Raw genomic sequence first — 54,214 nt, forward strand, 5'->3', positions numbered from 1 at the left:
TTCCGCTGGGTCGAGCGTGTTCAGGGCAGGGAAGTAGAGGGACTTCAGGGCATCCGGTGTTGGGTTGGGCATGGTGGCGAGCTCCGTTCGGTGAGGTAACGGAGTGATTGAAAGCGCATTGGTAAGATTGCGCACCTGTCAGATCTGACAGGTAAGGACTGAAATCCGACGTGTGGTAGGTGTTTGCACAGGGATCGTTCATTGAACGAACCGGATTTCTGAAGATAAAAAAAGCTCTGCATCTTTCGATACAGAGCTTTTCAAGGGATCAGACAAAGCGCTCTTCGTTTGCGTTCACCTCGGTAGATCCACCGCGGCTTTACTTCTGCGCAACATCCGCCGGCGCTGCGTCGGGTTTCTTCGGCTTCATCAAACTGAAATCGATCAACGCGCGCTGTTGAGTCTGGTACGGGTCGCCGATCAGCAGTGGGCGCGCCTTGAAGCTGTCGCTGACCAGGCTCTTGCTGTGGTCGAGTTCATCGAAACTCAAACCGGCCAGGTCGGCCCAGGTGTGGATCAGATGCGAGCTGCTGTAGGGGCGATCGAGGTCGCCGGCGAAGTTCCACTCGTGGTTGGCCTTCCACTTCGGTGACGCCCAGGCCATGAACGGGATGGTGTACATCGGCGCGGTCGGTTTGTTTTCGTTGCGCCCCAGAGTCTTGTGGCCCACCGAGTCGAACACGTCTTCACCGTGGTCCGAGAGGTACAGCAGGAAGCCGTTCGGATCGGTCTTGGCGTAATCCTTGATCAGGCTCGACACCACGAAGTCGTTGTACAGCACGGCATTGTCGTAGCTGTTGTAGGTCGGGACCTGGTCGTCACGCACGCCGGCTGGCACGCCGGTGCGGTCCTGGAACTTGTCGAACGTCGGCGGGTAGCGGTACTGATAGCTCATGTGCGTGCCGAGCAAATGCACAACGATCAGCTTGCGCGGTGCCGCGTCTGCCAGGGCCTTGTTGAACGGCTCGATCACATCGCCATCGTATTGCGCGGCGTTCTGGTTACGGTTGTTGTTGAGGTACACCTGCTCGTCGGCCTGTTCGGAGAACGTGGTGAGCATGGTGTTGCGCTTGGTCATGGTCTGCTGGTTGGTGATCCAGAAGGTCTTGTAGCCAGCCTGTTTCATCATGCTGACCAGCGACGGTGTCGACAGGTACAGGTCTGGATGCTCTTCGTCAGCGAAGGTCAGCACTTGCTGCAACGCCTCGATGGTGTACGGGCGCGGGGTGACGACGTTGTCGAAGACCGCGAGTTGATCCTTGAGCTTGTCCAGTTCCGGCGTGGTGTTGCGCTGATAGCCGTAAAGACTCATGCGCTGACGGTTGGTCGACTCGCCGATGACCAGCACCAGGGTCTTCGGCTGATCGGCCGAGGCGTCCTTGAGGTTTTTCAGCGGCGGGATCTTGCTCACGTTGTGCAGCATGCCCTGCATATCGGCGAGGGTATCCAGATAACGGTGATAGGCCACGGCCATCTGCCATGGCACGGCCGGCTCGATACGGGTTTCGAACTTCTCGAAGCCTTGGGCGAAAGTACCCATGCGCAGGGTCTGTTTGACCAGCGGATAACCGACCACCGCGATGACGATCGCCGTAGCCGCGACCAGCGCACGACCACGGGGCATGTACACCGGGCGCAGGCGAGTCCACAGGAAATAAGCGAACGCGGTATGCGCGAGGAACGCCGGCACCATCCACCAGGCAAAGTACTGGGTCATGTACTCGCCGGCTTCGGAAACGTTCGACTCGAACATGATGAAGATGACGCTCTGCGAAAACTCCTGCTGATAGATGAAGAAATAGCCGAGACTGGCCATCGAGCAGGCCCACAGCACTACGCCGATCACGGCAGCGAGCAGTTTGGTGCGTTTGGGGAAGAGCAACATCGGCGCCAGCCACAGCGCGCTCATGAAGAACGCCTGACGGAATCCGCTGAAGCCGGAGGTGCCGGTCAGCTGAATCAGCAGTTGGGTGATGCCCGAGAAGTACCAGAAGAATACAAACAGCCAGATAAAACCGGCCCAATCGAAACCTGTCGCAGTCGTTTTGCTGCGTTTGAACAATGCCATTCGGCGCTCCAGCTCACTCGTTACAACCACCGCCGGAACATCCATGAAGCCGACGAACGAAGGCCGTACACACAGGTACGGCCAGAATGGGGCGGAGTATTACGAAGGGAATGTGAAAAGTTTGTGAGTTGCCGCTAGATCTGAAGAGACGCGAGCAGCGGTGCAGCATGTCGGGAACAGCGGCTGCCGTTCCCGAAACAGGGGGGATCAGGCGTGCGGGTGACGCTGAACGACCGGCAAAGGTTGCGGCTGCACACCTTGGGTCAATAGGCGCAGCTGCGCCAGCTCCTGCTTCAACTGGTCGCGTTCGTCTTTCAACTGGCGCAATTCATCGCGACGGATTGTCACGTACAGGGTTTGTGGCGGCATTGCTGTGTGTACTGTGCCCATTGCTCACCTCGCAAATGGCGTGCATCAACTGTAGGTCGTCCCCGCTTTGGGTACTGACTTACTATCGGCGCCGATTTTGATTTCTTTTGCCTGTGAATGGAACTTTTTTATTTTTCATGGTCGGTGTGTCTTCGGCAGGATTCGGGGCGTTATCAGTCTGGATCGGGCACAATGCCCGGAAACTTCATCGCAACGCTCTGGACTAACCTCCATCAGTCGCGTTGGGCTATAACCAATGACACACATTTATTTGTAGTAAGGAGCATCAGCACATGCAACTCGGGATTATTGGACTGGGCCGCATGGGCGGCAATATTGCGCGACGTCTGATGCTCAACGGGCACACCACCGTTGTTTACGACCGCAATACCGCTTTCATCGAGAACCTGGTCGCCGAGGGCTCCACCGGCGTCGCCGACTTGCCGGCACTGGTTGCCGGCCTGACCAAACCGCGTGCGGTCTGGGTCATGCTGCCGGCCGGCGCACCCACTGAAGACACCATCAACACCCTGAGCACGCTGCTCGAAGCCGGCGATACCATCATCGACGGCGGCAACACCAACTATAAGGATGACATTCGCCGGGCCAGGACTCTGGCCGAGAAGGGCCTGCACTACATCGACGTCGGCACCTCCGGCGGCGTCTGGGGCCTGGAGCGCGGCTATTGCATGATGATCGGCGGTGATGCTGAAACCGTGCAGCGCCTCGACCCGCTGTTCGCCGCTCTGGCACCAGGCATGGGCGACATCCCGCGCACCAAGGATCGCAAGTCCGATGACCACCGTGCCGAACATGGCTACATCCACGCCGGTCCAGCCGGTGCCGGGCACTTCGTGAAGATGATTCACAACGGTATCGAGTACGGCATGATGGCCGCGTTCGCCGAGGGTTTCGACATCCTCAAGACCAAGTCCAGCGAGCGTCTGCCGGAAGATCAGCGTTTCGACCTGAACGTGGCAGACATCGCTGAAGTGTGGCGCCGTGGCAGCGTGGTGTCCTCGTGGTTGCTCGACCTTACCGCTGATGCGCTGGCCAGCGATCCGAAGCTCGACGGTTTCTCCGGCTCCGTTGCCGACAGCGGCGAAGGGCAATGGACCATCGAAGCGGCCATGGAACAAGCGGTGCCGGTACCGGTGCTGTCGAACTCGCTGTTCTCGCGCTACCGTTCGCGCGGTCAGGGCACCTTTGGCGACAAGATTCTTTCGGCCCAGCGCTTCGGCTTCGGCGGCCACGTGGAGACACCGAAGAAATGACCCATACGATCCGCAGAAAATCCAAGGCAGAACCCGCACCACCGACCACGCTGTTTTTGTTCGGTGCCCACGGCGACCTGGTCAAGCGCTTGCTGATGCCGGCGCTGTACAACCTCAGTCGCGACGGTTTGCTTGACGACAATCTGCGGATCGTCGGCGTTGACCACAACGCCATTACCGATGAAGCCTTCGCGCAAAAGCTCGAAGACTTCATCCGCACCGAAGTGGCGGCGAAGGTCGGCAAGGGCGATCAGATGCTTGATCCGGCTTTGTGGGCCAAGCTCGCCAAAGGTATCAGCTACGTCCAGGGCGATTTCCTGGACGACAGCACTTATTCTGCGCTGGCGGCGAAAATCGCCGACAGCGGCACCGGCAATGCGGTGTTCTACCTGGCCACCGCGCCGCGTTTCTTCAGTGAAGTGGTGCGCCGACTGGGCAGCGCCGGTTTGCTTGAAGAAACCCCCGAAGCGTTCAGAAGGGTGGTGATCGAGAAGCCGTTCGGCTCCGATCTGCAAACCGCCGAAGCGTTGAACGCCTGCTTGCTCAAGGTGATGTCCGAGAAACAGATCTATCGGATCGACCATTACCTGGGCAAGGAAACCGTGCAGAACATTCTGGTCAGCCGGTTCTCCAACAGCCTGTTCGAAGCCTTCTGGAACAATCACTACATCGACCATGTGCAGATCACCGCCGCCGAAACCGTCGGCGTCGAAACCCGTGGCAGTTTTTACGAACACACCGGCGCACTGCGCGACATGGTGCCCAATCACCTGTTCCAGTTGCTCGCCATGGTGGCGATGGAACCGCCAGCCGCGTTCGGCGCCGATGCGGTGCGCGGCGAGAAGGCCAAGGTTGTTGGTGCGATTCGTCCGTGGACCACCGAGGAGGCGCGGGCCAACTCGGTGCGTGGCCAGTACAGCGCCGGTCAAGTCGATGGCAAGCCGCTGAACGGTTATCGCCAGGAGCCCAACGTTTCGCCGGACAGCAGCACCGAAACCTACGTCGCGCTGAAGGTGATGATCGATAACTGGCGCTGGGTCGGCGTGCCGTTCTACCTGCGCACCGGCAAGCGCATGAGCGTGCGCGACACCGAGATCGTCATCTGTTTCAAACCAGCGCCGTACGCGCAATTCCGTGACACCGAAGTCGACGAGTTGCAGCCGACTTATCTGCGTATCCAGATCCAGCCCAACGAAGGCATGTGGTTCGACCTGTTGGCCAAACGGCCGGGGCCGGCGTTGAACATGGCCAATATCGAACTGGGTTTTGCCTACAAGGATTTTTTCGAGATGCAGCCGTCGACCGGTTACGAGACCCTGATCTACGACTGCCTGACCGGCGACCAGACGTTGTTCCAGCGCGCCGACAATATCGAGAACGGCTGGCGCGCGGTGCAGCCGTTCCTCGACGCCTGGCAGCAGGATGCCACTGTGCAGACCTATGCCGCCGGAGAAGACGGCCCGCAAGCTGCCGAAGATCTACTGACTCGCGATGGTCGCGTCTGGCATGGCCTCGGATGAGTGACTTGCCGCAACAACCTATCCGTTTTCTGCTCAGTGACATGGACGGCACGCTGTTGCTGCCCGATCACAGCCTGAGCCAGCGCACCATTGAAGCCGTGCGTTCGCTGCGTGAGGCCGGCGTGTTGTTCAGCCTCGCCACGGGCCGACCACCCAAAGCCATGCTGCAGCAGATCGAAGCCTTGGGCGTCGATCTGCCAACCGCAGCGTTCAATGGCGGCACCATCGTCAATCCGGATGGCAGCCTGCTGGTGGCGCATTACTTGCCGGCCACCACCGCGCTGATTGCGCTGGCAACGTTCGCCGACCAGCCGGATGTGGAAATCTGGGTGTTCAGCGGCGGCGATTGGCTGCTCAAGGATCCGCACGGGCCGATGGTGCCGCGCGAACAGCATGGCCTCGGTTATCCGCCGGTGGTGGTCGAGAGTTTCGAGCCGTACCTTGAGCGCATCGACAAGATCGTCGCGACCAGCAACAACACTGAGCTGTTGATCGAGCTGGAGGCGCAACTGCTGCAGAAGGTCAACGGCATGGCGCAAGTCTCACGCTCGCAACCGGTGTATCTGGACGTCACGGCGCTGGAGGCCAACAAAGGCACCGCACTGGCGACCCTGGCCGAGCATCTCGGGATTGCGCTGGAGCAGACAGCGGCCATCGGCGATGGCGGCAACGACCCGGCGATGTTCCATTGCGCCGGCCTGTCGATTGCCATGGGGCAGGCGGAGGAGGCGGTGAAGCGTCAGGCCAACGTAGTCACCGCGCCGAACACCGAAGACGGCGCGGCGCAAGCGATCGAGAAGTACATCCTCCCTCACTGATTCAGCGCAAATCTTGTAGGAGCTGCCGCAGGCTGCGATCTTTTGACCTTGATTGATAAAAACAGGATCAAAAGATCGCAGCCTCGTTTCACTCGACAGCTCCTACATGGACCGGGGCGGTTTGATCAGAGCCAGTAGCTCACGGCATACCAGCCCAGCAAACCCATCACAAAGGTGTACGGCAACGCCATCCACACCATCCGCCCATACGACAAACGCACCAGCGGTGCAATCGCCGAGGTCAGCAGGAACAGGAACGCGGCCTGGCCATTCGGCGTCGCCACGCTTGGCAGGTTGGTGCCGGTGTTGATCGCGATGGCCAGCGTCTCGAAATGCTCACGGCTCATGTGCCCGGCGAGGAACGCCTGTTTCACTTCGGTGATGTAGATCGTCGCCACAAACACGTTGTCACTGATCGCCGACAACACGCCGTTGGCAATAAACAGCATGCCCGGTTGTTGCTCGACCGGCAGGGCCAGTACCCACTCGATCAACGGCGCGAACAGCTGTTGATCGTGAATCACCGCGACCACCGCAAAAAACACCACCAGCAACGCCGTGAACGGCATGGCGTCCTTGAATGCGCTGCCCAGACGATGCTCGTCGGTGATGCCGGTAAATGCGGTGATCAACACAATCACCATCAAGCCGATCAAACCGACTTCAGCGATATGAAAGGCCAGGCAGCCGATCAGGATCAGTGCCGCCGCGCCTTGCACCAGCAGGGCTGCGCGTTGGCGCGCCGTGCGCTCGGCGTTGTCTTCGGCGGCGTAGTTGGCCAGCACGGCGCGAACATTGTCCGGCAGCAGCGTGCCATAGCCGAACCAGCGCAGCTTCTCCAGCAACACGCAGGTGATCAGACCCGCTGCCAGCACCGGCAGCGACACCGGGGCGACTTTCTGGAAGAACTCGCCGAAGTGCCAGCCCATTTCGTGGCCGATCAACAGGTTCTGCGGTTCGCCCACCAATGTGCAGACACCGCCCAACGCCGTACCGACTGCGCCGTGCATCAGCAAGCTGCGCAAGAACGCACGGAATTGTTCCAGGTCGTCGTGATGCAGTTTCGGCAGGTTCCGGTCGTCAGCAAACTCGCTGTCCTGGCGCGGATCGTTGCCCGACGCGACGCGGTGATAAACGGAATAGAAACCGACCGCCGCACTGATGATCACAGCGGTCACCGTCAGCGCATCGAGAAACGCCGACAGGAACGCCGACAGAAAGCAAAACATCAAGGCCAGTACCGCTTTTGAACGCACGCCCAACAGCAGGCGCGAGAACAGAAACAGCAACAGATCCTTCATGAAGTAGATACCGGCCACCATGAACATCAGCAGCAGGATCACCGGGAAGTTGTGCACCAGTTCATCGTAAAGCGCCTGCGGGGTGGTCATCTTCAGCAACAGCGCTTCGATCAGCAACAAACCGCCGGGCATCAGCGGATAGCACTTGAGCGCCATCGCCAGGGTGAAGATGAATTCGATCACCAGCAACCAGCCGGCCGCAACCGGCCCGACGCTGAACAGCACGACGGCATTGAGGATGAGGAAACCGACGATGGTCGCCTTGTACCAGCGTGGCGAGTGCCCGAGAAAATTTTGCGCGAACGCCTGGGCCATTGAACCGGACATCGGCTGCTCCTTGTCTTTAGAAGCGCGCAAGTTGCCGGATGTGGCGGGCAAGTTCAAGGTGTTACTGGATTTAACCAAGGTCTTTTTTGAAAACCGGGCGTGCGCTTTGACGCTGGAACGACAAAGGCCCACCGGGTCATGACTCGGTGGGCCTTTTGTCTGCAGGAGGGAAGTGTTTATCGCAATTTCGACGAAACCACTCTGATTGCCCAAGGCGTCGAGATTCGAGCCAGATCAGATCTCAGCCTGAAGGTGTGAACGTGGTCTTCTTCCAGGTCCTTGATCGTTGCAAAGTAGACACCCTGGTCATTTGCAGCGAAGGGCACCAGGTCACGTTCATAGTCGACAATCCAGCCTGTTTCCCTTGGGTTTGCTGTGCCAACCAACGTCACCGATGTATCGGTCGTGGTTTTTTGATTGCCGATCAATTGAAAGCTTTCATTGCCCAGGACGAACTGAATACTGATCGGTGCAGGCTGCTTTACCAGGACCCGCCATGGCGATGATTGCTGCCCGTTTGTCTCGCGGGCAATGAAGTTTTGAGTACCTGTCTCAAGGCCTTTGACGTTGGCGCTCCAATTTCCGTTGGAGTCAACATTCAGGAGTTTTACCACCGTACCGTTATTCATCAGTTCCACGACCTTGTCAGGTGTACCTGTGCCGGTAAAGTTCAGTTCGTCATGGAATGTGAATTCACCGTTTTTGATGACTAATCCATCAGGACCGGTGACCCAGGTGATCGATACCGTTTCGCTTACATTCACATCGACAGTCCATGTCGGGGACTCTTGGTTATCGGTGGTTTTCACATGGTAGACGTGACGCCCCCGTTTCTGATCAAGGAGGAGTGCACTGAAATGACCCTCAACGTCAACATTGACGGGAGGGTACGCCGGAGCACCGTTGTCCCATATTTCCGCCTGCTGATTCGGAGAGGCCGAACCGACGAAAGAAAGATGACCGTTTGTGGCAGTACCGCCATCTTGAACAGGGTTGCCGTCACCATCGGTGACTGACAGGATCTTGGGAGCAATGGATTCGGCACTGCCTTGCAAAAGACCTACCGACGTAAAATGAGGTGACAGTTTCACTTGATCGTTCATATAAAAATTCCTTTTTCGCGACGGGCGTGCAGCGGTTCTGCACGCGCTGCAATCTGATGCGCGATCAAGGGTGCCGTCTACTGTCAGAAATTACAGGTTGGACGGTATTTGCGACGAACGGTAAATACTGACGGCCTACTGATTGAGATACCGCGCGACCATGGCCCGATAGTTGCCATCCAGTGAATAACCACCGACAAGGATGGCGTTGTCCGGTTGCACGGCCAGCGAGTTGGCCGTGTCCAGGCTGCGTCCCAGGCGCGTGCGCAACCAGCCTTTGCCATCGCCGAAGCTGTGATCCAGGCCGCCGTCACTGAGGTAGCGGGCAACAATAAAGTCCGCTTCGAATCCGCCAATGGTTGCACCGACCGCGATGATGCGGCCATCCGCCATGGGTTGAGCAGCGCTCCATTGGCAGCCGCTGGGGCCGATCTCCAGCAGTTGTGGCTGGCCGCCATGGTTGTGCAGGTTCGGTCGACCATTGGTGTGCAGGCAGTACGCCATGCAACGGATCGGGTCGCGACTGCTGCCGAAACAATGCAGTGCCTCCGTCGATTCAAGGACCTGACTGACCTGAGCGCTTTGCCCGTGCGCCTTGAACGCCATGAAGCCGTCCACGGCAAAACGCTCGTCGAGGCAGCCGTTGGGCAGATAGCGCGCCAGCAAACCCTCCTGCGGAAAGTCGATGGAGCCGGCCACCACAATTCGCCCATCCTTTTGCAACAGCAGGCTGCTGAGCCAAGTGTTGAGCAGCAAGTGGCGAATCATCACGAAGCCGCGGCCGTTGAACGTCTCATCGAGGCTGCCGTCGGGTTTGAGGCGAATCAGCATGCCGGCATGGTCGGCGAGTTCGAAGTGATGATTGGCGATCAACAGAATGTGCCCGTCGTCCTGCACGACGAAGTCGCAGGCTTCGGCACCGGGTACGCCCGGAGGTAGCCAGGCATCCCGGCTGCCCATGGACAAGTCACCGGGCAGGCGCACTACCTGGCGACCGTTGTCACCGAAAGCCAAATCCGGCTTGCCCTGTGCGTCGAACATGGCCAGAGCCGGCAAGGTGCGATGAGCGTTTTCATAATGCAGCCCGGCGAGCAGGATGCGCCCGTCGGGGAGTGCCTGGACCTTGCCGGCCGTGGCTTCAAACCCAGGAGCGAAGGTGTCGATTACGCTGCCTTGCTCACCGAAGGTCAGATCGGCCGAGCCATCGGCCAGCATCCGCGCCAGGCCGAATCGACTGCCGCTGGCAACGCCGACCTTTGCCGCGACCAGAACGCGCCCCTGTGTATCGATGGCAATGTCCTCGGTCAGGCTGGACATACTGCCAGCGAAATACACTTGAGCGACGCCGGTAGCGGCAAATGTTCTGTCGAGTTGACCGGTTCGACTCAATAAAGTCGTCGATAGCGCCGGCAGCGCAAAAGTGTTCAGAGTGGACATGCACGCATCTCCTTGCGAGTTGACCTTGTACCGGGAACCGGGTGGGTAACTGCATGAGCGGAACATTCAATCCCTGAACCGGGAGAAGTACAACTGTTAGAACTAACAGGTGGAGGGTCGCACTGTGCCAGAACAGTGTCTTTTTGAACCAATAGCAAGCCGGCCAAGCATTAAGCCCGGTTACATTGCTATTAGTTGTACAGAAGTGCGCGGAGTTAAAAAGAAACCAACTAACAGAGGAGGGCGGATGACCTGAGCGTCATCCGCATGGCCCGGCTGTTAGTGTGGCATCGACCAGGATTGCAGGTTGTAACCTTCTTCACTGAGTTCAGCGCGAGCCTGCTGCAGCAGTTGCTCGAGTTGCGCCGGATCGGAGTAGGCGCTGCTTGGGATCTGTTTGCGACCGATGTGCGAATTGGTCCGGTCGATCACGGTCAGGCTCAGTTCGCCATTGCCGTCTTGTGGCGCCCAGGCCACGCACTGGAAAGGTTTGAACGCGTGGTTGGCAATCAAAAGAGCTTCGTTGATACGGAGCGGGGCGGTCATGGGTTTTTCTCTCTGTCGTGCCCAATCAAGTGATGTGCCGTCGGTTGGGCGTACCGTGCGGCTGGTACTTGTACTGATGCACCGAACCGGCTGGCAGGTCACACATGAAACAAAGAAATTTCAACTTTCTTTCCTGGCATTGCTTTTCGCACGGTCTTTGAAAGCTTCCTGAAAGGTTTAAGGCGGCTAGTTAGTCGATAGCTAACTAACAACTTGGCTTCTTATAACGTGTTTGCTTGCACACCTATAAGCAATCGATACAAGGCCCTGTCAAAATCTTGCTAGTGTTACAGTCGGGTCTGCCAAATGACTGTTTTTACAATCATTTCTAATAATTTGGCGCCAAGGAACAGTCATGAGCGAAGCGCCAGCGTTAAGACGTTTATTGGTGGTCGATCCGTGTGACGACTGCCACCGCTTATTGCCCGGATTACGCGCCGTAGGTTGGGATGTTGACAGTTGCACTCTGGAAAATGCCGCCGATCGCAGTTGCGATGTCGGCTTGTTGCGTTTACAGCCGTTTCATCTCGAACGCCCCGAGGCGGTCAAGGAGCTGATCAGTCGTAGCGGCACTGAATGGATCGCCGTGCTCAATCAGGAAGTCCTGCGCTTACAAAACGTCGGTGACTTCGTCTGCGAATGGTTTTTCGATTTCCACACCTTGCCGTTTGATGTGTCGCGGGTGCAGGTCACCCTTGGCCGGGCATTCGGCATGGCGCGTCTGCGCGGGCAGGGCACGATTCACGTGGATCAGCCCGAACATGAGCTGCTCGGCGACAGCAAGCCGATCCGCGAATTGCGCAAACTGCTGAGCAAACTGGCGCCCACCGAATCGCCAGTGCTGATCCGTGGCGAAAGCGGCACCGGCAAAGAACTGGTCGCGCGCACGCTGCATCGGCAATCCCAGCGTCATAGCAAACCGTTTGTGGCGATCAATTGCGGGGCAATACCCGAACATTTGATTCAGTCCGAGCTGTTCGGCCACGAGAAGGGCGCGTTTACCGGCGCGCATCAGCGCAAGGTCGGACGCATTGAAGCGGCCAATGGCGGCACGCTGTTTCTCGATGAAATCGGTGATCTGCCGCTGGAACTGCAGGCCAACCTCCTGCGCTTCCTGCAGGAAAAACACATCGAACGCGTCGGCGGCAGCCAGCCGATCCCGGTGGATGTGCGTGTGCTGGCGGCGACGCACGTCGATCTTGAGGCGGCTATCGAGAAGAAGCTTTTCCGTGAGGATCTGTATTACCGGCTCAATGTGCTGCAAGTGGTCACCGCGCCGTTGCGTGAACGCCATGGTGATCTGTCGATGCTGGCCAACCACTTTTCCCACTTCTACAGCCACGAAACCGGCCGCCGTCCACGCAGTTTCAGTGAAGACGCGCTGATTGCCATGGGCAAACATGACTGGCCGGGCAATGTCCGTGAACTGGCCAACCGTGTGCGCCGTGGGCTGGTGTTGGCTGAAGGCCGGCAGATCGAGGCCCGAGATCTGGGGTTGATCAGCCAGCACTCGATCGCCACCCCGATGGGCACGCTGGAAGACTACAAGACCCGCGCCGAGCGCCAGGCGTTGTGCGATGTGTTGAACCGGCACAGCGATAATCTCAGTGTGGCGGCCAAAGTACTGGGTGTGTCACGGCCGACGTTCTACCGTTTGCTGCACAAGCATCAAATCCGTTAGATCGCTGAAGATCAAAAGATCGCAGCCTGCGGCAGCTCCTACATTGGGTTGTGTAATCCCTGTAGGAGCTGCCGCAGGCTGCGATCTTTTGCTTTTGCCTAGAAGTAGTACGGGAATTTCAGGCTGAAGGAAAAGTCCGGGGCATCGTCCGTCATGCCGATGGACAGGTTGGGCACGATGGTCAGGTTGTCGGTGGCCGCAATGGTCATGCCGACGTTGAAGTAACCGGCGTTGGCGTCACTCGATACCACCGATTCCCAATCCCCGCCATCCTGTTTCAGCTTGCTCTTGCGTTGCACCAGGTCAGACACCGAAAACGACATACTCATCTTCTCGTTCAATGCGAACGCGATACCGGCACCAATCTGGAAACTGTCGCCAATGCGCACTTTGCCCGGGTTTTTCTGGTTGACGGTGGAACTGATATCGTCGAACGACTCCTCCAGGTTGTGGGTGTAGGACAAACTGCCGAACAGCACGGCCGGGTCAAACGTCTTGACCAGCGAGATACCCGGGGTGATCGACCAGACGCCGTTGCCGGTAGGCAGGGTGTCAGGCACGAACAGGTTGGAGTTGGCGTTGGTCTGGCGCAGCTTGATGCCGAACGGATCCTTGCCGGTTGGCGCCTTGACCCGCAGTGTGACCACCGCGTCCGGCGTATTGACCGACTCGTCGAGGAACTTGTAAGCGATGCCGAAGTTGACGTCGCCAATGGTTGGATCCTTGGTAACGGTTTCTTCGGTGGTGACCCCCGCCGCGCCCTCATTGCCGCCGCCCGACTGATAAGTCGATTCGCGATACACCACGGGCACGTTCAGGTCGAACTGCCAGCGATTATCGAAGTTGTAGCGGCCCGTCAGGTCGAGGGTCCAGGTGTCGGCCTTGATCCGGTCGAGATTGATGTTGCCGAGGAATATCGAATCCAGCGCGAGGAAACCGTTGAGAATCAACTGGCGCGTGTCATAGCGCGAATAGGTGATGCCGGTTTCGACGCTGAACTTGCCGCCGCCGAAGAAGCCACTGGCCTCGTCGTACAGATTGGAAACGCTCTGCGCCGGTTGTGAATCGTCAGCCAGCGATTGCCCATACGAAGCGCCACTGCCCCCGGCGGCGCCTCCTGATGCAGCAGCCGCACCGGTGCCGGTGGCGACGCGATTGCCTTTCATGTCCGATGGCGATTTGGCCAGTCGTTTTGGTGGTGGGGCGGCGGGTTGCTCTTCAACCTGGCGGACTCGTTGTTCAAGTACCGCCAGGGCTTTTTGTTGTACTTCGTATCTTTGCTTCAGCTCCAGAAGCTCTTGTTTCAGGGTTTCTACATCGGCGTCCGGTGCCGCTTGCAGCATCGCTGCAGGTAGAAGAGTGCTCAAACAAATAGCGGCACGCAGTGATACTGATCGATACATGAATAAGCCGTCCCTTTAAGCCCAATGATCGAGACTCAGCGTAGTTCAATATCCAATGGTGCGTAGTGCCCTGAGTTGACTCAGGTTGCAATCCAGTGCACCGGCACTCATGCCGTTATTGTTCAGGACGACGTTGAGTTGCGTCATGTTATTGACCACGTTGGCACTGCCGAGCAACCGGGTGTTCTGTAGCAAGCCACCCTGGGCGACTTGTTGCAGGGCTGTGCCCTGATTGCCGGCGGCCTGAATGGCCATCTGTACGCCGCCACCGTTGGCCGAAACGGCCACGCTGCCCGCGGCATTGCTGCCGCCGATGGTTTGCCCGGCCATCAATGCCTGGCCCTGCGCGGGCACCAGTGCGGGCGCCTGACTGGCTTCCGATACGTTGATGGCGACGTTGTTGTAGGCGGTATTGCTGTCACCAGCGGCACGCACGCTTTGCGTTACGCCCTGGCTGCTGTTGAGGCCGGCGCCACCGGTGATCGTGCCGGTACCGGTTGAGAGGGGGTTGCCGTTGCCGTGTTCCTTGATGGTTTGCACGTAGAATTCGGGTTTTATCGTAGCTGCCTGAAGTTGCATCGAGGTGGCAGCCCCGATCAGATCGCCACTGGCGTTGCGCCAGGTGCTGCTCATGACAATGCCGAAGCTGATGATCCGCCCCGGCATGACGTAACGACCACGTAGTTCGGACAACTCTTTGTCCTGTATCTCGATAGGTTTGAATCCTGCATTGGCATAGCCTGACGCACTCGCGGCCAGGCAGGCGGCGGCCAGCCAGTATGAGGTTTTCATTTGCTGCTCCCGGGACATCCAGCCCCATTCTTTATAATCGGCGATTAAAAGAAGTCGCTCTGTATGAACCCGAAGTCCATCAATTCAGCATCTTTGACAGGGTTGAAACTATCCAACTGGTTTTTGGCCGTCAGCGGTACAGGAGGACTGCGCAAGGCGTTGGCCTTGTCATATCCGGGACCGACGATGGCGAAAACGATGCCGTTCCAACCTTTGACAAAATCATCATGTTTGTAGCGTTTATGGCCGAGCACCGGGTCTCCGATGTAAACCCAATCCTTGTCCGAACGCTGTAACACGACGAAATGCTTGTAGCCGCGAATTTCCATCAGTACCACCACCGGGATCGTGACTGCTTCAAGCTTTTCCGGTGGAATCTTGTAACCCCTGGCGCGCATGCCGATGCTTTCTATATAGCGCTTCATGTCCAGCATGGAGAAACCTTGAGTACGTACAAGGTCCTGGTCAGCGTTGACCAGCATGCCTTTGATGATGTGCTCCTCATCGACGTCGAGCCAATAGGCCTGGCGTAACACCGTGGCCAGTGCAGCAGCGCCGCAGCTGAAATCGGTTTTCTGTTCGACGATGTCGGCAAACTTGCGCTCACGAATGCTTTGCACGTTCTTGTAGACGAGCGTGCCACCCGGCAGGGCGGCCACGGGCATCTGACCGGCCTGAGTCAGGCCACAGACACAAAGCAGAGCGAAGAGGGCAGCTTTACGCATGATCGATACGCCTTTGCGGACTGAGGAAAAGCCCCGTTTCCGGGGCTTTCGTTTCGATCGCGATTACATGCAGGCTTTGCAACCTGCAGCGATGGACAGCGAGTTGCTTTGTTGGTTGCCCACACCCGCCGAGACGTTGGCTCCGCCGTTGCCGGAGAAGTTGTTCATCGAGTTGGTCATGTTGGCATTGTTCACAACAGGTGCTTTCCAGCCATCTTTGGTCAGCACTTGCTGAGTGGTGACGCCAGCGAGGCCAAAGGTACCCACGGCTTCGAACTTGGCTTTCTGATCGTCGTTGCCGCCGTGGCCGCCACCACGATTGCCCCAACCGCCGTGATCATTATCGTCTTCGATGGTTGCAGTGCCTTTGGCTTTAAACACGCCAGCGGCCGCGTAGGTGCCGGTGAGGGTGTCGGTTTTGTAGGTCTGCACGCCTTTGTTGTCGACAACCAGGCCAGTCGAGGACTGGTTGGCAGAAGCAGCAGCCTGAGCTACGCGGCCACCGGATACGGCGATCGCCAGGTTGTTTTTCTGCTGGTTGAAGTTGCCGGCGGTGACGTTGATGCCGATGTTGCCGGAACCATTGTTGCCTGCATTGTTGAGCGTAGCGTTGTTGAAGGTGGACGAGTTTTTCACATAGTTGTTGTTGTTGACTTGAGTTGCACTCGAGGCAGCAACAGCGGTGCCGAAGATGAAGCTTTCGTCGGCGGTAGCCAGGGCGGCGGCGTTGTCTTGTTGGTTGCCGTCACCGGCTGCAACGTTGGCGCCCATGTTGCCGTTGGAACCATTGAGCGAGTCGCTGGCGTTGGCGTTGTTGACGGTGCCTTGGTTTTTCACCACGTTGCCGTCGCTGTCTTGCACGTCAAGCACAGCGGCGCCGGCGCCTGCGGTGATTTGCAGCAGTTGTTCCAGGGTCGGGCCTTTAGGCTGGTTATTACCATGCCCGTTGCCGTGTCCATTGCCATGCCCATTACCATGATCGTCATCACGACCGCCTGCCTGTGCTGCGATTGCCATCACTGCTGCAAGTGCGAAAACCAGTGGTTTGAGAGCCATTGTAGGTTTCATGGTGTTTCTCCATCGTGCTTATTAGTTGGTTAAGTGTTGGTACTTTTCTAATTGCACTGCTTTTGTTGTTTGGGTCAGTCAGCGACCCGGATGCTCAGGGTGTTAGCCATTCGGTTCCCCACCCCGGCACTCTGGTTCACCTGGATTACCCCGCGGCTGCCGGTGAAGGCCTGATCACTTGTCGTGACCTGGCGACTGCCGGATGAGGTACCAGTTGCTCCTGAGCTCGGTAAAAGCGCCACGTTCTGTTGCGAAAGGGCACTGTCGTCAACGCTCTGCGGGGCAGCACTGATGCTGACGCGCGTCACGTTGGCCATCTGGTTGTTGGCCCCGGCGCCCTGGTTCACACCCAGGATCCCGTTGCCATTGCTGAAAGAGTTGCCGCCAATGTTGGCGCTGGCATTCATCGAGCGATCGGCTGGTGTGTCGATCCTCTGGATAACGCTGGTGGTGGCATGCGATTCGGTGCCGATGGCGATTGCCTTGGTGTTGGCTTGTTGCATCTGGTCACCGGCGGCCTGGTTGACGTTGAAGTTGCCGCGATACTGAGCCCCGGAATCCTGAAGGTTGGCGTTGTTCACTGACGCGGGGTCGGCAGCCATGGCAGTGGTGCAGCCAAGCAAGGCAAGCAAAAGGAATGAACGATTCATCTCATTGGCCTCCGGCCATACGGGTCAGAGGGGCAAGACCGGTGCTCATGGCCCGGTTGACCGTATTGGAGATCGATGTGCCAGAGCCGCCACCGTGGCCGGCACTCATGCCTGGCATACCGTTGGGATTGGTCAGCGTGTTCATGCCGGGCAGGTTCGAGTTCGGTGTGGTCATGTTGCCGCGAATCGAAGAACCACTGGCGACACTGGCAAAGTCACCGTCACTGAGTTCGGTGTTGCTCAGGGTCTGATTGATGCGAGCCGACGGGTTGGCATTGACGGTGGTCGGGTAGGGGTCTTTGCCACCATTGCGACCGATAGGAATAGGTTGAACGTCACGGTTGAGGACAATCACACCGTTGCCTTCCGCTTGCACGTTGAAGCTGATCAACGTACTGGCTGCTGATCCGATCAGCAGAAGGCAGGTCAAACCTTTTTTGATATTCCCCACGGCTGCAATTCCTTCTTCAGTGGGCTGGCCCTAGTCAGCGTTGTGAAGGAGAGAGCGAATGCTGTGCCGCTTTTTAAATGTTGTTGACTTTCAATGGTTTGCGAAATAAACGCAGAGGGCTGATACACAATCTGTTTCATGCTTGAAACACGCACGGTCGCGCTGACCGGTCTATTGGCTGAACAAAGCTCTGGAACAGGGGGTTACGCCATGGTGTTTCAGTTGCTTTACAACTGCCATGACAAATCGGTGAATCGTGCTGAAACGGGCGCTTTGCACTCGGACGAGTGTTTCAGGAATGGACACTTTGCCCCCAAAACAGGGGGAAACACCGGGGAATCTGCCCCCGGTGAACGGGTCACTCGGCCAGCAGTTGCTCGACGGCAGCAAATGCGCGCAACTGGCGTTCGGCCCAATTGCCCCGGATAACCTGAAAACGCTGACGGTGGTTTTCCAGCCAGTTTTGCGTGGCCTGGTAAAACGCCAGTCGCTCGTGCAGGTCCGGTTGGCAGCGCTGACCGTCGTCGGTCCAGTCGATCTGTTCCGGGGACAAAAGAAGGTGCAGGTCGTAATGCCGCGCCAGCAACTCGGATTCCAGCCAGTGCGGACAATCGCCGAACAGTGTCTGGCTCCACAGGATATTGCTCAGCAAATGGGTGTCGAGAATCAGCAGCGCCGGCTGCTGCTGTCGCGCCTGATCTTCCCATTGCAGTTGGCCCCGGGCTATTTCAGGGATATCGGCCAGACAGGTATCGCGGGAATTGAGCTCGATAAACCGACGTACATATTCATCCACGCGCACCCCGCCAAAGCGTTGTTGCAGGCCCGCCGCCAGCCAGCTCTTGCCGGTGGATTCGGGGCCGGTCAGGACCACCACCTTCATGTGCGCAGCGCCGGGTCAGCGCGCCATTCGCGAAAGCCCTGAATCGCCAGCAGGGTAAACAGACCGTACAGCGCAGCAGTGAGGTACAGCCCCTTATAGATGAACAGCCCAACAAAAATCACATCGAGCACGAACCACAGCGCCCAGCATTGCAGGCGTTTCTGCGCCATCCACAGCTGCGCAACCAGGCTGAAACCGGTGAGAGCCGCATCCAGCCACGGTTGCGCGGCGTCGGTCCAGTGGGCCATGGCCGCGCCCAGCAGCAGACTGCCGACCGCCCCAACGCCGAGGCCGATCAGGATAGAGCGTTGATCGAGGCGCGTGACTTCGCGGCCATCGTGCATCGTCCCGGCGCGGGTCCATTGCCACCAGCCATAGACTTGCAGCGCGGCGTAGATCACTTGCAGCAACATGTCCGAGTACAGCTTCACTTCAAAGAAGATCCAGCTATAGAGCAACACCATGACCAGACCGATCGGCCAGCACCACGGATTCTGTTTGACCGTCAGCCATACGGCGATTACCCCGAGGGCGGCGGCAAACAGTTCGAGCCCGGACATGGAGGTTCCTTGGGGGAGAGAAAGAAGGGGCGGATTGTACTGCATTGGGCCAAACCCCTCACCCTAACCCTCTCCCGGAGGAAGAGGGGACTGACCGAGTTGGATGTTCGAGATACGCCGACCTGATCTTTCTGCGTTGATTCCATAATCGACTCGATTTTTCAGGTCGACGTATAGCTTGAGACACCTCGGTCAGCCCCCTCTCCTCGGGGAGAGGGCTGGGGCGGGTTCACCAGGGTTACACGGGTCAGACGCGGAACTGGCGCAGGAGGGCGTTGAGTTGCTCGCTCAATTGGCCAAGTTTCAGGCTGGCCGCACTCGACTGTTCGGCCGCAATGGCCGTGCTGTGCGAGAGGCCGGCGGCCTGGGTGACGTTCTGATTGATGTCTTCGACCACATGCGCCTGTTGTAGCGTTGCGCTGGCAATCGACGCATTCAGCCCATTGAGATTACGCAGCGCCTGCCCAATCGCATTCAGACTCGCCCCGGCCAACCCCGCCTGTTCGATGGTCAACTGCGACGCCTTGCTGCTGTCGCTGATCACTTTTACGGCAGCTTCGGAATGGTTCTGCAGGCGCTCGATCATCGACTGGATTTCCGCCGTCGACTTCTGCGTACGCTGTGCCAACAGGCGCACTTCATCCGCCACCACGGCAAACCCGCGACCTTGCTCACCGGCCCGCGCCGCTTCGATGGCAGCATTGAGGGCGAGCAGGTTGGTCTGTTCGGCAATCGAGCGAATCACTTCCAATACGCTGCCGATCTGCGTGCTTTCGGCGGCGAGGGTGCGGATCACTTCAACCGCTTGATCAATCGTGCCGGACAGCTTGTCGATCTGCTGCAAGCTGCCGTCGATGTTGATCTGGCCCTGTTGCGCCTGCGCCTCGGCATCGCGCATTTCCGCGGCGGCGTGTTCGGCGTTTTTCGCCACGTCTTGGACGCCATAGGTCACTTCGTTGATCGCGGTGGCCACCAGTTCCATCTGCTGCGATTGCTGCTGGCTGCGTTGCTGCGCTTGCGCGGCGTCGTTGCCCAGTTCGCTGGAGGATTGGCCCAGCGCACTGGCCGACACTTGCAAGTCACCGATCACTCGACGCAGCTTGGCGGTAAAGGCGTTGAAGTGATGCGCCAGTTCAGTGACTTCATCCTTGCCATGGGTATCGAGGCTGCGGGTCAGGTCGCTTTCGCCACTGGCGATGTTGGCCATGGCGTTCACGGTTTCCTGCAGCGGACGGACAATGCTGCGCGCGATGAGGATCACCAGCAACGCCATGATCACGGCGATGGCCAAGCCGATGACCGTAGCCTTGATCACTTGAGCCCGGAATTCTGTCTGCACGTCGTCAACGTACACGCCGGAGCCGAGCACCCAGCCCCACGGCTCGAACAGTTTGACGTAGGAGGTCTTGGCCACCGGCTCACTGGCGCCAGGTTTCGGCCAGCGGTAGTCGACCATGCCGGCGCCCTTGGACTTGGCGATGGCGACCATCTCGTTGAACACCGCAAAACCGTCCGGATCGCGGATCGCCGAGAGGTTCTGACCTTCCAGTTTCGGGTTGGTCGGGTGCATGACCATCACGGGCGTGAGGTCGTTGATCCAGAAATAATCGCTCTGGTCGTAGCGCAGGCCACGAATCGCCGTCAGGGCCTGTTTTTGCGCCGTTTCTTTGGTCAGAGTGCCAGCGGTTTCGAGGTCGTGGTAATAGGTCAGCAGGCCGCTGGCGGTCTGCACCACGTGTTGGGTTTTCTGGGCCTTGGCGTGGTAGAGATCGTCATGGATCTGCTTGAGCATCAACACGCCCAAGGTCAGCAACATGACCACCGCCACAATCAAGATGAGCCACAAGCGTCGGCTGATCGACACACTGCGCAAGCTGTTCATAACGCTGTCACTCCGGATTCTTTTTCTTGTAATAAACGACCGCCAGCATCCAACCACGATTCAGTGAGCGGGCATACGCGACCCAAGTCGTATAACGCGGCAGCGCTATTAAGGCTTGTCTGTTAGGATTTCGGCCCCGCGCGTGAAAACCTGAATCCAAATTGATATTTCACGGAATTTTGACCGTTTCGTGTGGATCCTGTGCGTGCGGAATCGGTACAGCCATTTGCAGCTACGCTGATCGCAGTGAACGCTAGAAAAATACTATCGGAGCATGCCCGCGCGCATCGCTCTTTGGGGGATTGATGGATCTTTGGACGGCCTTGCAGGCACTGATACTAGGAGTTGTAGAAGGGCTGACGGAGTTTTTGCCCATTTCCAGTACCGGACACCAGATCATTGTTGCCGACTTGCTCGAGTTCGGCGGCGAACGGGCCATGGCGTTTAATATCATCATCCAGCTCGGCGCGATCCTCGCGGTGGTCTGGGAGTTTCGGCGCAAGATTCTCGACGTGGTCATCGGCTTGCCGACCCAGCCGAGCGCACGGCGTTTTACCGCCAACCTGCTGATCGCGTTTCTGCCCGCCGTGGTGCTCGGCGTGATCTTTGCCGACCTGATCCACGAATACCTGTTCAACCCGATTACCGTCGCGGCCGCGTTGGTGGTGGGCGGCATCATCATGTTGTGGGCGGAAAAGCGTCAGCATGAAGTGCACGCCGAAACGGTCGACGAGATCACCTGGAAAGATGCCCTCAAAGTCGGTTTCGCCCAGTGCCTGGCGATGATCCCCGGCACTTCGCGTTCCGGCTCGACGATCATTGGCGGGTTGCTGTTCGGCCTGTCCCGCAAGACCGCCACCGAGTTTTCCTTCTTCCTTGCGATGCCGACCATGGTCGGTGCGGCGGTCTACTCGGGCTACAAGTACCGCGACCTGTTTGTGCCTGCGGACTTCCCGGTGTTCGCCATCGGTTTTGTCACCGCGTTCATCTTCGCCATGATCGCCGTGCGCGGCTTGCTCAAGTTCATCGCCAGCCACAGCTATGCGGCGTTTGCCTGGTACCGGATTGTGTTCGGTCTGCTGATTCTGGCGACCTGGCAGTTTGGCTGGGTTGACTGGGCGGCGGCCAGGCCATGAGTGATTCCCGCGCACGCCGGCCCGAGGGGCGTCCTTCGGGCGGCAACAATATTCAGCATCTGAAGCTGAAACTGGTGGTTCTGCTGATCGTCTGCGCGTTGCCGTTGTTCGGCTCGGTGTCGATGTGGTTGCGCGGGATCTCTTTGGTGCCGCTGACGGCTTACGGCGTGGTCAGTGTGTTGGCGTTCTTCATGTACTGGGCGGACAAACGCAAGGTGCGCACCGATGCCTGGCGCACACCGGAAAACATCCTGCATGCCGTGGAACTGGCGGGCGGCTGGCCGGGTGCGTTGATCGCCCAGCAGGTGTTCCGGCACAAGACGCGCAAGGTGTCGTTCCAGATTCTGTTCTGGGTGATTGTGCTGCTGCATCAGGTGTTCTGGATCGACCAGTTGTTTCTTGGCTCGAACCTGCTAACCCTGTTTTGAACACACCGCAATTCCCTATGTAGGAGCTGCCGAAGGCTGCGATCTTTTGATCTTGCTTTTAAAAGATCAAAGTCAAAAGATCGCAGCCTTCGGCAGCTCCTACACAGGGGGATTGGGGTTACAGCAATAAACCGATTTGGGTTTTTTTCGGCAATTTGCTCACCACCAGTTGATGCGAACGCTGCAGTAATCCCTGCAACTCCTCAGCAGCCAACGGGTAAGGCGGGTGCATGATGATCCACTGCGCCCGCGCCAGATACGGCGCCGGATGAATGCCGGGGCGGTCGCAATGACCGAGAAACAGATCCTTGTCGACCTTGAACGCCAGCGAGTCCCCGCGCAGCCCCTGCAAGGCAAACATCTTGTTGCCGGCAATCGAAAACACCCGCACGCCGCCCCACTTGTAATCTTCCCGAGCGCCCGGCAATGCCAGGCAGAACTCCGCCACGTCGGCTTCGCTCATCTTTCCCTTGCTCATAACAACCGCTCCCCACAGGCATTGAACGATTCGACCAGATGATCGATCCATGCGCGCACCGCTGGCATCACTCCGCGCCGATGCGGATACACCGCTTGCAGCCAGCCACCGGGCAGAGACCACTCTGGCAGCATCTGCACCAGCGTGCCGTTTTCCAGTTCCGCTTCGCAATACATCATCGGCAACAGGGTAAACCCCTGACCGGCAAGGACGCAGGTTTTGCGCACGACAAAATCGTCGATGCCCAAGCGAGCCTCCATGTTCAGTTCGAAACTGTGGCCCTGCTGATCGAGCAGACGCACATGGACCATGCGATCCGCCTCCAGCGCGCCCAACACGGGCAGATGCTTCAGGTCTTGCGGATGGTTGATCGTTTTGCCTTGCAAAAACGCCGGACTGGCCACCACGACCATTTGCGCCTGACGCAAACGCCGGGTCACCAACAGCGGATCCTCGTCACCGTGTTCACGCACGCGCAGCGCGACGTCAAAACCTTCGCCGACCAGATCGACCCGGCGATTGAGCAACACCACTTCCAGTTGCACCTGAGGGAATTTGCCGAGGAAGTCGCTAATGACCCACGGCAACATTTCCCGGGCCAGACCGGTGGGGCAGGACACGCGCAGCCGACCGCGCGGCTCGCTCGACATGCTCGCCACCGCCTCATCGGCCATTTCCGCTTCCAGCAACATTGCCTGACAGTGACGCAAGTAACGTTCGCCAACCGCAGTGAGATTGAGTTGTCGGGTGGTGCGCTGCAGCAAGCGTGCGCCGAGGCGTTCTTCCAGTTCGGCAATGCGCCGTGACAAGCGGGACTTGGGAATCCCGAGCAATCGCCCGGCCGCAGCAAAACCGCCGGCCTCGACGACTTTGGCGAAATAGTAGAGATCGTTGAGGTCTTGCATCAGGGATATCCGACTGTTCTATCAGTGGGACAAACTATCGCATTTCAGGCGGCTAATCATCCATTGGTTTCTTGCGTAGGATTGTCTCCATTCCGTCGCCACCGGCGATTCCTTCCAGGAGATTCCACATGAAACTGCTGCATATCGATTCGAGCATTCTGGGCGACAACTCGGCTTCCCGTCAGTTGAGCAGCGAAGTCGTCAAAGCCTGGCAAGCCGCCGAACCAAGCGCCGTGGTGACCTACCGCGACCTGGCCGCTGACGCCATCAGCCATTTCTCGTCGACCACCCTGGTGGCTGCCGGTACCACTGCTGAACTGCGTAACGCCGCACAACAGCACGAAGCCGAACTGAGCGCTTCGACCCTGGCCGAGTTCATCGCTGCCGACGCGGTTGTAATCGCCGCTCCGATGTACAACTTCACCGTACCGACCCAACTCAAGGCGTGGATCGACCGCGTTGCTGTTGCCGGTCAGACCTTCCGTTACACCGAAGCCGGCCCTGAAGGCCTGTGCGGCGGTAAGAAAGTGGTGATCGTTTCCACTTCCGGCGGCATTCATGCCGGTCAGGCCAGCGGCATCGCTCACGAAGAATACCTGAAGCTGGTACTGGGCTTCCTCGGCATCACCGACATCGAAATCGTCCGTGCCGAAGGCCTGGCGTATGGCGATGAAGTGCGCAACAACGCCATGACCGCTGCACAAGCGAAGATCAGCGAGCAACTGTTCGCCGCCGCGTAAGGCTTGCGTAAAGAACAGCTGATGTTCAGGTAATACCCAAAAAACTCTGTATTCTGGTTCCGCAAGGGGTGAGTACGGAGTTTTTTGTTTCTGGCTGTTACATAATCTGGCCCGGGTTATGCAGTCACACAATCAGCGTCTGAGTGCATTGTCGTATCGGAACACCGCATCCCCGGGGTTCAGGCCCGCAACGCAACGGACCTTTCGATTGAGTAACAACAGGGTGGGGCATCCCATGATGCGTCTTTGTGCAACGTTACTGATTTGCCTGCTTGGCAGCCTTGACACAGTGCATGCCGCGCCTGGGCGACACCCGGTCTGGAGCGTCGGTTATCACGAGATGACCTTCCTCGATCCGCTAGACTTGCAACCGATGCGCGCCATCGCCTTCTATCCTTCCAGCGATCGCGAGCACATGAGCCTGCTCGAGGGTTATTCGGTCGAGGCCGGCGAAGACACCAAAGTCGCCATCGGCCGCTTTCCGATGCTGATGTTGTCCCACGGCAACACCGGCACGCCGCTCGCGCTGCACGACCTGGCGACATCGCTGGCGCGCAAAGGCTTTGTCGTGGTGGCGGTGATTCACCCCGGCGACAACTCCAAAGACCACAGCCGACTCGGCACCCTGAGCAACCTCTACGGGCGGCCGATCCAGATTTCCGAAGCCATCACCGCGACCCTGGGCGACCGCATGCTTGCGCCCTACGTCAACGCCGATCAGGTCGGGGTGATCGGTTATTCCGCGGGCGGAGAGACCGCGTTGATCCTGTCCGGGGCGCAACCGGATCTGGATCGCCTGCGTCGGTATTGCCAGGAGCGCCCGGACGATCGTGATGCCTGTAACACCCAAGGTGAGTTGATCGTTGATCGGGATGATCTGCAACCGGTGGCCGATCCGCGCGTGCATGCCTTGCTGTTGATGGCGCCGTTGAGTCTGAAGTTTGGCCGTCACACCCTGGCCGATGTGCATGTGCCGGTGCTGCTCTATAGCGGCGATGGCGACAAACTGGTGGCTTTCGACAAGAACGCCGCAGCGCTGGCGCGCAAACTGCCGACGGCGCCGGATTTCAAATTACTGGCCGGGGCAGGGCACTTCGTCTTTATGGCGCCGTGTAATGAAGAGCAGATTCGCGCGATGCCGGCGCTGTGCACCGATGCCGATGGTGTGGATCGTGAGGATATCCATCGCAACCTGATCTCGGAGGCTGGACGGTTCTTCTCGCACACCTTGGGTAAACCGACCCGGGCCGGGATGCAAACCGCAGATCAATGATCAAAAGATTAAAAGATCGCAGCCTTCGGCAGCTCCTACATGGGAATACCGTTCAACCTGTAGGAGCTGCCGAAGGCTGCGATCTTTTGACTTTGCTTTTCAGCTTGTTGCCCGGCGCTTTAGCAGCAAGGTCAGCCCCAAGCCGATCACTGACAACAGAGCCGCACTGAAGAATATCCACGCATACCCCAGATTCAACGCGACCGCGCCCATCAACGGCCCGGCAATCGCCAGTGCCAGATCGAAGAACACCGCATAAGCGCCCAACCCGGAACCGCGGCTGGAACTGGGCACCTGCTTGATCGCCTCGACACCCAACGCCGGATACACCAGCGACAGGCCAAACCCCGCCAGTCCCGCGCCGATCAAGGCAAATGCGGTGGACGGTGCCAGCCACAACAGCACCAGCCCCACGGTTTCGATGGTCATGCAGGCGATGGCTGACCTGAAACCGCCGAAACGACTGATCGCCGAGATAAACATCAGCCGCGACAGGATGAAGCACACGCCAAACACCGTCAGGCAATACGCCGCGCCGGTCCAGTCACGGTTGAGATAATACAGCGTGATGAAAGTGGTCAGCGTGCCGTAGCCGATCGAGGCCAGGGTCAGGCTGGCGCCATAGGGGGCGATTCGCCCGAACACTGCCCAGAATGGCAGCCGTTCGCCACGGATCACCGGCACTGACGGTTTATTGCGGATCAGCAGCAGTGCGCCAGCCGCGAGCACGGCTAGCGCGATGCCCAGACTGGTGTAGCCGTAATCGGCGACCATCACCACACCCAACGGCGCACCAATGGCAATTGCTCCATAGGAGGCGATGCCGTTCCAGCCGATCGATTTTGCCGTGTGCTCGACGCCGACCTGGCCCATGCACCAACTGATCGTGCCGACGCCAATCAAGCCCTGCGCGATGCCGAGCAGCAAACGGCCGATGATCAGAATAATCAGGCTGGCCAGCGCAAAGTCCTGCAGCAGCGTGGACACCAGCGTCAGCAAACCGCTGAGGACAATCCCCCACAAGCCATAGATGATTGCCCGTTTGGTCCCGAGCGTGTCCGACATGCGCCCGGCCATCGGCCGGCTGAGCAGGGTGGCCAGGTACTGCGAGCCAATCACCAGCCCGGCGATGACCGCGCTGAACCCCAGTTGTTCATGCACATAACCGGGCAACACCGCGATCGGCAGACCGATGCAGAGGAACGCAATAAAGGTGTAGAACACGATGGAGACGATCTGCAGGGTGATCGCCATGGAGCGTTGCGGTGGCTGTTGCTGCGCAGACATGAGGACTCGTTCGCGGGCGGCGGTGGGAGAGCTCGCATCATGGCGTGGGCGCCATATAAAAGAAAGCAGGCTAACTATCTTTCCTGAGGATTGATGTCGCCGCTGATGGCCCCTTCGCGAGCAGGCTCGCTCCCACAGGGGAATGCATTCCAAAGGTGGGAGCGAGCCTGCTCGCGAAGGTAGTCGCACCAAAAAATCCCTCACCCTGAAATGCAAAAAGCCCCGTCACACAGGACAGGGCTTTAGCTTGAAGCTAGCAGCTCAACACTTGAAGCTGCTTTTAGAACACAACGCCCTGACTACGCAGGTAGTCATCGTAAGTGCCGCTGAAGTCGGTCACGCCATCCGGGCTCAGCTCGATGATGCGCGTGGCCAGGGACGATACGAACTCACGGTCGTGGCTGACGAAAATCAGCGTGCCCGGGTAGTTCTCCAGCGCCAGGTTCAGCGCCTCGATCGATTCCATGTCCAGGTGGTTGGTCGGTTCGTCCATCACCAGCACGTTCGGCTTTTGCAGGATCAGCTTGCCGAACAGCATGCGACCTTGCTCACCACCGGAAATCACTTTTACCGACTTGAGGATCTCGTCGTTGGAGAACAGCATGCGCCCCAACGTACCGCGAATCATCTGCTCGCCCTGTGTCCACTGACCCATCCAGTCGAACAGGGTGACGTCGTCTTCGAAGTCGTGTGCGTGGTCCTGAGCGTAGTAGCCCAGTTCCGCGGCGTCGGTCCACTTGACGCTACCGGCATCCGGGGTCAATTCGTTGACCAGGGTGCGCAGCAGGGTGGTTTTACCGATACCGTTCGGGCCGATGATCGCTACGCGCTCGCCGGCTTCAACCTGGAAGCTGAAGTCTTTGAACAACGGCTTGCCGTCGAAACCCTTGGCCATTTTTTCGACCATGACCGCCTGACGGTGCAGCTTCTTGTTTTGCTCGAAGCGAATGAACGGGCTGACACGGCTCGAAGGCTTGACTTCGGCCAACTGGATCTTGTCGATCGCCTTGGCGCGGGAAGTGGCCTGCTTGGCTTTCGAGGCGTTGGCCGAGAAGCGGCTGACGAACGATTGCAGCTCGGAAATCTGCGCTTTCTTCTTGGCGTTGTCCGACAGCAGTTGCTCGCGGGACTGGGTCGCCACGGTCATGTACTCGTCGTAGTTGCCCGGGAACAGGCGCAGCTCGCCGTAATCCAGGTCAGCCATGTGCGTGCACACGCTGTTCAGGAAGTGACGGTCGTGGGAGATGATGATCATCAGGCTGTTACGCTGGGTCAGCACGTTTTCCAGCCAGCGGATGGTGTTGATGTCCAGGTGGTTGGTCGGTTCGTCGAGCAACAGCACTTCCGGATCGGAGAACAGCGCCTGCGCCAGCAGCACGCGCAGTTTCCAGCCTGGCGAAACTTCGCTCATCGGGCCGAAGTGCTGCTCGATGCCGATACCCAGGCCCAGCAACAGTTCACCGGCACGGGATTCGGCGGTGTAGCCATCCATCTCGGCGAATTCGGTTTCCAGCTCGGCCACGGCCATGCCGTCTTCTTCCGACATTTCCGCCAGCGAGTAGATGCGGTCGCGCTCGGCCTTGACCTTCCACAGCTCTTCGTGACCCATGATCACGGTGTCGATCACGGTGAATTCTTCGTAAGCGAACTGGTCCTGGCGCAGCTTGCCCAGACGCACGTTCGGCTCGAGCATGACTTGACCGCCGGACGGGTCGAGGTCGCCGCCGAGGATTTTCATGAAGGTCGACTTGCCGCAACCGTTGGCGCCGATCAGACCGTAGCGATTGCCCGCACCGAATTTGACCGAAACGTTTTCGAAGAGCGGCTTGGCGCCGAACTGCATCGTGATGTTAGCTGTAGAAATCAAGAGTTTTTCCTGCGAAGCATTCTGAGTAGCGAGGGTGCGGCTGGAGCGCTTGGCCCGAGTCAAAGTGCGCTGAAGCGGGAAAGTCCCGTCATCAACCAAGGGGGGCGCGTAAAGTTTGGCGGCGATTGTACTGGTCTGGCTCTTTAAACGATAGGGCGATCACGCCACGATCGCCGATTGGTGCATATGCCGGACAGTTTTTCACAGATGAACGCTCACCCTCAGTTACAAACTGTGGCTAAAATGCCACCTTTCACCGAGCGTCCGGTTACGGCGCGGGCCAAGGACGTGCCATGTGTATTCAGACCACTGCATAAGACGTTGGGCCACAGGCCGCCAAGCGCGCAGTTTGTTCACTTTTGACGTGTGACGATTTCCGTGAAACTCATCATTGCTGCTATTTATGTCATTTCCATTGCATACGTTCATCTGCGTGGGCGTGTGCGACACAAACTCGGTCGACAGCTGAGCGACCATTCGACGTTTCTCGCGCCGATCAACTGCTTCCTTTATCTGTTTTCAAAAAAGCCGAACAAGCCATACCTGGACCCGAGCGAGTTTCCTGACTTGAGCCCGTTACAGGCGCACTGGGAAGAAATCCGTGAAGAAGGGCAGAACCTGCTGCGTGCCGGCGAAATCAAGCGTTCTAACCAGTACGACGATGTCGGTTTCAACTCGTTCTTCAAAAGCGGCTGGAAGCGCTTCTACCTGAAGTGGTACGGCGAGAGCCATCCGTCGGCGATGAAGCTGTGCCCACGCACCACCGAACTGGTGCAGAGCATCGGTTCGATCAAAGCCGCGATGTTTGCCGAGCTGCCACCGGGTTCGAAACTGGTGCGTCACCGTGACCCGTACGCCGGTTCCTATCGCTATCACTTGGGCCTGGACACGCCGAACGACGCCGGCTGCTACATCAATGTCGACGGTGAGAACTACCACTGGCGTGACGGCGAAGCGGTGATGTTCGACGAGACGTTTATTCATTACGCCGAAAACACCACCGACAAGAACCGCATCATCCTGTTCTGCGACATTGAACGGCCGATGAAGTACCGCTGGGCCGCGGCGTTCAACGCCTGGTTCAGCCGCACGGTGATGTCGGCTGCCGGCGCGCCGAACGATGCAGGCGACCGCACGGGCGGGATCAACCGCTTGTTTACCCGGATCTACAAGATTCGTCTGCGTGGCAAAGAGCTTAAAAAGCGCAATCGCAAGCGCTACTACATGGAAAAGTGGGCGATCTTCGGTGGTTTGCTGGCGATCTTCATTCTGATTTGAATTTTTGCATTGCTTTGGCTGGCCCCTTCGCGAGCAGACTCGCTCCCACTTTAGTCTCGAGTGAAAGCAATTTTTGCATTCGACTCAGAACCCTGTGGTAGCTAGCCTGCTAGCGATAACTCTCTCAAATACAACCTGTCAGTTACCTGACGATTCTTGGATTGTCATTCGCCGGATGCCTTCTTTGTCCTCTTGGCTGGCGCTGCTTTGGTGGGGGCTTTCGCCTTCGGCTTCGCCGCTGCTTTCCCGCCCAGGCTGCGTTTAAGCAGCTCGGTCAGGTCGATAACATCGGCAGTCTTGCGCTCCTCCTCGCCACCGACCGTTTCAACATCCTCGATCTTGCCTTCATGGGCCTTTTTCTCGACCAGGGCCATGATCTTGTCTTCAAACTCGTCTTTATAGTCCTCTGGCTTCCAGTCCGCGCTCATGTCCTCAACCAGCCGCTTGGCCATGTCCAGTTCACCCTTGGCCAGTTGCGGCTTGGTCACCTCGCTGCCCAGTTCCAGTTCGTCGAGACCACGGACCTCCTGTGGCCAGCGCAACTTCACCAGCACCAGCGCCGATTCCAGCGGCATCAACGCCGCAAGGTATTGCCGTGTATGCAGCACCACCCGGGCGAGCGCGACCTTATTGGTTTTGCTCAAGGTTTCGCGCAGCAACGCGTAAACCTTGCCGCCACGCTTGTCCGGCGCCAGGTAATAAGGCGTGTCGATGTTTTGCAGGGGAATCTGTTCAGCGTCAACAAAGGAAAAGATGTCGATAGTCTGCGTCGAGACAGGGTGCGCCGAGCGGATTTCCTCTTCGCTGAGCACCACATAGCGACCCTTTTCATAGGCCACGCCTTTGACGATGTGCTCCTTGGTGACTTCCTTGCCGGTGACCTTGTTCACCCGTTTATAACCCACGGGATCCATGCTGCGACTGTCGAGCCAATCGAAATCCACGCCCTGCGACGAAGTCGCCGAGACCAATGCGACAGGGATGTGCACCAGTCCGAAACTGATTGCGCCTTTCCAGATTGCCCGAGCCATGGGGAGTTCTCCGAGTGATGATCGGATGACCTGCGGCCGCGGCTGAAAGTTTCCCCGGAATGCGCGGGTTGCCAGCAACCTGGTCAAGCCGTGTTACATGTTGTTTAAGCCTGACGGGTTAACAAATCCGAACCCTCGGCGTAGCGTGGACTCGAAGGCTCTATCCCCGGCCCACCGTGAGGCAGCGTCATGAACCGAATTCTGCTTGGCATCGTCGTCCTGGCCCTCAGTGGCGGGCTGGTTCATGCCGACGTCCTGGTGGCGCAAAGCCCCACCGGCAACAGCAATAACCCCTACAACAGCCCGATCCGTCGGGCCAACCCGAACAGCATGCAGGGCACCCAGCCCAGCGCTCCGCCCATTCGCGGGCCGAACACGGTACCGACGCCGCGTCAGCCTACCGTCGAGAATCGAGGCATTGGCAACGGCCAGCCGATCCGTTCGGTGCCGAATAAATCACCCACCTTCATTCCCAATCCACCTTCGCGCAGCGGAGACAGCAACCGTTGAGCGGCAGGACTGCGGTTCTGTCGGCCCCTGAGACGAACAAAAGGAATCGTGCATGTTGCGTAAAACCCTTCTAGCCACACTGTGTGCCGGTGCGCTGATCAGTGCTCCGGCCTTTGCCGCCGCACCCAAGGAGCTGCAGAGCGAACAGGGCACTCTCGAAGTCACGACCATCACCGCAGGCCTTGAGCATCCCTGGGCGCTGGCGTTTTTGCCGGATCGTAAAGGCATGCTGGTCACCGAGCGTCCGGGCCATCTTCGCGTGGTGGCGGCCGACGGTACGCTGTCGGCGCCGATCTCCGGCGTGCCGCAGGTCTGGGCCAAGGGGCAGGGCGGGTTGCTGGATGTCGCGCTGTCGCCGGACTTCAAACAGGATCGTCTGGTCTATCTGTCCTATGCCGAAGGTGGCGGTGCCGGCGACAAGGCCGGCACTGCTGTGGGTCGCGGGCGACTCTCGGATGACTTGAAGACGCTGAAGGACTTCAAAGTGATCTTCCGTCAGGAACCGAAGCTTTCGGTCGGCAATCACTTCGGCTCGCGGCTGGTGTTTGATCGCGACGGCTATCTGTTTATTACCTTGGGTGAGAACAACGACCGGCCGACCGCGCAGGATCTCGACAAGCTGCAAGGCAAGGTCGTGCGCATCTACCCGGATGGCAAGGTGCCCGATGACAATCCCTTTGTCGGCCAGTCCGGCATTCGCCCGGAAATCTGGGCCTACGGCATACGCAACCCGCAGGGCGCGGCGCTCAACCCCTGGACCGGAACGCTGTGGGAAAACGAACACGGCCCGCGCGGTGGTGATGAGGTGAACATCATCGAACGCGGTAAGAACTACGGCTGGCCACTGGCGACTCACGGTATCAATTACTCGATGCAGCCGATCCCCGAAGCTCAGGGTAAAACCGCCGAAGGCACCTTGGCCCCGCACCATGTGTGGGAGAAATCACCGGGCGTCACTGGCATGGCGTTTTACGATGCCGATCGTTTTAAACCGTGGCGACACAATGCGTTTATCGGCGCGCTGGTGACTCAGGAGCTGATTCGTTTGCAGTTCGATGGCGACAAGGTCGTGCATGAGGAGCGCTTGCTCGGCGAACTCAAGCAGCGGATCCGTGATGTGCGGCAAGGGCCGGACGGGTATTTGTATGTGCTGACGGATGAGGAGAAGGGTTCGCTGTACAAAATCGGCCTGAAACCCGAACTTTAAAGAAGATTCCCCTGTAGGAGCTGTCGAGTGCAACGAGGCTGCGATCTTTTGATCTTGTTTTTCAGAATCAAAAGATCGCAGCCTTCGGCAGCTCCTACAGGTGGTTCTCACGTTTCGCGGGGGTATAAAACCACCGCCGCGCGCAATTTACCCCGGCCAAACCGGCACATTTTCTCGAATTCGCCATGGCTCACCGGCACATGCTGGCAGTCCATGGGTTGCCGATGCTGGCTGTGGTCGACATCCGGGTCATGCAGATACACGAAGTCCTCATCGCAATCGGTCACGATCACCCAGTGCGGGGACTTGGAGCGGGTCAGTCGATAGCTGCTGATCAACACCAATGGCTGCCCGCCGGCATCGAGTAAACGCGGCAGATCCAGTGGCGCACCGATTACACACTCGACATCGGTCTCCTGCAATTGCGCCGAGAACTCATCATGTACCAAACGCATGACGTCTTTTTTATGCGCATCCCGCACACCATCTAGGAATAACGGACCGCTCATGCTCAGCGCCATGCGCACCCGAAACCCGCGACGCCACGCCGCCAAAGCCAACCCCTGCGGGCTGCACCCGCCATGCCCGGAGGTCATGAACACCGTCGTCGCTTCCCGCCAGACCTGCAACTCTTCTCGACGCTCCAGTAACCGATCCGATTGCAATGCACCCATGGCCATCAACAGACACGCCGGGCCACAGGTGAAATCGGTGGTTTGCGGGTAATAAGGCACCTTGATGCTGCGCGAGTCGCGGTGCTGCAGAATGCGTTTCTCCAGGCGCAGCGCGTCGGCGTGGTCTTCGTAGTAATCATGAATCAGCGCAAAACGCCGGTAGCCATTGCGTTCATACAGGGCAATGGCCGCCGGGTTATCGATGCGCACCTCCAGGCGCAGGTACGCACAATCGTGCTCCAGCGCCATCGCTTCGATGCGTTGCAGCAGTTGCTTGCTCAGACCGGTCCCTCGCGCTTCAACGGCCAGTGCAATGGAATACAGCCGCGCGAGCGAAGTGCCGCGATGAAACAACACCAGCGCATAACCCAGCAATTGACCGTCGTATTCCGCCACCAGCAACTGCCCGTGAGCGCGGGTGATCATCCAGTGAAAGCTGCGACTGGTGAGCCGGTCCGTGGTGAAACATTGCATTTCCAGTGCCAGCAGCGCCGGCAAGTCTTCAACTACCGCCAAACGAAAAACAGCCTTCATATGACCACCGTAAAAGTTGCGTAACGAAACGAGACTTTCAAAAAACTTCGTGCTTAATAGAAAAGGTCTTGTTCTCCAACGGATCAATCTCTATGTCAGCGGTACAGGGTCATTGGCGCGAAGTATCCGAGCAAAGTTTGCCGGCGGCAACTTATTTAAGTTCATCGATCAAAGCCGCCAGTCAAGTATTGATAATTGTCGAGCGCAAGGAAGACTGGGCTTCATACTTCCCCAGCGAAGACATCCTGACGGCTCAGGAGTATCTCGAGCGCAGCCGTGACAGCGAACCGGGGAAACGCGTGCAGGTGATCAATCTGTGCCGTAGCTACAAGTATCTGGGCCACGGCTACTACTGCTCGCTGCTGGCCGAGGCGCGTGGGCACAAGGTGATTCCGTCAGTGCGTACCATCAGCGAGCTGACGAAAAAATCACTGTATGGCCTGGCGCTGGATGATCTCGATAAAACCCTTGAGAAGGCCCTCAGTCATCATCTTTACAGTGACACCGAAGGTTTTACCCTGACCCTGTATTTCGGCCGGACCCATATCGAGCCATTACAGGATCTGGCCCGACAGTTATTTGAAGTGTTTCCCTGTCCGATTTTGTTAGTTGAGTTTCGCCGAACTAACGGTTGGCACATCGAAGGTATAAAGTCCGGTGCTCTGCACAAGTTGCGTGATGATCAGGAAGATCAGTTTGCCAACGCGCTGGACGGTTTCAGTCGTAAAGTCTGGCGCGTGCCACGTTCACCGCAAGTGGCGCGCTATGACCTGGCAATATTGCACGATCCGCAGGAGGCTTTACCGCCGTCCAACGCCAAGGCACTGGCGAATTTTGTCCGGGTCGGCAAGGGCATGGGCATCGATGTTGAACTGATTGAGCGCAAGGATTACGCGCGTCTGGCCGAGTACGACGGCTTGCTGATCCGCGAGACCACCAGCGTCGACAACCATACCTATCGATTCGCCAAGAAGGCCGAAAGTGAAGGATTGGTGGTCATGGATGACCCGACGTCGATTCTGCGCTGCACCAACAAGGTCTACCTGACGGACTTGCTCAACAGTCATCAACTGGGCATGCCCGCCACGGAAATCCTCTACAAGGAGCGACCCGAAGACTTCGAGCGTGTGGGCGAGCGCCTCGGCTTTCCGCTGGTGCTGAAAATCCCCGATGGCTGTTTTTCCCGTGGTGTGATCAAGGTCGAAAGCCAGCAGGCTTTGCTTGAAGCGACTGCCGAACTGTTCGAACACTCGGTGTTGTTGCTGGCGCAGGAGTTTTTCTACACCGAATACGACTGGCGCATTGGCGTGCTCAACCGCAAACCGATCTTCGCCTGCCAGTACTTCATGTCCAAGGGCCACTGGCAAATCTACAACCACAAGGCCAAGGGGCAGGACGTCAACGGCGAATGCCGGACCATGGCGATCCACGAAGCACCGCGCGCGGTGGTGGAACTGGCGGTGAAGACCGCCAACCTGATCGGCGACGGGCTCTATGGTGTCGATCTGAAGCAGGCTGGCGACAAAGTGGTGGTGATTGAAGTCAACGATAACCCCAACCTCGACGCCGGTATCGAAGACGCTTATTTGCACGACGATCTCTATGCACTGGTGCTGGAAGAGTTCGTGCGCCGCCTGGAACTCAAGCGTCGCGGTCAGGCCTGGTGAGGCGCCGATGATCAACAGCTTCGCACTCAGCCACGGCGCCCTGCAGCGGGTCGAACGACTGGACGCCGAGGTGATGCTGTTCAGCAACCCCGATGCCGCCGAACGCGACTTGCTGCACAGCCATTTCAAGGTCGACGAGCATGCACTGGCGTCAGCGCTGGATCCGGACGAGGTGTCGCGCATCGAGTTCCATCCCGACCATTTGTTTCTGATCTGGAAACGCCCGGAAAACTATTCCGGGGGTGGTAGCCTGGCGTTTGAAGTGTCGTCCTGCGGGTTGCTGTTTGCGCCGGGGCAATTGTTGGTGATTGCCACCGACGACACGCCGCTGCACGGCCTCGGCACCCGCCAGCCGTTGAACACGCCGCTGGATGTGTTGCTCGACTTGCTGTTCAACAATATCCATCACTACCTCGGGCACCTGAAGGTGATCAAACTGGTCGCCCGCGAACTGCAGCAGAAATTCAACGCCTCGATGCAGAATCAGCATCTGGTGCAGATGTTCAACCTCAGCGAAAGCCTGATCTATTACATCAACGCGCTGCACAGCAACGGTGCGGTCCTCACGCGGCTACGCAATCACGCCGAGAAGCAGCATTTCGGCAGCGAAGCGCTCGGCCTGATCGACGACCTGATCATCGAAAACAACCAGTGCTACAAGCAGGCGGAAATCTACTCGACGGTGTTTTCCGGGCTGATCGATGCGCGTGGCAACCTGATGAACAACAGCATGAACAACCTGCTGCGCAAACTGACGTTGATCAACGTGGTGTTTCTGCCGTTGAACCTGATTGCCAGTATTGGCGGCATGTCGGAGTTCAGCATGATGACAGCGGGGACGCCGTGGTGGATTTCCTACCCGGCGTTTCTGGCGGTGATGTTGCTGGGGGCGGGGGGGATGTTGTTTGGGCTGCGGCGTTTGGCCAGATGAGTGGGGTTGTGCAATAACCCGGGTAGGAGCTGCCGAAGGCTGCGATCTTTTGATCTTGGCTCTTAAAAACAAAATCAAAAGATCGCAGCCTTCGGCAGCTCCTACAGGGGAGTAAGCACTGCAGTCCCGCATTTGGCCGAACCGCCACTGTGATGCCTTGTTATAGTTCGGGCCTCATTTTCAGCCCGGTAAAGGATCACTGCCATGACTCAATACTCCGCCTTCAGCGTCGAACTGGCCGACAACATCGCCCATGTGCAGATCAATCGTCCGGAAAAGATCAACTCGATGAACGCGACGTTCTGGAGCGAGATCGTCGAGATCTTCCAGTGGATCGACGACACCGACGAAGTGCGCGTGGTGGTGCTCAGCGGCAACGGCAAACACTTTTCCTCCGGCATCGATCTGATGATGCTCGCCGGCGTCGCCAATGAACTGGGCAAGGACGTCGGCCGCAACGCGCGCCTGCTGCGCCGCAAGATCCTCACCCTGCAAGCCTCGTTCAACGCCGTCGATAATTGCCGCAAACCGGTGCTGGCAGCGATTCAGGGTTATTGCCTGGGGGGCGCCATCGACCTGATCGCCGCTTGCGACATGCGTTACGCCGCCGAAGACGCGCAATTCTCGATCAAGGAAATCGATATCGGCATGGCCGCCGATGTTGGCACTTTGCAACGGTTGCCACGGATCATCGGTGACGGCATGCTGCGTGAACTGGCTTACACCGGTCGCACCTTCGGCGCTGACGAGGCGCGCAGCATCGGCCTGGTCAATCGCGTCTACAGCGACAAAGACGCGCTGCTTGAAGGTGTTTTGGATATCGCCCGAGAGATCGCTGCGAAGTCGCCGATCGCGGTCACGGGCACCAAGGAAATGATCAGCTACATGCGCGACCATCGCATCGACGACGGTCTCGAATACGTTGCCACCTGGAACGCCGCCATGTTGCAATCCACCGACTTGCGCGTGGCCATGGCCGCCCATATGAGCAAACAGAAACCCGAATTTCTGGACTGAGAAACCATGACATCTCGCTGGACCACTGCAGTACTGGACACCGATCAACCCGGCGGCTGGGCCGTGGCACGCAGCCCGGAAGGCTTTCTGTTCGATGACAACGGCGCGCTGTTCCCTCGGGAATGGCTCAAGCGTCAGGACTTGTCGGTCCTCGCCGAGCACGGTATCGGCCATCTCGATGGCGAGCCGGTGTACTTGCTGGAATTGCGCAGTGCCAGCGAAGTGTCGGGTTGTAACTGGAAAGGTTTGCGGGCGTTCATGCTCGACGGTGATCACACCATCTACAAAGTGCTTGGGTATGCCGCACAGATCGGCACCTGGGCCCGTGAGCACCGTTTTTGCGGCAATTGCGGTCAGGCGATGACCCAGGTGCCGCGCGAGCGGGCGATGTACTGCCAGCCGTGCGACCTGCGCAGTTATCCGCGTATTTCGCCGAGCATGATCGTGCTGATCACCCGTGGCGACGAGATTCTGTTGGCGCGCTCACCGCGATTCGTCACCGGGGTTTACAGCACGCTGGCCGGGTTCGCCGAACCGGGCGAGTCGGCCGAGGACTGCCTGATTCGTGAAGTGCGCGAAGAAGTGCAGATCGAGGTGAAGAACATTCAGTACATGGGCAGCCAGTGCTGGCCGTTCCCGCATTCGATGATGCTCGGCTTCCATGCCGAGTACGCCGGTGGCGAGATCGTCTGTCAGGAAGACGAGATCGAAGACGCCCAATGGTTCAACGTGCACGATCTGCCGCCGCTGCCGGCGTCGAAATCGATTGCCCGGTACCTGATCGACGTCTACGTGGCGCGGCGTTTAGGCCACGCTGAACCAGTGCTGCCAGGCTAGGCGCACGGTCAAACCCAGCACCACGGTGATGAACACCGGGCGAATGAACTTGGCGCCGCCGCTGATCGCGGTGCGCGCGCCGAAGAACGCGCCGACCATCACCGACAGGCCCATGCTCAGGCCGATGATCCAGTCCACCTGCCCGGAAAACACGAACACCGACAGCGCCGCAATGTTGCTGACGAAGTTCATGCTGCGCGCCACACCGCTGGCCTTGACCAGATCGATCGGGTAGAGCAACAGGCTGCTTACCGTCCAGAACGCGCCCGTGCCGGGGCCGGCAACGCCATCGTAGAAACCGAGGCTGAAGCCTTGGCTCGATTGCCATTTCTTTTTGATCGGTGCGTTGCTGTCCAGCGGCGCTTTCGGTGTACCTCCGAACAACAGGTACAAGCCGCAGGCGAACACAATCACCGGGAGCATTTTGTTCAACCATTCCGCCGGCAGGTAATGGGCGACGATGGCGCCGGTCAATGCACCGACCAACGTGCCGACGATGGCGTGGGTCCACTGTCGCGGGTGGAACAACTTGCGTTTGTAAAAGGTGAAACTGGCGGTGGCCGAACCGAACGTCGAGCTGAGTTTGTTGGTACCGAGCACCAGATGCGGTGGCAGGCCAGCGGTCAGCAGGGCGGGCGTGGTCAGCAGGCCGCCACCGCCAGCGATGGCATCGATGAAACCGGCAATGAAAGCGACAAAGGCCAGAATGGCGAGGGTGGTGAGGTCAACGCTGAGTTCGAAAGGCATGGAATCGGCTTATTCGGCAGGGCGCAGAACGTGAGCTGCGGGGAGGGCGGTCATGTTACCTGTATCCAACTGTTGCGGCGACCCGGTTGACGCCTGCGAGCAAGCACGCTCCTACATTTTGAATTGTGTTCCACCTATAGGCGTGTGCCTGCTCGTGAAAGCGGTGTGTCAGTCACATCTGCATTGACTGATACGACGCCTTCGCGAGCAGGCACGCTCCGACAATTGAAATCCCTGTGAAATTAGAGGCCGAGTTCGCTCAGACCCGGATGATCATCCGGACGCCGACCCAGTGGCCAGTGGAACTTGCGTTCGCTCTCCTTGATCGGCATGTCGTTGATGCAGGCGTAGCGCTGGAACATCAGGCCATGCTCATCGAATTCCCAGTTTTCGTTGCCGTAGGAACGGAACCAGTTACCCGAATCATCGTGCCATTCATAGGCGTAACGCACGGCGATGCGTGTGTCCGAGTAGGCCCAGAGTTCCTTGATCAAACGGTAATCCAGCTCTTTCGCCCATTTGCGGGTCAGGAAGGCCTTGGCTTCTTCGCGGTTGTTGGCGAATTCGGCGCGGTTGCGCCACTTGGTGTCGAGGGTGTAAGCCAGCGATACCCGTTCCGGGTCGCGGGAGTTCCAGCCATCCTCGGCCAGTCGAACTTTCTCGATGGCCGATTCACGGTTGAAGGGCGGCAATGGCGGACGTACCTGGGCTGCAGTAGACATATCAGTCTCCCGATCTAATTAATAAATAAACAACAAGTCCGGCTTATCAAGGCGTTACAGGTCCAATAACTTTCGCGCCATGCATTGCGCATTATCGGCGGCACTGTGATCACCCATCACAAGCGCTACGGTAATGGCACCGTCAATCAGGATCAGCAGCTGTTTGGCCAGCAGTTGCGGATCCTCGGCACCATGTTCGGTACACAGCTCGCACACGTAGTCGAGCAGCTTCTGTTTGTGTTCTTTCGCCACCTGCCGCACCGGGTCTTGCGGGTCACCGGTTTCGCCGCTGGTGTTGATGAATGCGCAGCCGCGAAAGCCTTCCGAGGCAAACCAGCTCTTGAGCACGGTAAACAGGTTGAGCAGGCGATCGGCCGGGGTTTCGGCCTGATCGACAGCGCTTCTGTACCAGTGCATCCAGCGCACGTCACGGCGTTGCAGGGCGGCGACGGTCAGTGCGTCCTTGTCGGCAAAGTAGCGGTAAATGCTTTTTCTGGAGACGCCTGCGGTTTTCACCAGAAGATCCATGCTGGTGGCAGCGATGCCACTTTTGTAGATCAACTTTTCGGTGACATCCAGAATGATGTCGCGTGTGCCATTGCTAGTGATTTCGTTCATGCGGCTAACAGTAGAACGATTGTTCTCCTTTGGCAATGGTATTTTAGGATCAAAAGATCGCAGCCTTCGGCAGCTCCTACATTGGCCCGTGTAGGAGCTGCCGAAGGCTGCGATCTTTTGATCTCTTTATGGGCACTAACAAGACCCGAAGGATGCGATGGTGTAAGCTCTCGAGTTCTTCGGATTCGACCCATTGCGAGCCCTATGCCGTTGCTTTTCAAACGCTCCTTGCTGCCCAAATTGCGCAGCTTTCCGCTGACCGCCGAGGCCGTGACCATTCTGTCCGGTGCCGCCGAGTTCCGTCGTTGCCTGCTGGAGAAAATCGCCACGGCGACCCAGCGCATCTACATCGTCGCGCTGTATCTGCAGCAAGACGAAGCCGGTCAGGAAATCCTCGATGCTCTGCACGCCGCCAAGCTCAAGCGTCCTGAGCTGGAAATCGCCGTGGTCGTCGATTGGTTGCGCGCCCAGCGCGGGCTGATCGGTGCCGGCAAGCAGCCGGGCAATTCGGCGTGGTATCAGGAAATGACCCGCACGCACCAGAGCGAAGTGCCGGTGTACGGCGTGCCGGTGCAGACCCGCGAGTTGTTCGGTGTGCTGCATTTGAAAGGCTTTGTGATCGACGACTGCGTGGTCTACAGCGGCGCGAGCCTGAACAACGTTTATCTGCACAAATTCGACAAGTACCGCTTCGACCGTTACCACGTGCTGCAAAGCCACGAACTGGCTGACTCGATGCATCACCTGGTCAAGCACGGCCTGATCGAATCAAAAGCCGTGCATCGTCTCGATCTGCCGAACCTGCCGACCACGCGCAGCCTGCGCAACGACATCGGCGATCTGCGCAGCCGTCTCAAATATGCGACGTACGACACTGCCAACGGCAGCACCGCCCGAGAAGGCCTGTCGGTCAGCCCGCTGCTCGGCGTCGGCAAGAACAACCCGTTGAACCGGGCGATTCTCGAGCTGATCGCCAGTGCGCAAAAACAACTGACGATTTGCACGCCGTACTTCAACCTGCCGCTGGGGGTGATTCGCGAGATCAACCGCGCGCTGGCCCGTGGTGTGAAGATCGACATCGTGGTCGGCGACAAGACCGCCAACGACTTCTATATCCCGCCGAGTGAGCCGTTCAAGGTCATTGCAGCGTTGCCGTATCTGTACGAGATCAGCCTGCGCCGTTTTGCCAAGCGCCATCAGCGCAACATCGACAGCGGTCAGTTGAACCTGCACCTGTGGCGTGACGGCGACAACACTTATCACCTCAAGGGCATGTGGATCGACCAGCGCTATACGTTGCTGACCGGCAACAACCTCAATCCACGGGCATTCCGCCTGGATCTGGAAAACGCCTTGTTGATTGATGACCCGAAGAGCGAGTGGCTGGAGCCACGGGCGAAGGAGCTGGAAGAGATTTTCCGCCATACCACGCGGATCGACAGCTTTCAGAGTCTGGAGACGCTGCCGGAGTACCCGGCCGGAGTGGCCAAGTTTCTCAAGCGCGTGAGTCGGGTGCGGATTGAGCGGTTGCTCTACCGGATTTTGTAGCGCTGCTGAAAATGCCATCGCTGGCAAGCCAGCTCCCACAGTGTCCTCGGTGATTCACAAATATTGCGTACGCCGAAGAACCTGTGGGAGCTGGCTTGCCAGCGATGGGGCCAGTCCAGACGCTACAAAAACCTAATTCAGACCCAGCTTGCCACGCAACGTGGACAGGTCTTCCGCCAGGGTATTCACCGGCCCGACCAGCGCTTTACGGTCGTTATCCTTCACCTTGTCATACGTCTCGAACCCGCCATCCTTGGTCTTGTACTTGGCCAGAATCTTGTCGACCGTGGCAAAGTTCTTGTCGACCTTCGCGACAAAAGCCTTGTCCTGCTGTTCGATCTGCGGACGGAACAGGTCGACGATTTTCTTCGCGCCGTCGATGTTGCCCTGGAAGTCGTACAGGTCGGTGTGGCTGTAGCGATCTTCTTCGCCGGAGATCTTGGTCGCGGCGACCTCTTCCAGCAGCGCGGCGGCACCGCCGACGACTTTCTCAGGCGGGAAGGTCAGGCCGGCCACGCGGGTCTGCAGGTCTTTGACGTCGCTGTTGAGCTTGTCTGCCAGTTCGTTCAGGCCTTGGGTGCTCTTTTCCGAGAACAACGAGTACTCGATGCGGTGGAAACCGGTGAAGTCGTCCGCCTTCACGCCTTTCTCGTGGTCGTCGACGCGCGAGTCGATGGACGCGTCGAGGTCACTGAACAGCTCGGCAATCGGCTCGATCGACTCGTAGTACACGCGGGTCGGTGCGTAGAGCTTTTGCGCGGTGGCCAGATCACCTTTCTTCACGGCGTCGGTGAATTGTTGGGTGTGGCTGCCCAGTTCATCCAATTGCTCGGTGACGTAAATCTTGTAGTCCGAAACCGGCCCCACCAGATCCAGCGGTGCTGTGGCGGCAAACGCCGACAGCGGGGTGTTGAGCAAACCAAGGGTCAGCAATAACGCGAGTGGCGTCTTTTTCATCGGGGCGGCTCCAGTGTCGAGATTGTTTTATGCGGCTGTTTTCGGTTGTGTGGCGTTGAGCAGCGAGCGACCGATGAAGTCCTTGTCGCCCGTGACACCCGGCAGGGTGAAGAAGTAGCCGCCGCCGACCGGTTTGAGGTATTCCTCCAGCGGCTCGCCGTTGAGGCGGGTCTGCACGGTGATAAAGCCTTTTTCCAGGTCGGCCTGGTAACAGATGAACAGCAGGCCCATGTCGAGCTGACCGTTCTTGTTCACGCCATTGGAATAATTGAATGGCCGGCGCAGGATCAGGTTGGCCTGGGTTTCAGCCGTGCGCGGATTAGCCAGGCGAATGTGCGCGTCGAGCTTGGTCAACTTGCCGGCCGGGTCTGTGCTGTAATCCGGCACTTGGCTTTCGTGTTGGGCGCCCATCGGCGCGCCGGTGGTTTTGACCCGGCCGATGATGCTTTCCTGTTCCTGCAACGGTGTGCGATCCCAGCGCTCGACGAAGTTGCGGATGATCCGCACCGCTTGATAGCTGCCATGCGCGGCCCAGGCCGGTTCGTCGCTGCCCGGTTGCACCCAGACCAGGCGATCCATGGCTTTACTGTCGTTGGAGTCGGGGTTGGCCGAACCATCGCGGAAGCCGAGGAAGTTGCGCGCCGATTGCGCCGGCACACCCGGTTTCGCCGGGGCTTGCGGCGGCACGCTGCCTTCCTGCTTCCAGCGCACCAGCAGCAGGTCAGGGAGGTTTTTGACGATGTCGCGCAGGGCGTGAATGTTGGTGTCGGCGGTGTTCGAACAGAACTGCAAACTCAGGTCGCCATGGCAGCAATCGGCGTCCAGCGCATCGTTGGGAAACCCGACCATGCGGATCAGACGCTTGGGCTTGGCCTCGGCCAGACCGAAGCGCTCGTCGAACAGCGACTCGCCGACCGAAACCGTGATGGTCAGGTTGTCCGGGGTGACGTTCGGGCCAAGGATGCCGGAATCCGGTGGCGGCAGTTTCGGGTCGATTTGTGCGACCGGGCCGCCCTTCATCAGAAACGCAATGCGCTCGTTGAGCGTGCGGAACAGCCGCTCAAGGTCTTCGCGATCACTGGCCAATACGTCGAATGACACCAGCATGCCCGACGCCGGGCGCGGGGTGACGATGCCGGTCTGGTGCACGCCGTGGAAATCGTGGCGGTCTTCGGTCTTGTCGCTGCTCGGTGCTTCGGTGACTTGTGCCGGCGCGGCGGCCATGGCCGGGCAGCTCAGGGCGGATCCGGCGAGGGCGACACCGGCGGCGCCCATGCCCATCAGGACACGGCGACGTTGCAGGTTGAGCGTTTCTAGATCTTTCATCGGGAATGGGTCTTCTGCTTACAGGCCGGAGAGGCCGAGGGCGGGATCGATGCCATCCAGTGCGTTGGCCAGGGCCTGGGCCTTGTCGGCAATCTGTTTGCGTTGTTCGCCGCTGAGGGTGTCGTAGCTGGCGTAGCCGTCCTTGATCTTGTAGGTGTCGAGTTCACTGTCGAAATCCGCCAGTGCCTGGTCGATTTTCGGCAACAGCTCGGCTGCCGATTTGCTCAGCATCGGCCGCAGCAGATCGACCACTTTGTGGGCGGTTTGCGCGTTGGCAGCGAACCCGTTGAGATCGCTGTGGCTGTAGCGCTCTTCTTCTCCGCTGGCTGCACGGACATCGGCGAGGGTGTTGAGGTTGCGCACGATGATGTTGACCAGTTGTTCCGGTGGCAGGCTTTGCGCGAGCAACTGCTGTTTGAGCGTGGTGACATCGCTGAGCAAGCGCTGGGCAACGGGCGTCAGTTGGTCGAGATTGCGTTGCTGGAACAGTGCGTATTCGAGGCGGTGGAACCCGACGAAGGCCGGATCCTGCTCGCGTTTCTCGAAGTAATCGGCGCGGGCGTTGATGCTGTTGTCCAGTTCGGCGAGGCGTTGCGCGGCCGGCGCCAGACGTTGATACGCAGCACGCGCCGGCAGGTACAGCGCTTGAGCCTGACTCAGATCGCCACTTTCAATCGCTTGATCGAGCGCGGTCACGGCTTTGATCAACGCACTGCTCTGGCTGGCCAGGTACACGCGGAATTCCGACAGCGGCCCGACGAAGGCGACCATCGACGGTTTGGCTTTGGCCGCCGCATCAGACGCGGCAGTCGGCGTCACGTGCAGGGTGCCGCGTGGATTGCTCAGCAGGCCGCAGGTGATCGCGTAGTTGCCCGGTTGCAGGTTGGCGTTGATCACCTGGCTCAGCCCCGGCGCAATGTTTTCCCGCTCCTCAACGACGAGCACGCCGTCGAGAATTTCCCATTCCACCGCGCGATCAGAGCGGTTGACGATGCGGAAACTGGCGCGGCCGGCGGGTACCGTCAGTGCATTCGGCTCGCAACTACCCGGATGAATGTTCACCACCACTTCATCGTGGTTGTGCTGACGTTTGGCCGCGGCCATTTTCGAGGCGTAATAAAACAGACCGCCGGCGGCGATCATCACCACCACCGAACCGGCCACCGCCCAACGCAAGGCGCGAGGAGGGGAGGCCTGGGGAGTATTAGGCTTTGACATGAATGCCCTTATTGGCTGGAAACGGAAGACGATTGGGTGGAGGGCTTGGGCGTGGGAGCCGGGTAAAAGAACATCACCAGCGCCACCAGCAGAAAGATCAGATAGGCACCGAGCGTGCTGACGGTCGGCGCATCCTGATAACCGAACATGCCGGCCAGCACCGAGCCCAACGGGCCATCCATCGGCAGCGTCGCGCTGAAGTCGAAAAGCACGGTTTGCAGGTGATTCCACAAGCCGGCTTCATGCAGGGCCTGCACCGAGTTGGCGAGAATCCCGGCGGCCACCACCAGAATGAACAGGCCGGTCCACTTGAAGAACGCCGAAAGATTGAGGCGCATGCTGCCGCTGTAGATCAGGAAACCGACGACAATCGCCAGAATCAGCCCGAGCAGGGCACCGACCGGCGCGCCCGGGCCTTCGCTTTGCTGGAACACCGCAAGCAGAAAGAACACTGTTTCCAGGCCTTCACGGGCGACGGCGAAAAAGACCATGGCGATCAACGCAACGACCTGATGCTTCGAAGAAGTCAGGGCGTGATCCAGCGAGGCTTGCAGCGAATGCTTGATCGAGCGCGCGACCTTGCGCATCCAGAACACCATGGAGCTGAGAATGCCCACGGCCACGAGTCCGACGACGCCTTCGAACAGTTCCTGCTGCTTTTGCGGGAACTCGGCACTGACCAGTTCCAGGCCTCCACCGACCAGTAGGGCGAGGGCCGCGGCGAGAAACACGCCGATCCAAACGGCGGGCATCCATTGGCCACGGCCGGTCTGTTGCAGGTAGCTGGCGATAATGCCAACGATCAGCGCGGCTTCAATGCCTTCGCGCAGCATGATCAGAAAGGGAACGAGCATTCGGTGTCCACTGGGTCATTCGAAGAGGTTACAAGTTGTAACATAATGAAAGTCATTCTCACATGACATTCATTGCCATAAACCTGAACACAAGCTGAACAAGTTAAAGAACAACCATTCTCATATGTACGCCGGAACCGGGTAGGAGCTGCCGATCTTTTTGATTTATAGAATCAAGATCAAAAGATCGCAGCCTTCGGCAGCTCCTACATGGGCATTTGTGTTGGCTGGGTTAAGATGCTCGCCACTCAAAAACAACAAGGTTCACCGGGCTCCATGTCGGAAAAAGACACCATCGCTGTCCAGCTCGTGCGTGAAGCGCTGCTGCAAAGTTGCGCCCCGGGCGCGGCCACCGCAGAGGTCTTGAACAAGGTCGGGATTGATCCGGCGTTGCTGCAAACCGAACACGGCCGGGTGCCGGCCTCGCAGTACGCGAAACTCTGGCGGTTGTTGGCCCGTCGTGGCGATGACGAGTTTTTTGGCATGGACCCGCGCAAGCTCAAGTCCGGCAGCCTGGAGTTTCTGTGCCGCAGTGCGATGGCGCAACCGACGCTGGCGGCGGGTTTGAGCACAGGCCTGAGCTTTCTGTCGCTGATGCTCGAACGCCTGCCGGCGCAACTGGTGCACCAGCAAAGTCTCGCGGAAATCGTCTTGCTTGAAGACGACCCCGAACCACGCCGCGCCTTCAGCTATTTCACCTACTGGATGATCGTCCACGGCGTCGCCTGCTGGCTGGCCGGGCGGCGGATTCCGATTCTGGCGATTGAGTTGCGCTGCCCGGCGCCGGACTTCACCGACGACTACCGGGTGATGTTCTCGGAAAACCTGCGTTTCGAGCGGCCTCGTACGCGGATGATTTTCTCTGCCGATTGCCTCGACCTGCCGATCAAGCGCACGGCCGAGGAGCTGAAACGCTTTCTCGCCCATGCCCCGGCGAACATTCTGGTGAAGTACCGCGATCCGGAAAGCCTCGCCAGTCGGATCAAGCAGGATCTGCGGCATTTGCCTGCCGAACAATGGCCGGAAACCGAGGCATTGGCCCAACAACTGTGTATGTCCGCTTCGACGCTGCGCCGGCGTCTGGCCGAGGAAGGGCAGACCTATCAGGGCCTCAAGGACAGCGTGCGCAAAGAGTTGGCAATTACCTGGCTGGCGGAACCTTCGATCAGTTTTGTCGAGATTGCCGCACGGTTGGGATTTGCTGATGCGAGTTCGTTTTACAAGGCGTTTCGCAAGTGGTCGGGGTCCAATCCTGGGCATTACCGCACGCTGATCCTGAACGAAACGCTCTGAACCAACACTATCGCCGGCAGGCTGGCTCCCACATTTGGAATGCATTCCCCCTGTAGGAGCTGCCGAAGGCTGCGATCTTTTGATTTTGTTTTTTAAACATCAAAGTCAAAAGATCGCAGCCTTCGGCAGCTCCTACGCAGATTGCGCCAGTATGGCCAAACCAGTCAGCCACATTGATAGCTTTGACCATTGCCGCCGCCGCCCCACAGCGCGACTATCCCCCTGTTGTTTACGGTTCCCAGCCTAATAAAAAACAGAGGGATTCTGGCAATGCGCGATTACTTGTCTGCCACCGCACAGTTCAACTATCAGCACACCGTGGATGCCGCGCTGAGCGGTACGCTTGAGGCGCTCAACGCCTGCGTCGAATGTTGCGACCGCCATGCCTTGCCCGGGCGCATTGCGCTGTTCTGGGAGGGCCGCGACGGCGCCAGTGCGACGTACACCTTCAACGATCTGCAGGACAAAGCCGCGCGTTTCGCCAACTTCCTCCTCGCCCAAGGCGTGCAGAAGGGCGACAAAGTCGCTGGCCTGCTGCCGCGCAACATCGAATTGCTCATCACCGTGTTCGCCACCTGGCGCATCGGCGCGGTGTATCAGCCGTTGTTCACTGCGTTCGGCCCGAAAGCCCTCGAACATCGCCTGAACAGTTCCGGGGCCAAAGTCGTGGTCACCGATGCCGTCAACCGGCCGAAACTCACCGACGTTGCCGACTGCCCGACCTTGGTCACCGTTGGCGGCGCCAAAGGTCAGGGCATCGTCCGTGGTGACTTCAGCTTCTGGGCCGAACTGGCCAATTATTCTAATGTCTGCGAACCGGTGCTGCTGACCGGTGAAGACCCGTTCCTGCTGATGTTCACGTCCGGCACCACCGGGCCGTCGAAAGCGCTGTCGGTCCCGCTTAAAGCCATCGTTGCCTTCCAGAGTTACACCCGTGACGCCGTGGACCTGCGCCCGGAAGATGCCTTCTGGAACGTCGCCGATCCGGGCTGGGCCTACGGCATCTACTTCGGCGTCACCGGGCCGTTGTCGATGGGCCATCCGATCACCTTTTATGATGGCCCGTTCACCCTCGAAAGCACTTGCCGGGTGATCAACAAGTACGGCATCACCAACCTCACCGGTTCGCCAACCGCTTATCGCTTGCTGATTGCCGGCGGTGACGAGTTCGCCAAGTCGATCAAGGGCAAGCTGCGCATCGTCAGCAGCGCCGGCGAGCCGCTGAACCCGGAGGTGATTCGCTGGTTCGCCGACAATCTCGGCGTGGTCATCCACGACCATTACGGCCAGACCGAACTGGGCATGGTCCTGTGCAACCACCACGGCCTCGATCACGCCGTGCATGTTGGTGCTGCCGGTTTCGCCTCGCCGGGCCATCGCATCGTGGTGCTCGACGATCAGTACAACGAACTCGGCGTCGGCCAGCCGGGCATTCTCGCCATCGACCGCCCGCAATCGCCGATGTGCTGGTTTGGCGGCTATGAAGGCGCGCCGACCAAAGCCTTCGTCGGCGATTACTACTTGAGCGGCGACACCGTGGAATGGAACCCCGACGGCAGCATCAGTTTTGTCGGCCGCAGCGATGACGTGATCACCACGTCGGGCTACCGCGTCGGTCCGTTCGATGTGGAAAGTGCGCTGATCGAACACCCGGCTGTGGTCGAGGCGGCGGTGGTCGGCAAGCCCGATCCGGAGCGCACCGAGCTGGTCAAAGCCTTCGTGGTGTTGAGTGCGCAGTACCGCGCTGCGCCTGAGCTGGCCGAAGAGCTGCGCCAACACGTACGCAAGCGTCTGGCCGCGCACTCATACCCGCGTGAAATCGAATTTGTCAGCGAATTGCCCAAGACCCCGAGTGGCAAATTGCAGCGCTTTATCTTGCGCAACCAGGAAATCGCCAAGGCTCAAGAGGCCGCGGCGCACAACGTTTCAGCTTGAATCAGGAAATACCGTCATGCAGATCGAGAACAAGGTTTTTATCGTCACCGGCGGCGCGTCCGGCCTGGGTGCCGCCACCGCTGAATTGCTGGTCAGTGCCGGCGCCAAAGTGATGCTGGTTGACATGAATGCTGAGGCGGTCGCCGCTCAGGCCCAGCGACTGGGCGCGCAAAGCGTAGTCGCCGACATCAGCAACGAAGCCGCCGCCGAAGCCGCCGTGCAGGCCACCGTCAAAGCCTTTGGCAGCCTCAACGGCCTGGTCAACTGCGCCGGTATCGTCCGTGGCGAGAAGATCCTGGGCAAGAATGGCCCGCATGCATTGAGCAGCTTTGCCCAAGTGATCAACGTCAACCTGATCGGCAGTTTCAACATGCTGCGCCTGGCTGCTGCGGCAATCGCCGAAGCCGAGGCCAATGCCGACGGTGAACGCGGTGTGATCATCAACACCGCTTCGGTGGCCGCGTTCGACGGGCAGATCGGCCAAGCGGCGTATTCCGCTTCGAAAGGCGCGATCGCCAGCCTGACCCTGCCGGCCGCCCGTGAACTGGCACGCTTCGGCATCCGTGTGATGACCATCGCCCCGGGCATTTTCGAAACGCCGATGATGGCCGGCATGACTCCGGAAGTCCGCGATTCGCTGGCCGCCGGCGTACCGTTCCCGCCACGTCTGGGCAAGCCTGCCGAGTACGCCGCGCTGGTTCGGCATATCATCGAAAACAGCATGCTCAACGGCGAGGTGATCCGTCTCGACGGTGCCTTGCGCATGGCCGCCAAGTAAGGAGGATTTGTCATGACTATTTCCCACGATCCGATTGTCATCGTCAGCGCCGTGCGCACCCCGATGGGCGGCTTTCAGGGCGAACTGAAAAGCCTCACCGCACCGCAACTCGGCGCTGCTGCTATCAAGGCTGCGGTTGAACGGGCCGGTGTTGCCAGCGACGCGGTCGATGAAGTGCTGTTCGGTTGCGTATTGCCTGCGGGCCTCGGTCAGGCGCCTGCGCGTCAGGCGGCGCTGGGCGCCGGGCTGGATAAATCGACCCGATGCACCACCGTCAACAAGATGTGCGGCTCGGGCATGGAAACCACCATTCTCGCCCACGACATGCTGATTGCTGGCAGTGCCGATGTGGTGATCGCTGGCGGCATGGAAAGCATGTCCAACTCGCCGTATCTGCTGGATCGTGCTCGCGCCGGTTATCGCATGGGCCACGGCCGCGTGCTCGACTCGATGTTCCTCGACGGCCTCGAAGACGCCTACGACAAGGGCCGCCTGATGGGCACCTTCGCCGAAGACTGCGCCGAGACCAACCACTTCAGCCGCGAGGCGCAGGACGCTTTTGCCATCGCCTCGACCACCCGCGCGCAGCAGGCGATCAAGGACGGCAGCTTCAAGGACGAAATCGTCCCGCTGACCGTGACCGTCGGCAAAGAACAGGTGCTGATCAGCAACGACGAACAGCCACCAAAAGCCAAACTGGACAAGATTGCCTCGCTGAAACCGGCGTTCCGCGAGGGCGGCACGGTGACGGCGGCGAACTCCAGTTCGATCTCTGACGGCGCGGCGGCATTGGTGTTGATGCGTCAGTCGCAGGCGCAGAAACTCGGCCTGAAACCGTTAGCGGTGATCCACGGCCACGCCGCGTTCGCCGATACCCCGGGCCTGTTCCCGGTGGCGCCGATTGGTGCGATCAAGAAGCTGATCAAGAAAACCGGTTGGTCGCTGGGTGATGTCGATCTGTTCGAGGTCAACGAAGCGTTTGCCGTGGTTGGCATGGCGGCGATGACGCACCTGGAAATCCCGCATGACAAGCTGAATGTGCATGGCGGTGCCTGTGCGCTGGGCCATCCGATCGGCGCATCGGGTGCGCGGATTCTGGTGACGCTGCTCTCGGCCTTGCGCCAGAAGAAGCTCAAACGCGGTGTGGCAGCCATCTGCATCGGCGGCGGTGAAGCGACGGCCATGGCCGTGGAATGCGTCTACTAAACACCTTAATCCTGTAGGAGCTGACGAGTGCAACGAGGCTGCGATCTTTTGATCTTGTTTTTAGATCAAGAGCAAAAGATCGCAGCCTGCGGCAGCTCCTACAGTGGACCGCGTGTAACCCGGATTAAGGATTCACCATGATTCCCAACGAAGACCAGACCCAGATCCGTGACATGGCCCGGCAGTTCGCCGAGGAACGCTTGAAACCGTTCGCCGCCGAGTGGGATCGCGAGCACCGCTTCCCCAAGGAAGCCATCGGCGAGATGGCAGAGCTGGGCTTCTTCGGCATGCTCGTCCCGGAACAGTGGGGCGGTTGCGACACCGGTTACCTGGCGTACGCCATGGCCCTGGAAGAAATCGCCGCCGGCGATGGTGCCTGCTCGACGATCATGAGCGTGCACAACTCGGTCGGCTGCGTGCCGATTCTCAAGTTCGGCAATGACGATCAGCGCGAACGCTTCCTCAAACCGTTGGCCTGCGGCGCCATGCTCGGTGCCTTTGCATTGACCGAACCGCAAGCCGGTTCCGACGCCAGCAGCCTGAAAACCCGCGCTCGCCTGGAAGGCGATCACTACGTGCTGAACGGCTGCAAACAGTTCATCACCTCCGGGCAGAACGCCGGGGTTGTGATTGTGTTTGCGGTCACCGATCCGAGCGCCGGCAAGCGCGGCATCAGCGCGTTTATCGTGCCGACCGATTCACCGGGCTACACAGTCGCTCGCGTCGAAGACAAGCTCGGCCAGCACGCGTCCGACACCTGCCAGATTCTTTTTGAAGACGTGAAAGTGCCGGTGGCCAACCGTTTGGGCGAAGAGGGTGAGGGCTACAAAATTGCCCTGGCCAACCTTGAAGGTGGCCGTGTCGGCATCGCTTCGCAAGCGGTGGGCATGGCCCGTGCAGCGTTTGAAGCGGCGCGTGATTACGCCCGTGAGCGCGACACCTTCGGCAAGCCGATCATCGAGCATCAGGCCGTGGCCTTCCGTCTCGCCGACATGGCCACGCAAATCGCCGTCGCTCGGCAAATGGTGCATTACGCGGCGGCCCTGCGTGACAGCGGTCAACCGGCCCTGGTCGAGGCGTCGATGGCCAAATTGTTCGCCTCGGAGATGGCCGAGAAGGTCTGTTCGATGGCGTTACAAACCCTCGGCGGTTACGGTTACCTCAACGACTTCCCGCTGGAGCGCATCTACCGCGACGTGCGTGTCTGCCAGATCTACGAAGGCACCAGCGATATTCAGCGCATGGTCATTTCGCGCAATCTCTGACAAGGAATTTTTATTCATGACTTACCAAACCATCCTGCTGGAAACCCATGGCCGTGTTGGCCTGATTACCCTCAACCGCCCGCAGGCGCTGAATGCCCTGAATGCGCAACTGGTCAGCGAAGTGAACCAGGCTCTGGATGCGCTGGAAGCCGATGCGAACATTGGTTGCATCGTCCTAACCGGTTCGAAAAAGGCCTTTGCCGCTGGCGCCGACATCAAGGAAATGGCTGAGCTGACCTATCCGCAGATCTACATGGACGATCTGTTCAGCGACAGTGATCGCGTGGCCAATCGCCGTAAACCGATCATCGCCGCCGTTAATGGTTTCGCCCTCGGCGGTGGTTGTGAGCTGGCGTTGATGTGCGACTTCATTCTGGCCGGCGACAACGCCAGATTCGGACAGCCGGAAATCAACCTGGGTGTGCTGCCGGGCATGGGCGGCACCCAGCGTCTGACCCGCGCCGTGGGCAAGGCCAAAGCCATGGAAATGTGTCTGAGCGGGCGCATGATCGATGCGGTGGAGGCCGAGCGTTGCGGCATCGTTGCGCGGATTGTGCCGAGTGATGAGTTGCTCGATGAAGCGCTGAAAGTGGCCGCAGTGATTGCCAGCAAGTCGTTGCCGATTGCGATGATGGTCAAGGAGAGCGTGAACCGTGCCTTTGAAGTGAACCTGAGTGAAGGTGTGCGTTTTGAACGCCGGGTGTTCCATGCGGCGTTTGCCACGCAGGATCAGAAGGAAGGAATGGCGGCGTTTATTGCCAAGCGTGAGGCTGAGTTCAAAGGCAAATAAATGCGGTGCCTGAGCTGACGCCTTCGCGAGCAGGCTTGATTTAAATCAAAATCAAAAGCCCCTCACCCTAACCCTCTCCCGGAGGGAGAGGGGACTGATTGGGGGATATTTCAGATTTACGCCGACCTGGAAGTGCTTTATTGAATCCATAATCGACTCGATTTTTCAGGTCGATGCATGACGCCAGGCACCTCGGTCAGCTCCCTCTGCCTCTGGGAGAGGAGACTGATTGGGGGATGTTTGGGAAGTACGCCGACCTGAAAGAACTTGCTGAATCCCTGATCGACCTGGTTTATCCA

At 58.9% G+C, this 54,214-nt stretch carries 50 protein-coding genes; 22 read left to right on the forward strand and 28 right to left on the reverse strand.

What is annotated here, in order from left to right; translation table 11 throughout:
* Window positions 1–319: 319 nt before the first annotated feature.
* Window positions 320–2,068 carry a phosphoethanolamine transferase CptA gene (locus QZR14_RS26695; RefSeq protein ID WP_250605038.1) on the reverse strand — a complete coding sequence of 583 codons (1,749 nt, stop codon included), beginning with the start codon at window positions 2,066–2,068 and terminating at the stop codon, window positions 320–322.
* A 207-nt stretch (window positions 2,069–2,275) separates the two neighbouring features.
* Window positions 2,276–2,458 carry a DUF6026 family protein gene (locus tag QZR14_RS26700; protein WP_007914840.1) on the reverse strand — a complete coding sequence of 61 codons (183 nt, stop codon included), beginning with the start codon at window positions 2,456–2,458 and terminating at the stop codon, window positions 2,276–2,278.
* A gap of 272 nt (window positions 2,459–2,730) precedes the next feature.
* On the opposite strand from QZR14_RS26700, the gene gnd reads away from it, so the two are divergent.
* The 3 genes from gnd to QZR14_RS26715 are packed head-to-tail and all read left to right on the forward strand — an operon-like array spanning window position 2,731 to window position 6,049.
* A complete protein-coding gene (gene gnd, locus QZR14_RS26705; RefSeq protein WP_250605040.1) occupies window positions 2,731–3,711 on the forward strand; it encodes a phosphogluconate dehydrogenase (NAD(+)-dependent, decarboxylating) in 981 nt (326 codons plus the stop codon).
* Window positions 3,708–5,231 (forward strand): glucose-6-phosphate dehydrogenase, encoded by a 1,524-nt coding sequence (gene zwf, locus QZR14_RS26710; RefSeq protein WP_250605042.1) that lies wholly within the window; start codon window positions 3,708–3,710, stop codon window positions 5,229–5,231. Before gnd ends, zwf begins: the two co-directional genes overlap by 4 nt.
* A complete protein-coding gene (locus QZR14_RS26715) occupies window positions 5,228–6,049 on the forward strand; it encodes an HAD family hydrolase (RefSeq protein ID WP_311998182.1) in 822 nt (273 codons plus the stop codon). Before zwf ends, QZR14_RS26715 begins: the two co-directional genes overlap by 4 nt.
* 125 nt (window positions 6,050–6,174) lie before the next feature.
* Here the strand turns inward: QZR14_RS26715 and nhaB are convergent, their stop codons facing one another.
* The 4 genes from nhaB to QZR14_RS26735 all read right to left on the reverse strand — a co-directional run bounded on the left by nhaB (window position 6,175) and on the right by QZR14_RS26735 (window position 10,763).
* On the reverse strand, window positions 6,175–7,677 hold the full coding sequence (gene nhaB, locus QZR14_RS26720; protein WP_311998183.1) for a sodium/proton antiporter NhaB: 1,503 nt from the start codon (window positions 7,675–7,677) through the stop codon (window positions 6,175–6,177).
* 176 nt (window positions 7,678–7,853) lie between these two features.
* Complete coding sequence (locus tag QZR14_RS26725; protein ID WP_311998184.1) at window positions 7,854–8,780, reverse strand: hypothetical protein; 927 nt, start codon at window positions 8,778–8,780, stop codon at window positions 7,854–7,856.
* 135 nt (window positions 8,781–8,915) lie between these two features.
* A complete protein-coding gene (locus QZR14_RS26730; RefSeq protein ID WP_311998185.1) occupies window positions 8,916–10,217 on the reverse strand; it encodes a hypothetical protein in 1,302 nt (433 codons plus the stop codon).
* A gap of 279 nt (window positions 10,218–10,496) precedes the next feature.
* Window positions 10,497–10,763 (reverse strand): hypothetical protein, encoded by a 267-nt coding sequence (locus QZR14_RS26735; protein WP_250605048.1) that lies wholly within the window; start codon window positions 10,761–10,763, stop codon window positions 10,497–10,499.
* Window positions 10,764–11,118: 355 nt separating this feature from the next.
* On the opposite strand from QZR14_RS26735, the gene QZR14_RS26740 reads away from it, so the two are divergent.
* Window positions 11,119–12,444 (forward strand): sigma-54 dependent transcriptional regulator, encoded by a 1,326-nt coding sequence (locus tag QZR14_RS26740; RefSeq protein ID WP_311998186.1) that lies wholly within the window; start codon window positions 11,119–11,121, stop codon window positions 12,442–12,444.
* Window positions 12,445–12,542: 98 nt separating this feature from the next.
* Here QZR14_RS26740 and QZR14_RS26745 read toward each other — a convergent pair whose 3' ends face one another.
* From QZR14_RS26745 to QZR14_RS26785, 9 genes are all read right to left on the reverse strand, one after another.
* Entirely contained in the window at window positions 12,543–13,847 is a 1,305-nt protein-coding gene (locus QZR14_RS26745; RefSeq protein WP_250605050.1) for a hypothetical protein, read from the reverse strand.
* A 45-nt stretch (window positions 13,848–13,892) separates the two neighbouring features.
* Window positions 13,893–14,639: a hypothetical protein gene (locus QZR14_RS26750; protein ID WP_250605051.1), complete on the reverse strand. Its 747-nt coding sequence runs from the start codon at window positions 14,637–14,639 to the stop codon at window positions 13,893–13,895.
* Between the two features lie 44 nt (window positions 14,640–14,683).
* Window positions 14,684–15,364, reverse strand: coding sequence for a C39 family peptidase (locus QZR14_RS26755; protein WP_250605052.1), 681 nt, complete (start codon window positions 15,362–15,364; stop codon window positions 14,684–14,686).
* 63 nt (window positions 15,365–15,427) lie between these two features.
* A complete protein-coding gene (locus QZR14_RS26760) occupies window positions 15,428–16,432 on the reverse strand; it encodes a heme utilization protein (protein WP_250605053.1) in 1,005 nt (334 codons plus the stop codon).
* Window positions 16,433–16,506: 74 nt separating this feature from the next.
* The gene (locus tag QZR14_RS26765; RefSeq protein WP_311998187.1) at window positions 16,507–17,082 is read right to left on the reverse strand and encodes an adhesin; all 576 of its coding nucleotides are present in this window, start codon (window positions 17,080–17,082) and stop codon (window positions 16,507–16,509) included.
* Window position 17,083: 1 nt separating this feature from the next.
* Window positions 17,084–17,533, reverse strand: a complete 450-nt coding sequence (locus QZR14_RS26770) for a hypothetical protein (RefSeq protein WP_311998188.1) — start codon at window positions 17,531–17,533, stop codon at window positions 17,084–17,086.
* A gap of 358 nt (window positions 17,534–17,891) precedes the next feature.
* Window positions 17,892–18,416 carry an AAA family ATPase gene (locus QZR14_RS26775; RefSeq protein WP_311998189.1) on the reverse strand — a complete coding sequence of 175 codons (525 nt, stop codon included), beginning with the start codon at window positions 18,414–18,416 and terminating at the stop codon, window positions 17,892–17,894.
* Entirely contained in the window at window positions 18,413–18,976 is a 564-nt protein-coding gene (gene pnuC / locus QZR14_RS26780; protein ID WP_123450024.1) for a nicotinamide riboside transporter PnuC, read from the reverse strand. Before pnuC ends, QZR14_RS26775 begins: the two co-directional genes overlap by 4 nt.
* Before the next feature lie 247 nt (window positions 18,977–19,223).
* The gene (locus tag QZR14_RS26785; RefSeq protein WP_311998190.1) at window positions 19,224–20,858 is read right to left on the reverse strand and encodes a methyl-accepting chemotaxis protein; all 1,635 of its coding nucleotides are present in this window, start codon (window positions 20,856–20,858) and stop codon (window positions 19,224–19,226) included.
* A 305-nt stretch (window positions 20,859–21,163) separates the two neighbouring features.
* Between QZR14_RS26785 and QZR14_RS26790 the strand changes: the two genes are divergently transcribed.
* Both QZR14_RS26790 and QZR14_RS26795 read left to right on the forward strand, forming a co-directional pair.
* Entirely contained in the window at window positions 21,164–21,994 is an 831-nt protein-coding gene (locus QZR14_RS26790) for an undecaprenyl-diphosphate phosphatase (protein WP_250605058.1), read from the forward strand.
* Complete coding sequence (locus QZR14_RS26795) at window positions 21,991–22,422, forward strand: DUF1294 domain-containing protein (RefSeq protein ID WP_311998191.1); 432 nt, start codon at window positions 21,991–21,993, stop codon at window positions 22,420–22,422. The genes QZR14_RS26790 and QZR14_RS26795 overlap by 4 nt, the downstream gene beginning before the upstream one ends.
* A 118-nt stretch (window positions 22,423–22,540) precedes the next feature.
* Here the strand turns inward: QZR14_RS26795 and QZR14_RS26800 are convergent, their stop codons facing one another.
* Both QZR14_RS26800 and QZR14_RS26805 read right to left on the reverse strand, forming a co-directional pair.
* On the reverse strand, window positions 22,541–22,900 hold the full coding sequence (locus QZR14_RS26800; RefSeq protein ID WP_311998192.1) for an MmcQ/YjbR family DNA-binding protein: 360 nt from the start codon (window positions 22,898–22,900) through the stop codon (window positions 22,541–22,543).
* Complete coding sequence (locus tag QZR14_RS26805; protein WP_311998193.1) at window positions 22,897–23,805, reverse strand: LysR substrate-binding domain-containing protein; 909 nt, start codon at window positions 23,803–23,805, stop codon at window positions 22,897–22,899. The genes QZR14_RS26800 and QZR14_RS26805 overlap by 4 nt, the downstream gene beginning before the upstream one ends.
* Before the next feature lie 128 nt (window positions 23,806–23,933).
* Here QZR14_RS26805 and QZR14_RS26810 point away from each other — a divergent pair, with 128 nt between their 5' ends.
* Together QZR14_RS26810 and QZR14_RS26815 are read left to right on the forward strand one after the other, a co-directional pair.
* Complete coding sequence (locus tag QZR14_RS26810) at window positions 23,934–24,545, forward strand: FMN-dependent NADH-azoreductase (protein WP_116030393.1); 612 nt, start codon at window positions 23,934–23,936, stop codon at window positions 24,543–24,545.
* A gap of 235 nt (window positions 24,546–24,780) precedes the next feature.
* Complete coding sequence (locus QZR14_RS26815; protein WP_250605061.1) at window positions 24,781–25,818, forward strand: alpha/beta hydrolase family protein; 1,038 nt, start codon at window positions 24,781–24,783, stop codon at window positions 25,816–25,818.
* 99 nt (window positions 25,819–25,917) lie between these two features.
* On the opposite strand, the gene QZR14_RS26820 is transcribed toward QZR14_RS26815, so the two are convergent.
* Together QZR14_RS26820 and QZR14_RS26825 are read right to left on the reverse strand one after the other, a co-directional pair.
* Window positions 25,918–27,105, reverse strand: coding sequence for an MFS transporter (locus QZR14_RS26820; RefSeq protein WP_311998194.1), 1,188 nt, complete (start codon window positions 27,103–27,105; stop codon window positions 25,918–25,920).
* A 280-nt stretch (window positions 27,106–27,385) separates the two neighbouring features.
* Window positions 27,386–28,972: an ABC-F family ATPase gene (locus QZR14_RS26825; RefSeq protein ID WP_123450015.1), complete on the reverse strand. Its 1,587-nt coding sequence runs from the start codon at window positions 28,970–28,972 to the stop codon at window positions 27,386–27,388.
* A gap of 378 nt (window positions 28,973–29,350) precedes the next feature.
* On the opposite strand from QZR14_RS26825, the gene lpxO reads away from it, so the two are divergent.
* Window positions 29,351–30,250: a lipid A hydroxylase LpxO gene (gene lpxO / locus QZR14_RS26830; protein ID WP_122598150.1), complete on the forward strand. Its 900-nt coding sequence runs from the start codon at window positions 29,351–29,353 to the stop codon at window positions 30,248–30,250.
* Window positions 30,251–30,414: 164 nt separating this feature from the next.
* On the opposite strand, the gene ku is transcribed toward lpxO, so the two are convergent.
* The gene (ku, locus tag QZR14_RS26835; protein ID WP_250605063.1) at window positions 30,415–31,281 is read right to left on the reverse strand and encodes a non-homologous end joining protein Ku; all 867 of its coding nucleotides are present in this window, start codon (window positions 31,279–31,281) and stop codon (window positions 30,415–30,417) included.
* A gap of 189 nt (window positions 31,282–31,470) precedes the next feature.
* On the opposite strand from ku, the gene QZR14_RS26840 reads away from it, so the two are divergent.
* A complete protein-coding gene (locus QZR14_RS26840; RefSeq protein ID WP_311998195.1) occupies window positions 31,471–31,791 on the forward strand; it encodes a hypothetical protein in 321 nt (106 codons plus the stop codon).
* Window positions 31,792–31,843: 52 nt separating this feature from the next.
* Window positions 31,844–32,998, forward strand: a complete 1,155-nt coding sequence (locus tag QZR14_RS26845) for a PQQ-dependent sugar dehydrogenase (protein WP_311998196.1) — start codon at window positions 31,844–31,846, stop codon at window positions 32,996–32,998.
* Between the two features lie 107 nt (window positions 32,999–33,105).
* Here QZR14_RS26845 and QZR14_RS26850 read toward each other — a convergent pair whose 3' ends face one another.
* Window positions 33,106–34,206, reverse strand: coding sequence for a peptidase C39 family protein (locus tag QZR14_RS26850; protein WP_250605066.1), 1,101 nt, complete (start codon window positions 34,204–34,206; stop codon window positions 33,106–33,108).
* Window positions 34,207–34,298: 92 nt separating this feature from the next.
* On the opposite strand from QZR14_RS26850, the gene QZR14_RS26855 reads away from it, so the two are divergent.
* From QZR14_RS26855 to nudC, 4 genes are all read left to right on the forward strand, one after another.
* The gene (locus tag QZR14_RS26855) at window positions 34,299–35,873 is read left to right on the forward strand and encodes a RimK family protein (protein ID WP_250605067.1); all 1,575 of its coding nucleotides are present in this window, start codon (window positions 34,299–34,301) and stop codon (window positions 35,871–35,873) included.
* Between the two features lie 7 nt (window positions 35,874–35,880).
* Window positions 35,881–36,804, forward strand: coding sequence for a magnesium transporter CorA family protein (locus tag QZR14_RS26860; RefSeq protein WP_250605068.1), 924 nt, complete (start codon window positions 35,881–35,883; stop codon window positions 36,802–36,804).
* A gap of 204 nt (window positions 36,805–37,008) precedes the next feature.
* On the forward strand, window positions 37,009–37,821 hold the full coding sequence (locus QZR14_RS26865; protein ID WP_311998197.1) for a crotonase/enoyl-CoA hydratase family protein: 813 nt from the start codon (window positions 37,009–37,011) through the stop codon (window positions 37,819–37,821).
* Between the two features lie 6 nt (window positions 37,822–37,827).
* Window positions 37,828–38,658, forward strand: a complete 831-nt coding sequence (nudC, locus tag QZR14_RS26870) for an NAD(+) diphosphatase (protein ID WP_122607227.1) — start codon at window positions 37,828–37,830, stop codon at window positions 38,656–38,658.
* Here nudC and QZR14_RS26875 read toward each other — a convergent pair.
* The 3 genes from QZR14_RS26875 to QZR14_RS26885 all read right to left on the reverse strand — a co-directional run bounded on the left by QZR14_RS26875 (window position 38,626) and on the right by QZR14_RS26885 (window position 40,745).
* Complete coding sequence (locus tag QZR14_RS26875; protein ID WP_311998198.1) at window positions 38,626–39,405, reverse strand: TSUP family transporter; 780 nt, start codon at window positions 39,403–39,405, stop codon at window positions 38,626–38,628. The genes nudC and QZR14_RS26875 overlap by 33 nt on opposite strands.
* A gap of 242 nt (window positions 39,406–39,647) precedes the next feature.
* Window positions 39,648–40,127: a nuclear transport factor 2 family protein gene (locus QZR14_RS26880; RefSeq protein ID WP_311998199.1), complete on the reverse strand. Its 480-nt coding sequence runs from the start codon at window positions 40,125–40,127 to the stop codon at window positions 39,648–39,650.
* A gap of 54 nt (window positions 40,128–40,181) precedes the next feature.
* Complete coding sequence (locus QZR14_RS26885; protein WP_311998200.1) at window positions 40,182–40,745, reverse strand: TetR/AcrR family transcriptional regulator; 564 nt, start codon at window positions 40,743–40,745, stop codon at window positions 40,182–40,184.
* A gap of 204 nt (window positions 40,746–40,949) precedes the next feature.
* Between QZR14_RS26885 and pssA the strand changes: the two genes are divergently transcribed.
* Window positions 40,950–42,293 (forward strand): CDP-diacylglycerol--serine O-phosphatidyltransferase, encoded by a 1,344-nt coding sequence (gene pssA / locus QZR14_RS26890; RefSeq protein ID WP_311998201.1) that lies wholly within the window; start codon window positions 40,950–40,952, stop codon window positions 42,291–42,293.
* A 132-nt stretch (window positions 42,294–42,425) separates the two neighbouring features.
* Here the strand turns inward: pssA and efeO (QZR14_RS26895) are convergent, their stop codons facing one another.
* From efeO (QZR14_RS26895) to efeU, 4 genes are read right to left on the reverse strand one after another with little or no spacing between them, the layout of a single operon-like run.
* Complete coding sequence (gene efeO, locus QZR14_RS26895; protein WP_186623277.1) at window positions 42,426–43,250, reverse strand: iron uptake system protein EfeO; 825 nt, start codon at window positions 43,248–43,250, stop codon at window positions 42,426–42,428.
* A gap of 27 nt (window positions 43,251–43,277) precedes the next feature.
* Window positions 43,278–44,576, reverse strand: coding sequence for an iron uptake transporter deferrochelatase/peroxidase subunit (gene efeB, locus QZR14_RS26900; protein WP_250605073.1), 1,299 nt, complete (start codon window positions 44,574–44,576; stop codon window positions 43,278–43,280).
* An 18-nt stretch (window positions 44,577–44,594) separates the two neighbouring features.
* Window positions 44,595–45,794, reverse strand: a complete 1,200-nt coding sequence (gene efeO / locus QZR14_RS26905) for an iron uptake system protein EfeO (RefSeq protein ID WP_311998202.1) — start codon at window positions 45,792–45,794, stop codon at window positions 44,595–44,597.
* Window positions 45,795–45,802: 8 nt separating this feature from the next.
* Window positions 45,803–46,648 (reverse strand): iron uptake transporter permease EfeU, encoded by an 846-nt coding sequence (efeU, locus tag QZR14_RS26910; protein WP_311998203.1) that lies wholly within the window; start codon window positions 46,646–46,648, stop codon window positions 45,803–45,805.
* 276 nt (window positions 46,649–46,924) lie between these two features.
* On the opposite strand from efeU, the gene QZR14_RS26915 reads away from it, so the two are divergent.
* The 6 genes from QZR14_RS26915 to QZR14_RS26940 all read left to right on the forward strand — a co-directional run bounded on the left by QZR14_RS26915 (window position 46,925) and on the right by QZR14_RS26940 (window position 53,915).
* On the forward strand, window positions 46,925–47,941 hold the full coding sequence (locus QZR14_RS26915; protein WP_311998204.1) for an AraC family transcriptional regulator: 1,017 nt from the start codon (window positions 46,925–46,927) through the stop codon (window positions 47,939–47,941).
* A 270-nt stretch (window positions 47,942–48,211) separates the two neighbouring features.
* Entirely contained in the window at window positions 48,212–49,876 is a 1,665-nt protein-coding gene (locus QZR14_RS26920) for an AMP-binding protein (protein ID WP_311998205.1), read from the forward strand.
* A 16-nt stretch (window positions 49,877–49,892) separates the two neighbouring features.
* Entirely contained in the window at window positions 49,893–50,654 is a 762-nt protein-coding gene (locus QZR14_RS26925; protein WP_095126290.1) for an SDR family NAD(P)-dependent oxidoreductase, read from the forward strand.
* Between the two features lie 12 nt (window positions 50,655–50,666).
* Complete coding sequence (locus tag QZR14_RS26930) at window positions 50,667–51,860, forward strand: acetyl-CoA C-acyltransferase (RefSeq protein ID WP_311998206.1); 1,194 nt, start codon at window positions 50,667–50,669, stop codon at window positions 51,858–51,860.
* Window positions 51,861–51,997: 137 nt separating this feature from the next.
* On the forward strand, window positions 51,998–53,125 hold the full coding sequence (locus QZR14_RS26935; protein ID WP_311998207.1) for an acyl-CoA dehydrogenase: 1,128 nt from the start codon (window positions 51,998–52,000) through the stop codon (window positions 53,123–53,125).
* A gap of 16 nt (window positions 53,126–53,141) precedes the next feature.
* Window positions 53,142–53,915 (forward strand): enoyl-CoA hydratase, encoded by a 774-nt coding sequence (locus QZR14_RS26940; RefSeq protein WP_311998208.1) that lies wholly within the window; start codon window positions 53,142–53,144, stop codon window positions 53,913–53,915.
* Window positions 53,916–54,214 lie beyond the last annotated feature (299 nt).

It is taken from the genome of Pseudomonas sp. rhizo66 (assembly GCF_031931925.1).
In the GTDB taxonomy this organism is placed as follows: Bacteria; Pseudomonadota; Gammaproteobacteria; order Pseudomonadales; family Pseudomonadaceae; genus Aquipseudomonas.

What these genes read in the sequence shown, in the direction of transcription:
- QZR14_RS26695 (WP_250605038.1), bottom strand. Translation starts at nt 2,068, where the DNA reads ATGGCATTGTTCAAACGCAGCAAAACGACTGCGACAGGTTTCGATTGG.
- QZR14_RS26700 (WP_007914840.1), bottom strand. Translation starts at nt 2,458, where the DNA reads ATGGGCACAGTACACACAGCAATGCCGCCACAAACCCTGTACGTGACA.
- gnd (WP_250605040.1), top strand. Translation starts at nt 2,731, where the DNA reads ATGCAACTCGGGATTATTGGACTGGGCCGCATGGGCGGCAATATTGCG.
- zwf (WP_250605042.1), top strand. Translation starts at nt 3,708, where the DNA reads ATGACCCATACGATCCGCAGAAAATCCAAGGCAGAACCCGCACCACCG.
- QZR14_RS26715 (WP_311998182.1), top strand. Translation starts at nt 5,228, where the DNA reads ATGAGTGACTTGCCGCAACAACCTATCCGTTTTCTGCTCAGTGACATG.
- nhaB (WP_311998183.1), bottom strand. Translation starts at nt 7,677, where the DNA reads ATGTCCGGTTCAATGGCCCAGGCGTTCGCGCAAAATTTTCTCGGGCAC.
- QZR14_RS26725 (WP_311998184.1), bottom strand. Translation starts at nt 8,780, where the DNA reads ATGAACGATCAAGTGAAACTGTCACCTCATTTTACGTCGGTAGGTCTT.
- QZR14_RS26730 (WP_311998185.1), bottom strand. Translation starts at nt 10,217, where the DNA reads ATGTCCACTCTGAACACTTTTGCGCTGCCGGCGCTATCGACGACTTTA.
- QZR14_RS26735 (WP_250605048.1), bottom strand. Translation starts at nt 10,763, where the DNA reads ATGACCGCCCCGCTCCGTATCAACGAAGCTCTTTTGATTGCCAACCAC.
- QZR14_RS26740 (WP_311998186.1), top strand. Translation starts at nt 11,119, where the DNA reads ATGAGCGAAGCGCCAGCGTTAAGACGTTTATTGGTGGTCGATCCGTGT.
- QZR14_RS26745 (WP_250605050.1), bottom strand. Translation starts at nt 13,847, where the DNA reads ATGTATCGATCAGTATCACTGCGTGCCGCTATTTGTTTGAGCACTCTT.
- QZR14_RS26750 (WP_250605051.1), bottom strand. Translation starts at nt 14,639, where the DNA reads ATGAAAACCTCATACTGGCTGGCCGCCGCCTGCCTGGCCGCGAGTGCG.
- QZR14_RS26755 (WP_250605052.1), bottom strand. Translation starts at nt 15,364, where the DNA reads ATGCGTAAAGCTGCCCTCTTCGCTCTGCTTTGTGTCTGTGGCCTGACT.
- QZR14_RS26760 (WP_250605053.1), bottom strand. Translation starts at nt 16,432, where the DNA reads ATGAAACCTACAATGGCTCTCAAACCACTGGTTTTCGCACTTGCAGCA.
- QZR14_RS26765 (WP_311998187.1), bottom strand. Translation starts at nt 17,082, where the DNA reads ATGAATCGTTCATTCCTTTTGCTTGCCTTGCTTGGCTGCACCACTGCC.
- QZR14_RS26775 (WP_311998189.1), bottom strand. Translation starts at nt 18,416, where the DNA reads ATGAAGGTGGTGGTCCTGACCGGCCCCGAATCCACCGGCAAGAGCTGG.
- pnuC (WP_123450024.1), bottom strand. Translation starts at nt 18,976, where the DNA reads ATGTCCGGGCTCGAACTGTTTGCCGCCGCCCTCGGGGTAATCGCCGTA.
- QZR14_RS26785 (WP_311998190.1), bottom strand. Translation starts at nt 20,858, where the DNA reads ATGAACAGCTTGCGCAGTGTGTCGATCAGCCGACGCTTGTGGCTCATC.
- QZR14_RS26790 (WP_250605058.1), top strand. Translation starts at nt 21,164, where the DNA reads ATGGATCTTTGGACGGCCTTGCAGGCACTGATACTAGGAGTTGTAGAA.
- QZR14_RS26795 (WP_311998191.1), top strand. Translation starts at nt 21,991, where the DNA reads ATGAGTGATTCCCGCGCACGCCGGCCCGAGGGGCGTCCTTCGGGCGGC.
- QZR14_RS26800 (WP_311998192.1), bottom strand. Translation starts at nt 22,900, where the DNA reads ATGAGCAAGGGAAAGATGAGCGAAGCCGACGTGGCGGAGTTCTGCCTG.
- QZR14_RS26805 (WP_311998193.1), bottom strand. Translation starts at nt 23,805, where the DNA reads ATGCAAGACCTCAACGATCTCTACTATTTCGCCAAAGTCGTCGAGGCC.
- QZR14_RS26810 (WP_116030393.1), top strand. Translation starts at nt 23,934, where the DNA reads ATGAAACTGCTGCATATCGATTCGAGCATTCTGGGCGACAACTCGGCT.
- QZR14_RS26815 (WP_250605061.1), top strand. Translation starts at nt 24,781, where the DNA reads ATGATGCGTCTTTGTGCAACGTTACTGATTTGCCTGCTTGGCAGCCTT.
- QZR14_RS26820 (WP_311998194.1), bottom strand. Translation starts at nt 27,105, where the DNA reads ATGTCTGCGCAGCAACAGCCACCGCAACGCTCCATGGCGATCACCCTG.
- ku (WP_250605063.1), bottom strand. Translation starts at nt 31,281, where the DNA reads ATGGCTCGGGCAATCTGGAAAGGCGCAATCAGTTTCGGACTGGTGCAC.
- QZR14_RS26840 (WP_311998195.1), top strand. Translation starts at nt 31,471, where the DNA reads ATGAACCGAATTCTGCTTGGCATCGTCGTCCTGGCCCTCAGTGGCGGG.
- QZR14_RS26845 (WP_311998196.1), top strand. Translation starts at nt 31,844, where the DNA reads ATGTTGCGTAAAACCCTTCTAGCCACACTGTGTGCCGGTGCGCTGATC.
- QZR14_RS26850 (WP_250605066.1), bottom strand. Translation starts at nt 34,206, where the DNA reads ATGAAGGCTGTTTTTCGTTTGGCGGTAGTTGAAGACTTGCCGGCGCTG.
- QZR14_RS26855 (WP_250605067.1), top strand. Translation starts at nt 34,299, where the DNA reads ATGTCAGCGGTACAGGGTCATTGGCGCGAAGTATCCGAGCAAAGTTTG.
- QZR14_RS26860 (WP_250605068.1), top strand. Translation starts at nt 35,881, where the DNA reads ATGATCAACAGCTTCGCACTCAGCCACGGCGCCCTGCAGCGGGTCGAA.
- QZR14_RS26865 (WP_311998197.1), top strand. Translation starts at nt 37,009, where the DNA reads ATGACTCAATACTCCGCCTTCAGCGTCGAACTGGCCGACAACATCGCC.
- nudC (WP_122607227.1), top strand. Translation starts at nt 37,828, where the DNA reads ATGACATCTCGCTGGACCACTGCAGTACTGGACACCGATCAACCCGGC.
- QZR14_RS26875 (WP_311998198.1), bottom strand. Translation starts at nt 39,405, where the DNA reads ATGCCTTTCGAACTCAGCGTTGACCTCACCACCCTCGCCATTCTGGCC.
- QZR14_RS26880 (WP_311998199.1), bottom strand. Translation starts at nt 40,127, where the DNA reads ATGTCTACTGCAGCCCAGGTACGTCCGCCATTGCCGCCCTTCAACCGT.
- QZR14_RS26885 (WP_311998200.1), bottom strand. Translation starts at nt 40,745, where the DNA reads ATGAACGAAATCACTAGCAATGGCACACGCGACATCATTCTGGATGTC.
- pssA (WP_311998201.1), top strand. Translation starts at nt 40,950, where the DNA reads ATGCCGTTGCTTTTCAAACGCTCCTTGCTGCCCAAATTGCGCAGCTTT.
- efeO (WP_186623277.1), bottom strand. Translation starts at nt 43,250, where the DNA reads ATGAAAAAGACGCCACTCGCGTTATTGCTGACCCTTGGTTTGCTCAAC.
- efeB (WP_250605073.1), bottom strand. Translation starts at nt 44,576, where the DNA reads ATGAAAGATCTAGAAACGCTCAACCTGCAACGTCGCCGTGTCCTGATG.
- efeO (WP_311998202.1), bottom strand. Translation starts at nt 45,794, where the DNA reads ATGTCAAAGCCTAATACTCCCCAGGCCTCCCCTCCTCGCGCCTTGCGT.
- efeU (WP_311998203.1), bottom strand. Translation starts at nt 46,648, where the DNA reads ATGCTCGTTCCCTTTCTGATCATGCTGCGCGAAGGCATTGAAGCCGCG.
- QZR14_RS26915 (WP_311998204.1), top strand. Translation starts at nt 46,925, where the DNA reads ATGTCGGAAAAAGACACCATCGCTGTCCAGCTCGTGCGTGAAGCGCTG.
- QZR14_RS26920 (WP_311998205.1), top strand. Translation starts at nt 48,212, where the DNA reads ATGCGCGATTACTTGTCTGCCACCGCACAGTTCAACTATCAGCACACC.
- QZR14_RS26925 (WP_095126290.1), top strand. Translation starts at nt 49,893, where the DNA reads ATGCAGATCGAGAACAAGGTTTTTATCGTCACCGGCGGCGCGTCCGGC.
- QZR14_RS26930 (WP_311998206.1), top strand. Translation starts at nt 50,667, where the DNA reads ATGACTATTTCCCACGATCCGATTGTCATCGTCAGCGCCGTGCGCACC.
- QZR14_RS26935 (WP_311998207.1), top strand. Translation starts at nt 51,998, where the DNA reads ATGATTCCCAACGAAGACCAGACCCAGATCCGTGACATGGCCCGGCAG.
- QZR14_RS26940 (WP_311998208.1), top strand. Translation starts at nt 53,142, where the DNA reads ATGACTTACCAAACCATCCTGCTGGAAACCCATGGCCGTGTTGGCCTG.